At 71.3% G+C, this 56,507-nt stretch carries 52 protein-coding genes, 1 tRNA gene and 2 pseudogenes; 27 read left to right on the top strand and 28 right to left on the bottom strand.

All coding sequences use genetic code 11. The features are described 5' to 3' along the window. The first annotated feature begins 36 nt into the window (after positions 1–36). Both EAO75_RS15480 and EAO75_RS15475 read left to right on the top strand, forming a co-directional pair. Entirely contained in the window at positions 37–834 is a 798-nt protein-coding gene (locus tag EAO75_RS15480; protein ID WP_147995644.1) for an ABC transporter ATP-binding protein, read from the top strand. Beyond that, positions 821–1,744 (top strand): ABC transporter permease, encoded by a 924-nt coding sequence (locus EAO75_RS15475; protein WP_261989307.1) that lies wholly within the window; start codon positions 821–823, stop codon positions 1,742–1,744. The genes EAO75_RS15480 and EAO75_RS15475 overlap by 14 nt, the downstream gene beginning before the upstream one ends. 111 nt (positions 1,745–1,855) lie before the next feature. On the opposite strand, the gene glpK is transcribed toward EAO75_RS15475, so the two are convergent. Next, positions 1,856–3,370, bottom strand: coding sequence for a glycerol kinase GlpK (glpK, locus tag EAO75_RS15470; RefSeq protein WP_147995643.1), 1,515 nt, complete (start codon positions 3,368–3,370; stop codon positions 1,856–1,858). A 42-nt stretch (positions 3,371–3,412) separates the two neighbouring features. Next, the gene (locus EAO75_RS15465; RefSeq protein WP_147995642.1) at positions 3,413–4,180 is read right to left on the bottom strand and encodes an IclR family transcriptional regulator; all 768 of its coding nucleotides are present in this window, start codon (positions 4,178–4,180) and stop codon (positions 3,413–3,415) included. 142 nt (positions 4,181–4,322) lie between these two features. Between EAO75_RS15465 and EAO75_RS15460 the strand changes: the two genes are divergently transcribed. From EAO75_RS15460 to EAO75_RS15440, 5 genes are all read left to right on the top strand, one after another. Beyond that, a complete protein-coding gene (locus EAO75_RS15460) occupies positions 4,323–4,757 on the top strand; it encodes an ATP-binding protein (protein WP_147995641.1) in 435 nt (144 codons plus the stop codon). Positions 4,758–4,830: 73 nt separating this feature from the next. Then, positions 4,831–5,454, top strand: coding sequence for a TetR/AcrR family transcriptional regulator (locus tag EAO75_RS15455; RefSeq protein WP_261989306.1), 624 nt, complete (start codon positions 4,831–4,833; stop codon positions 5,452–5,454). A 55-nt stretch (positions 5,455–5,509) separates the two neighbouring features. Further along, positions 5,510–5,683 (top strand): hypothetical protein, encoded by a 174-nt coding sequence (locus EAO75_RS45875; RefSeq protein WP_187284455.1) that lies wholly within the window; start codon positions 5,510–5,512, stop codon positions 5,681–5,683. A gap of 57 nt (positions 5,684–5,740) precedes the next feature. After that, positions 5,741–6,316 carry an NADPH-dependent FMN reductase gene (locus tag EAO75_RS15445; protein ID WP_147995639.1) on the top strand — a complete coding sequence of 192 codons (576 nt, stop codon included), beginning with the start codon at positions 5,741–5,743 and terminating at the stop codon, positions 6,314–6,316. A gap of 69 nt (positions 6,317–6,385) precedes the next feature. Next, positions 6,386–6,760, top strand: coding sequence for a nuclear transport factor 2 family protein (locus tag EAO75_RS15440; RefSeq protein WP_147995638.1), 375 nt, complete (start codon positions 6,386–6,388; stop codon positions 6,758–6,760). Positions 6,761–6,909: 149 nt separating this feature from the next. Here EAO75_RS15440 and EAO75_RS15435 read toward each other — a convergent pair whose 3' ends face one another. Then, complete coding sequence (locus EAO75_RS15435; protein ID WP_147995637.1) at positions 6,910–7,809, bottom strand: MBL fold metallo-hydrolase; 900 nt, start codon at positions 7,807–7,809, stop codon at positions 6,910–6,912. A 223-nt stretch (positions 7,810–8,032) separates the two neighbouring features. Further along, a tRNA-Pro gene (locus EAO75_RS15425) sits at positions 8,033–8,109 on the bottom strand. Between the two features lie 176 nt (positions 8,110–8,285). On the opposite strand from EAO75_RS15425, the gene EAO75_RS15420 reads away from it, so the two are divergent. After that, complete coding sequence (locus EAO75_RS15420; RefSeq protein WP_147995636.1) at positions 8,286–9,227, top strand: alpha/beta hydrolase; 942 nt, start codon at positions 8,286–8,288, stop codon at positions 9,225–9,227. On the opposite strand, the gene EAO75_RS15415 is transcribed toward EAO75_RS15420, so the two are convergent. The 7 genes from EAO75_RS15415 to EAO75_RS15385 all read right to left on the bottom strand — a co-directional run bounded on the left by EAO75_RS15415 (position 9,220) and on the right by EAO75_RS15385 (position 15,498). Next, on the bottom strand, positions 9,220–9,516 hold the full coding sequence (locus tag EAO75_RS15415) for a hypothetical protein (RefSeq protein WP_147995635.1): 297 nt from the start codon (positions 9,514–9,516) through the stop codon (positions 9,220–9,222). The genes EAO75_RS15420 and EAO75_RS15415 overlap by 8 nt on opposite strands. A 223-nt stretch (positions 9,517–9,739) precedes the next feature. Then, the gene (locus EAO75_RS15410; RefSeq protein ID WP_147995634.1) at positions 9,740–11,068 is read right to left on the bottom strand and encodes an MFS transporter; all 1,329 of its coding nucleotides are present in this window, start codon (positions 11,066–11,068) and stop codon (positions 9,740–9,742) included. Between the two features lie 147 nt (positions 11,069–11,215). Further along, positions 11,216–12,166: a catechol 2,3-dioxygenase gene (locus EAO75_RS15405; RefSeq protein ID WP_147995633.1), complete on the bottom strand. Its 951-nt coding sequence runs from the start codon at positions 12,164–12,166 to the stop codon at positions 11,216–11,218. Then, the gene (locus EAO75_RS15400; RefSeq protein ID WP_147996015.1) at positions 12,163–13,248 is read right to left on the bottom strand and encodes a 4-oxalomesaconate tautomerase; all 1,086 of its coding nucleotides are present in this window, start codon (positions 13,246–13,248) and stop codon (positions 12,163–12,165) included. Before EAO75_RS15400 ends, EAO75_RS15405 begins: the two co-directional genes overlap by 4 nt. A gap of 5 nt (positions 13,249–13,253) precedes the next feature. After that, positions 13,254–13,958: a 4-carboxy-4-hydroxy-2-oxoadipate aldolase/oxaloacetate decarboxylase gene (locus EAO75_RS15395; RefSeq protein WP_147995632.1), complete on the bottom strand. Its 705-nt coding sequence runs from the start codon at positions 13,956–13,958 to the stop codon at positions 13,254–13,256. Then, positions 13,955–14,746, bottom strand: a complete 792-nt coding sequence (locus tag EAO75_RS15390) for a PIG-L deacetylase family protein (RefSeq protein WP_187284454.1) — start codon at positions 14,744–14,746, stop codon at positions 13,955–13,957. Before EAO75_RS15390 ends, EAO75_RS15395 begins: the two co-directional genes overlap by 4 nt. A 101-nt stretch (positions 14,747–14,847) precedes the next feature. Then, entirely contained in the window at positions 14,848–15,498 is a 651-nt protein-coding gene (locus tag EAO75_RS15385; RefSeq protein WP_147995631.1) for a GntR family transcriptional regulator, read from the bottom strand. Between the two features lie 201 nt (positions 15,499–15,699). Here EAO75_RS15385 and EAO75_RS15380 point away from each other — a divergent pair, with 201 nt between their 5' ends. Next, positions 15,700–16,044, top strand: coding sequence for a cupin domain-containing protein (locus EAO75_RS15380; protein ID WP_147995630.1), 345 nt, complete (start codon positions 15,700–15,702; stop codon positions 16,042–16,044). On the opposite strand, the gene EAO75_RS15375 is transcribed toward EAO75_RS15380, so the two are convergent. The 3 genes from EAO75_RS15375 to EAO75_RS15365 all read right to left on the bottom strand — a co-directional run bounded on the left by EAO75_RS15375 (position 16,034) and on the right by EAO75_RS15365 (position 20,988). Further along, a complete protein-coding gene (locus EAO75_RS15375) occupies positions 16,034–16,996 on the bottom strand; it encodes a M28 family metallopeptidase (RefSeq protein WP_147995629.1) in 963 nt (320 codons plus the stop codon). The two genes, EAO75_RS15380 and EAO75_RS15375, sit on opposite strands and share 11 nt — an antisense overlap. 12 nt (positions 16,997–17,008) lie before the next feature. Continuing rightward, complete coding sequence (locus EAO75_RS15370) at positions 17,009–19,780, bottom strand: hypothetical protein (RefSeq protein ID WP_147995628.1); 2,772 nt, start codon at positions 19,778–19,780, stop codon at positions 17,009–17,011. 200 nt (positions 19,781–19,980) lie between these two features. Then, positions 19,981–20,988: a LacI family DNA-binding transcriptional regulator gene (locus EAO75_RS15365; RefSeq protein WP_147996013.1), complete on the bottom strand. Its 1,008-nt coding sequence runs from the start codon at positions 20,986–20,988 to the stop codon at positions 19,981–19,983. 133 nt (positions 20,989–21,121) lie between these two features. Between EAO75_RS15365 and EAO75_RS15360 the strand changes: the two genes are divergently transcribed. From EAO75_RS15360 to EAO75_RS47340, 4 genes and pseudogenes are all read left to right on the top strand, one after another. Next, a complete protein-coding gene (locus EAO75_RS15360) occupies positions 21,122–22,282 on the top strand; it encodes a Gfo/Idh/MocA family protein (RefSeq protein ID WP_147995627.1) in 1,161 nt (386 codons plus the stop codon). Continuing rightward, on the top strand, positions 22,279–23,271 hold the full coding sequence (locus EAO75_RS15355; protein ID WP_147995626.1) for a Gfo/Idh/MocA family oxidoreductase: 993 nt from the start codon (positions 22,279–22,281) through the stop codon (positions 23,269–23,271). Before EAO75_RS15360 ends, EAO75_RS15355 begins: the two co-directional genes overlap by 4 nt. A 94-nt stretch (positions 23,272–23,365) precedes the next feature. After that, positions 23,366–23,626: pseudogene (locus tag EAO75_RS47345) on the top strand (Gfo/Idh/MocA family protein); the annotation flags it as partial. A 160-nt stretch (positions 23,627–23,786) separates the two neighbouring features. After that, a complete protein-coding gene (locus EAO75_RS47340) occupies positions 23,787–24,368 on the top strand; it encodes a hypothetical protein (RefSeq protein ID WP_261989335.1) in 582 nt (193 codons plus the stop codon). Between the two features lie 97 nt (positions 24,369–24,465). On the opposite strand, the gene EAO75_RS15345 is transcribed toward EAO75_RS47340, so the two are convergent. Then, positions 24,466–25,485, bottom strand: a complete 1,020-nt coding sequence (locus tag EAO75_RS15345) for a LacI family DNA-binding transcriptional regulator (protein WP_147995625.1) — start codon at positions 25,483–25,485, stop codon at positions 24,466–24,468. Between the two features lie 107 nt (positions 25,486–25,592). Here EAO75_RS15345 and EAO75_RS15340 point away from each other — a divergent pair, with 107 nt between their 5' ends. The 4 genes from EAO75_RS15340 (at position 25,593) to EAO75_RS15325 (ending at position 29,695) form a co-directional block, all read left to right on the top strand. After that, on the top strand, positions 25,593–26,759 hold the full coding sequence (locus EAO75_RS15340) for a phytanoyl-CoA dioxygenase family protein (protein ID WP_147995624.1): 1,167 nt from the start codon (positions 25,593–25,595) through the stop codon (positions 26,757–26,759). Positions 26,760–26,775: 16 nt separating this feature from the next. Further along, entirely contained in the window at positions 26,776–27,552 is a 777-nt protein-coding gene (locus EAO75_RS15335) for an SDR family oxidoreductase (protein ID WP_147995623.1), read from the top strand. Between the two features lie 122 nt (positions 27,553–27,674). Next, entirely contained in the window at positions 27,675–28,679 is a 1,005-nt protein-coding gene (locus tag EAO75_RS15330) for a Gfo/Idh/MocA family oxidoreductase (RefSeq protein ID WP_147995622.1), read from the top strand. After that, positions 28,676–29,695 (top strand): Gfo/Idh/MocA family protein, encoded by a 1,020-nt coding sequence (locus EAO75_RS15325; RefSeq protein WP_147995621.1) that lies wholly within the window; start codon positions 28,676–28,678, stop codon positions 29,693–29,695. Before EAO75_RS15330 ends, EAO75_RS15325 begins: the two co-directional genes overlap by 4 nt. Before the next feature lie 441 nt (positions 29,696–30,136). Here the strand turns inward: EAO75_RS15325 and EAO75_RS15320 are convergent, their stop codons facing one another. From EAO75_RS15320 to EAO75_RS15300, 5 genes are all read right to left on the bottom strand, one after another. Then, on the bottom strand, positions 30,137–30,952 hold the full coding sequence (locus EAO75_RS15320; protein ID WP_187284453.1) for an AfsR/SARP family transcriptional regulator: 816 nt from the start codon (positions 30,950–30,952) through the stop codon (positions 30,137–30,139). A gap of 313 nt (positions 30,953–31,265) precedes the next feature. Then, positions 31,266–32,480: an alpha/beta hydrolase family protein gene (locus EAO75_RS15315; protein WP_147995619.1), complete on the bottom strand. Its 1,215-nt coding sequence runs from the start codon at positions 32,478–32,480 to the stop codon at positions 31,266–31,268. Continuing rightward, complete coding sequence (locus EAO75_RS15310; protein WP_147995618.1) at positions 32,477–33,163, bottom strand: TetR/AcrR family transcriptional regulator; 687 nt, start codon at positions 33,161–33,163, stop codon at positions 32,477–32,479. The genes EAO75_RS15315 and EAO75_RS15310 overlap by 4 nt, the downstream gene beginning before the upstream one ends. A gap of 6 nt (positions 33,164–33,169) precedes the next feature. Beyond that, the gene (locus EAO75_RS15305; protein WP_147995617.1) at positions 33,170–34,774 is read right to left on the bottom strand and encodes a DHA2 family efflux MFS transporter permease subunit; all 1,605 of its coding nucleotides are present in this window, start codon (positions 34,772–34,774) and stop codon (positions 33,170–33,172) included. Between the two features lie 169 nt (positions 34,775–34,943). After that, positions 34,944–35,660, bottom strand: a complete 717-nt coding sequence (locus EAO75_RS15300) for a 4'-phosphopantetheinyl transferase family protein (RefSeq protein WP_187284452.1) — start codon at positions 35,658–35,660, stop codon at positions 34,944–34,946. A 270-nt stretch (positions 35,661–35,930) separates the two neighbouring features. On the opposite strand from EAO75_RS15300, the gene EAO75_RS15295 reads away from it, so the two are divergent. From EAO75_RS15295 to EAO75_RS15255, 9 genes are read left to right on the top strand one after another with little or no spacing between them, the layout of a single operon-like run. Continuing rightward, entirely contained in the window at positions 35,931–37,751 is a 1,821-nt protein-coding gene (locus tag EAO75_RS15295) for a fatty acyl-AMP ligase (RefSeq protein WP_147995615.1), read from the top strand. 23 nt (positions 37,752–37,774) lie between these two features. Further along, positions 37,775–38,095 carry an acyl carrier protein gene (locus EAO75_RS15290; protein WP_147995614.1) on the top strand — a complete coding sequence of 107 codons (321 nt, stop codon included), beginning with the start codon at positions 37,775–37,777 and terminating at the stop codon, positions 38,093–38,095. Beyond that, positions 38,092–41,148, top strand: a complete 3,057-nt coding sequence (locus EAO75_RS15285; protein ID WP_147995613.1) for a type I polyketide synthase — start codon at positions 38,092–38,094, stop codon at positions 41,146–41,148. Before EAO75_RS15290 ends, EAO75_RS15285 begins: the two co-directional genes overlap by 4 nt. Next, a complete protein-coding gene (locus EAO75_RS15280; RefSeq protein ID WP_147995612.1) occupies positions 41,148–42,170 on the top strand; it encodes a 3-oxoacyl-ACP synthase III family protein in 1,023 nt (340 codons plus the stop codon). Before EAO75_RS15285 ends, EAO75_RS15280 begins: the two co-directional genes overlap by 1 nt. Beyond that, positions 42,167–44,104 carry an HAD-IIIC family phosphatase gene (locus EAO75_RS15275; protein ID WP_147995611.1) on the top strand — a complete coding sequence of 646 codons (1,938 nt, stop codon included), beginning with the start codon at positions 42,167–42,169 and terminating at the stop codon, positions 44,102–44,104. Before EAO75_RS15280 ends, EAO75_RS15275 begins: the two co-directional genes overlap by 4 nt. Then, positions 44,101–44,340 carry a phosphopantetheine-binding protein gene (locus EAO75_RS15270; RefSeq protein ID WP_147995610.1) on the top strand — a complete coding sequence of 80 codons (240 nt, stop codon included), beginning with the start codon at positions 44,101–44,103 and terminating at the stop codon, positions 44,338–44,340. Before EAO75_RS15275 ends, EAO75_RS15270 begins: the two co-directional genes overlap by 4 nt. Beyond that, on the top strand, positions 44,337–44,564 hold the full coding sequence (locus EAO75_RS15265) for a hypothetical protein (protein ID WP_147995609.1): 228 nt from the start codon (positions 44,337–44,339) through the stop codon (positions 44,562–44,564). Before EAO75_RS15270 ends, EAO75_RS15265 begins: the two co-directional genes overlap by 4 nt. Further along, a complete protein-coding gene (locus EAO75_RS15260) occupies positions 44,561–45,670 on the top strand; it encodes an alpha/beta fold hydrolase (protein WP_147995608.1) in 1,110 nt (369 codons plus the stop codon). The genes EAO75_RS15265 and EAO75_RS15260 overlap by 4 nt, the downstream gene beginning before the upstream one ends. Further along, positions 45,667–46,473, top strand: a complete 807-nt coding sequence (locus tag EAO75_RS15255) for a thioesterase II family protein (RefSeq protein WP_147995607.1) — start codon at positions 45,667–45,669, stop codon at positions 46,471–46,473. Before EAO75_RS15260 ends, EAO75_RS15255 begins: the two co-directional genes overlap by 4 nt. Here the strand turns inward: EAO75_RS15255 and EAO75_RS15250 are convergent. From EAO75_RS15250 to EAO75_RS15230, 5 genes are all read right to left on the bottom strand, one after another. After that, positions 46,412–47,290, bottom strand: a complete 879-nt coding sequence (locus tag EAO75_RS15250; RefSeq protein WP_147995606.1) for an MBL fold metallo-hydrolase — start codon at positions 47,288–47,290, stop codon at positions 46,412–46,414. The two genes, EAO75_RS15255 and EAO75_RS15250, sit on opposite strands and share 62 nt — an antisense overlap. Positions 47,291–47,386: 96 nt before the next feature. Continuing rightward, positions 47,387–49,477, bottom strand: a complete 2,091-nt coding sequence (locus tag EAO75_RS15245) for an AMP-binding protein (RefSeq protein WP_147995605.1) — start codon at positions 49,475–49,477, stop codon at positions 47,387–47,389. After that, the gene (locus EAO75_RS15240) at positions 49,474–50,649 is read right to left on the bottom strand and encodes a thiolase family protein (RefSeq protein ID WP_147995604.1); all 1,176 of its coding nucleotides are present in this window, start codon (positions 50,647–50,649) and stop codon (positions 49,474–49,476) included. The genes EAO75_RS15245 and EAO75_RS15240 overlap by 4 nt, the downstream gene beginning before the upstream one ends. Positions 50,650–50,654: 5 nt before the next feature. Beyond that, entirely contained in the window at positions 50,655–52,010 is a 1,356-nt protein-coding gene (locus tag EAO75_RS15235; RefSeq protein ID WP_147995603.1) for an MFS transporter, read from the bottom strand. Beyond that, entirely contained in the window at positions 52,007–53,218 is a 1,212-nt protein-coding gene (locus EAO75_RS15230; protein WP_147995602.1) for an alpha/beta hydrolase family protein, read from the bottom strand. The genes EAO75_RS15235 and EAO75_RS15230 overlap by 4 nt, the downstream gene beginning before the upstream one ends. Positions 53,219–53,339: 121 nt before the next feature. Between EAO75_RS15230 and EAO75_RS15225 the strand changes: the two genes are divergently transcribed. Then, positions 53,340–53,957 (top strand): TetR/AcrR family transcriptional regulator, encoded by a 618-nt coding sequence (locus tag EAO75_RS15225; protein WP_261989304.1) that lies wholly within the window; start codon positions 53,340–53,342, stop codon positions 53,955–53,957. Between the two features lie 306 nt (positions 53,958–54,263). Here the strand turns inward: EAO75_RS15225 and EAO75_RS15220 are convergent, their stop codons facing one another. The 3 genes and pseudogenes from EAO75_RS15220 to EAO75_RS15210 all read right to left on the bottom strand — a co-directional run. Continuing rightward, entirely contained in the window at positions 54,264–55,286 is a 1,023-nt protein-coding gene (locus tag EAO75_RS15220) for a Gfo/Idh/MocA family protein (protein WP_147995601.1), read from the bottom strand. A 25-nt stretch (positions 55,287–55,311) separates the two neighbouring features. Further along, positions 55,312–56,214 (bottom strand): sugar phosphate isomerase/epimerase family protein, encoded by a 903-nt coding sequence (locus EAO75_RS15215; protein ID WP_147995600.1) that lies wholly within the window; start codon positions 56,212–56,214, stop codon positions 55,312–55,314. A 1-nt stretch (position 56,215) separates the two neighbouring features. Beyond that, positions 56,216–56,507: pseudogene (locus EAO75_RS15210) on the bottom strand (sugar ABC transporter ATP-binding protein); the annotation flags it as partial.

The following is a 56,507-nucleotide window of genomic DNA, read 5'->3' as shown; positions in this document are numbered from 1 at the left end:
CCACCGCACCCGTTGAGTTCCCAGGAGGTGACGACCATGGCCACCACGACGGCCACGACCACCGAGGTCGCCAAGGACGCCACGGCGGTGCCCTACGCCGCCCGTATCGAGCACGTCTCGAAGTCCTTCGCCGGCCCCGCCGGGCAGCAGCTCGTCCTCGACGACATCACGCTCGATGTCGCACCGGGCGAGTTCGTCACCCTCCTGGGGGCCTCGGGCTGCGGCAAGTCCACCCTGCTCAACCTGGTCGCGGGGCTGGACCTGCCGTCCGCCGGCTCGATCGGCACGGACGGCCGGCCCGCCCTGATGTTCCAGGAGCACGCGCTGTTCCCGTGGCTGACCGCGGGCAAGAACATCGAACTCGCGCTGAAACTGCGCGGGGTCGCGAAGGCGGAGCGCCGCCAGGAGGCGGAGCGGCTGCTCGAACTCGTGCGGCTGAAGGGCTCGTACGGCAAGCGGGTGCACGAACTGTCGGGCGGTATGCGCCAGCGGGTCGCGCTGGCGCGGGCGCTCGCCCAGGACAGCCGACTGCTGCTGATGGACGAGCCGTTCGCCGCGCTGGACGCGATCACCCGTGACGTGCTGCACGACGAACTCACGCGTATCTGGCGGGAGACGGGCGTGTCGGTGCTGTTCGTGACGCACAACGTGCGCGAGGCGGTACGGCTGGCGCAGCGCGTCGTCCTGCTGTCCTCGCGCCCGGGCCGTATCGCCCGGGAATGGACGGTCGGCATTCCGCAGCCGCGTCGCATCGAGGACGCGGCGGTCGCCGAACTGTCCGCCGAGATCACCGAAGAACTGCGTGGGGAGATCCGCCGCCATGGCCGGCACTGACAACGGCGCCGACGTCGAGAACGACGTCAAGGTCGCCATCAAGAAGAACGGCGCCGAAGACCTCGCCGGACTGGAGGCCGGCCTCGACGCGCTGGACTCCGTACAGGTCCGCCGTACGTCACTGCGCGAGACCCTGACCCGCAAGGTGCTCCCGCCCGTCACGGCAGTCGCGCTGGTGCTGGTGGTCTGGCAGCTGCTGGTGTGGGCCGAGGTCGTCCCCGAGTACAAGCTGCCCTCGCCGTCCGACGTCTGGGGCGAAGTGCGCGAGGCCTGGCTCCAGGGCACGCTGCTCGACTACATCTGGACATCCGTCTCACGCGGGCTGCTCGGCTTCCTGCTGGCGCTGGCCATCGGTACGCCGCTGGGCCTGCTGGTGGCCCGGGTGAGGTTCGTGCGCGCGGCGATCGGACCGATCCTGTCCGGTCTCCAGTCCCTGCCTTCGGTGGCCTGGGTGCCGCCCGCCGTGCTCTGGCTGGGCCTGAACAACTCGATGATGTACGCGGTGATCCTGCTCGGCGCGGTCCCGTCCATCGCCAACGGCCTCGTCGCGGGCATCGACCAGATCCCGCCGCTGTTCCTGCGCGCCGGGCGCACCCTGGGCGCGAGGGGTCTGAGCGAGGCGCGGCACGTGGTGATGCCGGCGGCGCTTCCCGGCTACCTGGCGGGTCTGAAGCAGGGCTGGGCTTTCTCCTGGCGTTCACTGATGGCGGCGGAGATCATCGCCTCCTCGCCCGATCTCGGCGTCGGTCTCGGCCAGTTGCTGGAGAACGGCCGCAACAACAGCAGCATGGCCCAGGTCTTCCTGGCCATCTTCCTGATCCTGCTCGTCGGCATCGCCATCGACCTGCTGATCTTCAGCCCGTTGGAGCGGCGGGTGCTGCGCGGGCGGGGGCTGCTGGTCACGCGCTGAGGTACGGGACCACGACCGGCCGGGGGCCGGGCACCCAGCGGGTCTGCGGTCGGCGGCAGACCCGCTGGGCACAACCGTCGGGACGACAGGATGTGAACCGGGGCCGGCGGGTCACGGCCGCTTCGGTGGCTGGATCCACCCCAGCGACCGCTCGACGGCCCGCTGCCAGCACTCGTACTCCCAGTCCCGCCGTTCGGGATCCATGTCGGGCAGCCACTGAGCGGCCCGGTGCCAGTTGCGCCGCAGGACCTGGAGGTCCGGCCAGTAGCCGGCCGCGAGGCCCGCGGCGTAGGCGGCGCCCAGGGACACGGTCTCGGCGACGAGGGGTCGTACGACGGGTACGTCGAGCACGTCGGCCAGGATCTGCATCAGCAGGTGGTCGGACGTCATGCCGCCGTCCACCTTGAGCTGCTTCAGGGCGAGCGCGGAGTCGGCGTTCATGGCGTCGACGACCTCCCGGGTCTGCCAGCCCGTGGCCTCCAGGACGGCCCGGGCGAGGTGGCCCTTGGTGATGTACGACGTGAGGCCGACGATCACACCGCGGGCGTCGCTGCGCCAGTGCGGTGCGAACAGGCCGGAGAACGCGGGGACGATGTAGCAGCCGCCGTTGTCCTCGACGGTGCGGGCCAGCGTCTCGATCTCGGGGGCGCTGTGGATCAGGCCCAGCCGGTCGCGGAACCACTGCACCAGCGACCCGGTGACGGCGATCGGGCCCTCCAGCGCGTAGATGGTGGGCTGGTCCCCGATCTTGTACGCGACCGTCGTCAGCAGCCCGTGTTCGGAGCGTACGAGGTCGGTGCCGGTGTTCATCACCAGGAAGCTGCCGGTGCCGTAGGTGCACTTCGCCTCGCCCGGCGAGAAGCACGTCTGGCCGAACAGGGCCGCCTGCTGGTCGCCGAGGGCCGCCGTGATGCGCACGCCGGGGAGCAGGGCACGTGCCTCGCCGTAGTTCTCCGCCGAGGAGCGGATCTCCGGCAGCATCGCGTGTGGCACGCCGAAGAAGTCCATGAGCTCCGCGTCCCAGGTCAGCGTGCGGATGTCCATGAGCATGGTGCGGCTGGCGTTGGTGGCGTCGGTGATGTGCAGGCCGCCGTCGGTGCCTCCGGTGAGGTTCCAGATCAGCCAGCTCTCGATGGTGCCGAACAGCACCTCGCCGCTCTGTGCGCGCTGCTCCAGCCCGTCGACGTTGTCGAACAGCCAGCGGATCCGGGGCGCGGAGAAGTACGTCGACGGGGGCAGGCGGCAGCGGTCGAGGAAGAAGTCCTCCCCGGGGTCTCTCCTGAGCTCGTCGACGAGCGGGGCGGTGCGGGTGTCCTGCCAGACGATCGCCCGGACCAGCGGGACCCCGGTCCGCGGGTCCCAGAGCACGGTCGTCTCACGCTGGTTGGCGATCCCGATGGCCGAGATCTGGCTCGCGTCGATCCCGGCGTTCGACAGCGCCTCGGGGACGACGCGCTGGAGGTTGCGCCAGATCTCGACGGCGTCGTGCTCCACCCAGCCGGGCCGCGGGAAGAACTGCTGATGTTCCCGCTGGGCGACCGACACCAGCCGCCCGCCGTGGTCGAACAGGATGCAGCGGGTGGACGTGGTGCCCTGGTCGATGGACATCACATACCGTTCAACCATGATCGGCCCTGCCTTCCGATGTGTCGCGGAGGTGCTGGGGGCCTACCAGCGAGCCGCGCCCAGGTCTCTGGAGATCGCGCGTGCCGCCTCCCGCAACACGGTGATCAGGGCCGGTTGAGGCCGGCCTTTGGTGTCGCAGATCCGCTCGACGGCGCCGGACACTCCGATCGCGCCCACCACGAGTCCGCCCTGTCCCCGGATCGGCGCGGCGATTCCGGCTTCGCCCATGCTCATCTCCTGCACCTCGGCGCCCCACCCGAGATCCCGTATCTCGCCGAGCGCCCGGTTCAGCTCGCTCGGGTGGACCAGGGTGTGCCGGGTGTACGACTCCGGTTCGTGCTCCAGCAGCGGCTCTACGGGCGTCGCTCCGTAGGCCAGCAGGACCTTGCCGAGCGAGGAGGCGTGCAGGGGCAGCAGGGCGCCGACGTCCAGGGTCTGGAGGGTGTCGTCCGGCCGGAAGACGTGGTGGATGACGAGCACCCTGCCCTCCAGGGGTGTGCCGAGCCGGACGGCCTCCCCGCTGCGGGCGGCCAGGGCGTCGGCCCAGTTGATGGAGCGCGAACGCAGTTCGTTGACGTCGAGGTAGCTGGTGCCCAGATGCAGCAGGGCGGCCCCGAGCTGGTACTTTCCGGTCGCCGGATCCTGCTCGACGAAGTCCACGTGTTGCAGGGTGCGTAGGATTCCGTGGGCGGTGCCCTTGGCGAGCCCCAGCGATGAGGCCACTTCCCCGAGTCCCAGCCGACGGGATCCACCGGCGAGCAGTCGCAGGATCGCCGCCGCCCGCTCGATGGACTGGACTGGGCCGGCCATGATGCGATGGTAGTCCCGGTTTTTCCGCTTTGGGACCCTCGTTCGGTAATGCCGACCCATGTTCGTTGACCGATGGTATTTCCGTCTTTAACGTTCCTTCGTCGGCAGCCGGTAAGCAGGGCTTCCCCAAGGAGGAGGACGGATGACAACAGCGCAGCTCGACGCGGCGCCTCGCGGGGAGGTCGAACACGTCTTTTCCCTGCCGCACGTCCCGGGGGCCGTCGCCGGCGTACGTCGACGGGTACGTACGGCCCTGTCCGACTGGAACCTGACGGCGGACTGCGCGGCGGACGTCCTGCTCGTGGTCTCGGAGCTGCTCACCAACGCCATCGTGCACGCCTTGCCCCCGGCCACGCTGACGCTCTCGCGGAGCCGGCTGGACGGATGCGGAACGGTACGCGTCGAGGTGACCGACCTCGGACCCTCGGCGCCGGCCGGGCCGGCGGATCCCACGGTCGACCCGGACGAGCACGGCCGCGGCCTCGACATCGTCGACGCGCTGGCGGCACAGTGCGGTGTCCATGTGCACTCGGGCGAGACCTGCCACTGGGCGGAACTCCCGCTCGGCCGGGACTGAGTCCGCCACCCTCCGGAAGTCCAGTTCAAGCGCGCACTTGACAATGAAGTCAAGCAGTCGCTTGAGTTCTCTCGTGAAGCCAGAGAAAACGGACCTTCGCCGCGAGGCCGGTCAGCGCACGCGGGACGATCTGCTGGCGGCCGCTCTCGAACTGCTCGCACAGCGAGGGCAGGAGGGGGTGACCCTCCGCGAGATCACCCAGAACGCCGGAGCCAACGTAGCCGCAGTGAGCTACCACTTCGGATCACTGAAGGCACTGTGCGAGGTGGCGATCGAGCACGCGCTGGAGCGCTACCTGGACGCGCAGATCCGGGAGCTCGACGCTCTGCCCGGGAGCGCGACGCTGAGCGAGCTGGCCGAGGCGTTCGCCCGGCCGATGCTGACCGCACTCACGGCCGGGGGGCGGGATCTGGCCGTGATACGAACCGTGGCGCGGGTCGGAATCGATCCGCCCGAGGGGTGGGAGAGGCTGGCCGGGAAGTTCGAGCAGGCCCGACGGCAGGCCGTGCGGGTACTTGCGGCGAACCTTCCCGAGGCCGACGAGCCGGAGCTCGTCTTCCGTGTCCGCTGTGCGGCCGGGATGCTGAACTGGCTCGCACTGGCACCCATCGGGGCCGAGCTTGCCGCCGAACCCGCAGAACAGGTGGAGCGGATGCTCATCCCCGTGGTGGCCGGCGCGCTTCAGGGAGTCCGGTAAGCGAGTCCGGAAGGCGCCTGACATCGGCGAATGAGCCGCGCCTGCCGACATCACAATGAATTCAATCATTAGCTTGACATGGCGCCCACCCCTTGCCCATAATTTCAATCAAAAGATTGAATGGATTCTCTGCAACTGCTACGTCGGCGTCAGCGTCATGCTCGCCCAGCTCGGCGTGCAGCCGGACTTCGCCGCCGCCGTCGCCTCATCGGCCGCCGTGCCGAGTTGACCGAACCGCTGCGGGCAACCCCCGCACGACGCTGCACCACGAAGAGGCAGGCCAACCATGCCCACCATCGGCATCATCCTCGGCAGCACCCGGCCCAACCGCGTCGGAGACCAGGTGGCGCGCTGGGTCCTCGACCACGCCTCACGCAGGACCGACGCCGGCTTCGAGCTACTCGACCTGCGCGACCACCCCCTCCCCCACCTCGACGAGCCCATGCCGCCCTCCCTCGGCCAGTACCAGAACGAGCACACCCGACGCTGGGCCGAGACCATCGCCGCGTACGACGGATTCGTCATCGTGACCCCCGAGTACAACCACGGCGTCCCCGGTGTTCTGAAGAACGCCCTGGACTACCTCTACGCCGAGTGGAACAACAAGGCCCTCGGCCTGGTCTCCTACGGCGTCGCGGGCGGCGCACGCTCCACCGAACAGCTGCGCCTGGTCGCCGCCGAGCTCCAAATGGCCGACGTACGCCAGCAAGTCACGCTCTCCCTGTTCCACGACTTCCAGGACTTCAGCGTCTTCGAACCCGGCGACCACAGCCTGCACGCGCTGCACACCATGCTCGACCAGGTCATCGCCTGGACCTCGGCTCTCGCTCCGCTGCGCACAGCCCCGGCCGTCGTGACCTGACCCACTCGGCCGCGCGGACCGGTGCACCCCCGCCACCGCGACCGACCATCCCAGCCGAACGGACTCACCATGACCGAATCCCCCGCCGCCCTGATGCGAGTCAACCTGCTCATGGTGTTCAACGAACCCGACCCGGACCGCCGAGCCGCGGTCATCGCCGAGAACTACGCCGAAGACGTGGTGTGGCACGAACCGGACCGCGTCATCCACGGGCGCACGGAACTCGCGCGCCGCGCCACGGAGTTGCGCGCCGAGAACCCGGACTGGGTCTTCCGCCCCGCAGGCGCCGCGTCCGAGCTCGACGACATCGGCCACCTCGGTTTCGAGTACGGCCCGGCCGACGGTCAACCCCCGACGGTCAGGGGCATGGACATCGCCCGCACCAAGGGCGGCGTCATCATCGAGCTCTACACGATCGTCACGGAGATCCACCAGCCGTCCTAGGCGGAGCACGTCAGTGGCCGGGGCCGGCGGCGATCATCCCCTCGGAGAGCGTCCATAGGCGCCGGGCCCCGGCCGGGTCGACGGCGTAGCGGGCCACGCCGATCCTCTGCTCGGGCAGATGGATGAACAGGGTTCCCGGCTGGTGCCTGCTAGAACCAGCCGCCCACCGAGGCGGCGACGGGGTCGGCCCCCGGCTCGCGCAGGGCGTAGATCGTCTTCGCGCCGATCCACAGGAGGGTCCTGCCGTAGGGGAGATCGGGGTGGCGGTCGACCATCGTGTGGAAGAACTCGGTCGCGGAGGAGCACTCCTCCAGTGCCGCCTCGGCGTCGTCGAGGTACTGGCGGGACTCGGCGATGACGCGGGGGGCGTCGTCGTCGAGGTCCTTGTTCTTGTGGCCGGCGACGATGTAGCGGGGCGCCAGGGCCTCGACGGTGCTGATGGCGCCGCGCCAGGCGTCCAGGCCGCCTCCGGCCGACTCGCCGATGTACATGTGGGCGCCGTTGTAGAGCGCGTCGCCGGCGACCACGAGGCCGAGGTCGGGGACGTGCAGGACGCTCGTCTGCTCGGTGTCGGTGTGGCCGACCTCGACGAGGTGCAGGTCATGCCCTTCGAGGGTGAGGGTGTTGTCGGGGACGGTGACGGCGGTGACCGGGGCGTCGGGGATCAGCCCGGGCCAGAGTTTGTCCCAGGCGAACGGCCGGGCTTCCACGTTGCCGTGCATGACGGCGATGGTGCCGGCGGTGGCCACGACAGGCGCATCGAACCGCTCGGCGAACTCGTTGTCGCCGAACCAGTGATCGCCGTGCCCGTGGGTGGCGATGATGGCGATGATGTTCTTCCCGCCGGCGGCCACCCATGCGGCGACCTCCTCGATCTGGCCCGCGGTGAACGGCGGGTCGATGAGGACGGCGTCCCGCTCGCCGTGGACGAGGGTGGTCGAGATCGGCTGGAAGGTGCGCTCTTCGCCGTTGGGCAGGGGTTCGGTGACGCTGATCGGCATGGGGTCGGAGACGTGTACGGCGTAGCCGAGGGACTGCGTAACAGGCACCCCGGTGAACGCCGCCTTCCTTCGGGGCGGGGCCGCCTCGGCCGGCGAGAGCGAGTCGGACTGTCTGCGCGAACGTCGAGCGGAAGCAGCCTCCTTCGCACGGTGAACCGTGACGAGACGGCAGCGACGCGCAGGTAACCTCTCCAGCTCCACCATGGCTCCGGACGCACGCAAGGCCGTCCTCTCACTCAGGAGAGAACGGCCTCCGACCTGCATTTCCGCATGGTCGGGACGACAGGATTTGAACCTGCGACCCCTTGACCCCCAGTCAAGTGCGCTACCAAGCTGCGCCACGTCCCGGTGCCTCTCACGCGGTGAACCGCGTGATCACGCAGGTCAACACTACCCCATTGATGCACCCACCCCGACGCGTCCTGCCTCTTGACCCATAATTGTCGCTACCTATAATTGCCTAAGTCAATAGAGTCTCGCGTGGGCAGGCCCACGGCGACCAGGCCGCGACCGATCGGAGCCGTATGTCTCTCCTGGCCCGGCCCCCGGTGGCCGCCCGTGTCGCCAAGGTGATGCAGCGCGTGACCGTGATGGCGGAACGCCGCGCCGCCGGGCGCGGGTCCGCCTCTTCCTGGCACTCCCGGTTTCCCGAATACCCGCGCAAGGTACGCGAGTTGACGATCCCCACGTCGATCGCGCCCGCCCGGGCCACGGTGTATCTGCCGCCGAACGACGAGGCCGCTGCGCCGGTGCACGTCAACTTCCACGGCGGCGGCTACGTCATGACGCTGACCGAGACCGACGACCCGCTGTGCCGGCTCATCGCCGTCGAGGCCGGGGCAGTCGTGATCAACGTGGACTACGCCGTCGCCCCACAGCATCCGTTCCCGGCGCCGCCCCGGCAGGCGTACGAGGTCGTGCGGTGGGTCGCGGAGCACGGCGCCGAGGAGGGCTGGGACGGCGAGCGGCTCACCGTGGGCGGGCAGAGCGCCGGCGGTGGGCTCGCGGCGGCCGTGGCCCGGCAGGCGCTCGAAGAAGGCGGGCCCTCGATCGCGCTCCAGGCGCTGCACTATCCCCCGCTCGACCTGGCGACGGACGCCCGGGACAAGCGCGCCGCCATCGCCAAGCCGATGCTGCGGCCCTGGATGGCCGACGTCTTCGACACCTCGTACGTCCCGGACGTGCGCCAGCGTGCGGACCGTCTCGTCTCCCCGGCGCACCCCTCGGACACCGCCGATCTGAAGGGCATCGCACCGGCGCTGCTGATCACCGCCGAGTACGACCTGCTGCGGGCCGAGGGCGAGCGGTACGCCGAGCGGCTGCGCGGAGCGGGAGCCCTGGTCGAGCACCATGATGTGGCCGGCGTCGATCACGGGTACGACGGCACCGACGACGCGAAGGCACGCGAGGTCTACACGCTCATCGCCCGGCACGTACGGGAGGCCACGGGCGGGCGCCTCACCTGAGGGCCCGGTCCGCGCCCGCGGTCGGCGCGGGGGCGTCCCACTCGTCCGGGCCCGCGCCGCCCACGTTCGCCGAGACCGGCGGGACGGGCACGCCCCTGTCGTCCGGAGGCACGGTCGGCTGCACCGCCGGGCCGGACATCGTGGTGCTTCTGGCCCCTCGGCTAGGGCTCCCCGACACCCCCGCGGCGAATCCCGCCGTCAGCAGGGCCACGGTCGCGACCACCCACCACGGCAGGCCGGCCTTGGCCATGTATCCGACGACGGCCACCACTGCGAGAAGTGCCACCACGTCCCCCGTCCCCCTTCAAGTTTCAACTCACTTGCCCCCGACGTCCCGAGAGCCGCCACGCGTCACAGCGGGCATATGACGCAACAATACGCGAGAGCGTCGTATAACCCAGTTCGGACCATCAGTACATATGACGGGCCAGTTGATATGACGGACGGCGCTCGCCGCGTATGCCGCGGCGAGCGGCGCCTCCGGCTCTCCCCCTGAGGTCGGCGCCCGTCGGTCAGTGCGCGCCGATCAGTTGCTGTTCGCTGCCGCTGGAGGCCGTCCGTTTCGAGCCCCGCAGCGCGGCGATCCCGATGAAGACCATGGACGACAGGCCCGCCAGGGCGAAGGCCGTGAAGCCCCAGTCGCCCTTGTTCGCGGCGAGCAACTGGCCGCCGAGCCACGGCCCGAAGACGGCACCGAAGCGGCCCATGCCCGAGGTCCAGCCGACGGCGGTGGCCCGGTTCTCGGGGCGGGAGCGGATCGAGACCGTCGCGTAGATCATGGTCTGCGCGCTGTTGAGGAACACCCCGGTCAGGAACACCACCGTAAAGGTGACCGCCAGTGGCATGTGGACGCTGAGCAGGAAGACTCCGACGGCGGTCAGCGCGAACCAGATCGCCGAGATCCGCGGCGCCCCGAACCGGTCGGAGGCACGTCCGGCGACCAGCATGCCGACGATGCCGCCGAGGTTGAACAGGACCACGAAGGTCAGCGCCGAGCCGAGGTCGTAGCCCTCGCTGCGCATCAGGGTGGGCAGCCAGGTGGCGACGCCGTAGACGAGCAGCAGTCCGCCGAAGGAGGCCAGCCAGTACAGGACGGTCTGGGTCCACTCGCCGCCCCGGAAGAGGCCTGCCAGGGCGTTCCACCGGTCGCCGGCGGCCTGCTTGTCGGCCGGGGCGGCGGGCAGTTCGACCTCGTAGCGGCCGGCGAGCTCACGCGCCTGGTCGGCGCGGCCCTTGGCGACCAGGAAGCTCAGCGACTCGGGCAGGAACCGGACGAGCACCGGCACGAAGAGCAGCGGGAGCACACAGAACCAGAACGCGGCCCGCCAGCCGAGGGGTTCGACGACCCACAGGGCGACGTAGGCGGAGAGTATGCCGCCCGCGTGATGGGCGGTCATCAGCATGCCGATGGTGAGGGCGCCACGGCCGCGCGGGGCGTAGTCGCAGACCATGCTGATCGCGGTCGGCAGCAGGCCGCCGAGCCCGATGCCGGCGAGGGTGCGGCCGAGGCCGAACACCGCAACGCTTCCCGCCATCGCGCACAGCCCGGAGGCCAGCGAGAAGAGTGCGACGCAGGCCACCATCAGCTTCCTGCGGCCGATCCGGTCGGCGACCGTGCCCGCGGTCAGGGCGCCGACCAGCATCCCGAAGGTGGCGTAACTGCCCAGGTCACCGGCCTGGTCGGGAGTGAGGCCGAGGGCCTTCTCGGCCAGCATGTGGGGCAGTACCGAGCCGTAGATGAACATGTCCAGGCCGTCGAAGAGGACGGCCAGCCAGCACAGGCCGACGGCGACCACGGCCAGTCTGCCGACGCGAGCGGTCGGGGAGGGGGAGGAGGACATCCTTGTTTTCCTCTCGTGCGTTGTGCGCCAGACGCTAAGCAGCCACCCCAAGACAGTCAACTATTTTGTCAACAATCTCAGCGACAATTCAGTGCCGCCAGTGAGTTCAGTGCCGCCGGTGAGTGACGTCTGACAGGGGGCCCAGCCTCAGGCGACCGGCGGTGTCCCGTGGGTGTGGAAGGACTCGATCGTCTTCAGGCCCCACGCCTGCCCCTTGGCCCGCTCGGCCTCGGTCCAGGTGACCAGCGGCCAGTCCGGGGCCAGCACCAGCCGGGTGAGCGGGTTGCACAGCTCGATGCGGTTGCCGCCGGGCTCGTAGACGTACAGGAAGAACGTCTGCTGGATGGCGTGCTTGTGCGGGCCCGTCTCGATGAACACGCCGGTGTCGATCGCGAGGTCGGCGGCGCGCAGGACGTCCTCGCGAGTGTCGGTCGCGAAGGCGATGTGGTGAAGCCGGCCGGTGGAGCCGGTCCAGTCCGAGGTGTAGACGACGTCGTACGACTTGTTCGTGTACGTCAGCCAACGCGCTGCGATGCGGCCGGAGTCGAGCCGGATCTGCTCCGTGGGCCGGGCGCCCAGCACCCGTTCCTGGAACTCGGCGTTGGCGAGCACGTCGGCGGCCAGGAAGTTGACGTGGTCCAGGCGCCGTACGCCGACGCCCCGGTTGGGCTTGGCCTGGGGCTGGTTCTTCAGGGCCGGCCGCAGTTCCTCTGGCGCCCGGTAGTACTCGCTCTCCCAGTACAGGGCGTGTTCGTGCCCGTCGGGGTCGGTGGTGAGGTACAGCCTGCCGAGGCCGGGCTCGTCCTCGACCCACTTGCCGCTGCCGCCCGCCGCCTCGACGGCCTCGATACGGCGGTGCAGTGCCTCCTCGCCGGAGGTGCGCAGGGCGAGGCGGCCGAGACCGGGCTGTTCGCGGGCGGTGAGGACCAGGCTGTGGTGCTCGTAGTCGTCGTAGGTCCGCAGGTAGACGGTGTCGCCCTGCTGTCCGTTGACGGTGAGTCCCAGATAGTCGGTGAAGAAGGCGACGCTGGCGTCCAGGTCCGGGGTGAAGAGCTGGGCGTGGCCGATGTGGGCGATGTCGCCGAGCGGCGGGGTCATCGGGGGCCTCCTTGGGGTGGTGCGGCAGGCCTGGGGAAGACGGTGCCGTCGAAGATCTTGCGTGCCGTGCGCACCACGGCGGTGCGGCGGGCGGTGGGCAGACCTTGGGGCGTGGTGCCGAGGGTGCTTTCGATGTCCAGGAATCCGGTGGGGTGTTCGATGCGGACACGGTCGCTGTCGGGGGGCAGTTCGGCGAGCTCCGCGCCCACGCCGCCGTCGATCCGCAGCCCGGCGGCCACGCTCGCGGCGCCGAACACACCGATCGAGGTGTGACAGCGCACCGGTATGAAGGTGCGGGTGCTGACCGCGCCGCCCTCGCGGGGCGGGGCGAGCAGAGTGAGCTTGGGGACGGTCGTGTCGGACACGTCGCCGAGCCCCATCAGGCGCCCCGCCGCCAGGCGGATCCCCTGCAGGCGGTCGGCGAGCGCGACGTCCTCCTCCAGGTCCTTGGGTGTCTCGTACCCGGTGACCAACAGGTCGGTGGCGGCGATCAGCACGGTCGGCATGCCGTTGTCCACGCAGGTCACCCGGACCCCGTCGACGACGTCACGGACCTTGCCGGTGGGCAGCAACTCCCCGGCACCCGGCGGGAATTCGATCACGACGGGAGCGGCCGTGCCCGGCACGCCGGAGATCTCGGCGTCACCGGTGTAGTCGACCCGCCGGCCCGGCGTGCGGAAGGTGGCGGTGGCGAGGTCGCCCGAGTTGACCATGCGGATGCGAACGCGGGTGCGCTCCTCCCCCGCCGGGACCAGTCCGCGCTCGACGGCGAAGGGGCCGACGCCCGCGAGGATGTTCCCGCAGTTCTGACAGTCGGTCACTTCAGGTCTGTCGACGACGACTTGGAGGAACAGGTAGTCGACGTCGGCGTCCGGGTGGGACGAGGGCGACACCACGGCCACCTTGCTGGTGAGCGGATGGGCGCCGCCCAGGCCGTCGATCTGGCGTTCGTCGGGGCTGCCCATGATGCGCAGGAGCAGCTCGTCGCGGGTGCCCGGGTCGGCGGGGAGGTCGTCGGCCAGGAAGTAGGCGCCCTTGGAGGTGCCGCCGCGCATGAGCAGACAGCGGACCTGAGTGGGCACGGTGGTCACGACGACTCCCCCGCGTACTCCTCGTGGGTCTTGTATTGGACGCCGAGGTTCTTGAGGGTCTCCCGCAACCCGTAGCGGTCCAGGCCGAGTTGGCCGTCGAGGAAGGCGGCCCGGGTGGCGGCCTCCTTGGCCTCACGGGCCTCGGACTTCTCGGCCGTCTCCCGGGCGCGTTCGCGCGGGACGACCACGACTCCGTCGTCGTCGGCGAGGATCACGTCGCCGGGGCGGATCACCTGGCCGTCGATGGCGATCGGCACGTTGACCGACCCGCCGGTGGCCTTGACGGTGCCCTGCGAGGAGACCGCGCGGGACCAGGCGGCGAAGCCCATCTCCCGCAGCTCCTGGGTGTCACGGATGCCGGTGCTGAGGACGACGCCGCGCACGCCGCGCTGCTTCAGGGCGGTCGCGAACAGCTCGCCGAACAGGCCGTCGGTGCAGGGCGAGGTGGTGGTGACGACGAGGATGTCGCCCTCGCCGCACTGCTCGACGGCGGCATGGATCATGAGGTTGTCGCCGGGCCAGCTCAGCACGGTGACGGCCGTTCCGGCGACCCGTACGCCCTGCTGGACCGGGCGAATGTCCGTACCCAGCAGGCCCGTTCGCCCCATGGCCTCGCTCACCGTCGCCACTCCGAAGCCGGCCAGCGCGTCGACGTCCCTGAGCTCCGCCTTCGGCGGGTCGATGACGATCACGCCGCTCACGCCAGCTCCTTCGTGATCTGCGGGTAGGGGCGCATGTACGCCTCGGCCATCGTCTGGTGGGCCAGGCCCAGGTTGGGGCCCGCGTTGCGCTTGAGCTGGACGCCGCGGCGGACGGCGAGGTCGGTGTAGTAGTCCCACAGGTGCTGCTGGGCGCCGAGGCACTCCATGGCGGCCCGCTTCGTCTCCCACACCTCGGTGATGTCGAGCAGGACCTCGGGCCTGAAGCCGCTCATCTCGGGCTGGTGCGGCTCGAAGTAGAAGACGGGCGGTGCGCCGATGATGTCGCCGTCGCCGGGGTAGCCGACGGCCTGGGCGAGAATGCGGGCCTCGACGGCCATGCGGTTGGCTGCCGGGTGGTCGCCGTTGTACGGGTCCTCGGCCGGGTGGGTGAGGATGACGTCGGGCTGGGTCTCGCGGTGGACGGCGACGAGTCGGTCGGTCAGCTCGGGGGTCGGGATCAGCGGATAGTCGCCGGCGTCGAAGAAGCGGACCTCGGCTCCGAGGGTGGCGGCGGCACGCTCGGCCTCGTCGCGGCGTATCGCCTTGATCTCCTCCAGCTTCCTCCCCTCGCGCCAGGCCCTGGCGGACTCGCCGCGCTCACCGAAGGTCAGGCAGGCGACGGTGACCCGCTCGTGCCGGGAGGCGGCCAGGGCGATGGCTCCGCCGGCCCGCCACACGAAGTCGCCGGCGTGCGCGGTGATGACGAGGGTCGAGCGTGGCGGCGATGAGGCTCCCCCCTGCTCGGGCGAGGTCGGGGGCTGGGGGGAGGGCGCATCGGCGTGCGTCATGGCTGCTTCTCCTTGAGTGACAGGTGTGCGCCCGCCTCCGACGCAGCGTCACGCGGCCGACCGAGACATACGGCTACTTGCCTGGCCGTATGTCATGCGGCTCACTCGCGCAGCGCCTCGATCACGCTGGTGAGGTGGGCGCGGACGGCCGCCTCGGCCGCCTGCGGGTCCCTGGCCCGGATCGCCTCGATCATGGCCAGGTGCTCGTTCAGGGAGTGCTGCGGACGACCGGGCCTGAGCGCCAACTGGAAGCGGTGGCGCACCAGTTGTGCGTTGAGCCGCTCCAGCAGCTCCACGGCCGTCTGCTGGCCGGAGAACTCCCGGATCCTGGCGTGCAGTTCCTGGTTCAGCTCCGAGTAGGTCATCGGCTCGCCGTCGGTCACGGCCTTGGTCATGGCCGTACCCAGATCCGTCAGCTGCGTCAGCTGCTCGTCACTGGCGGCGACGGCCGCCTTGGCCGCGCAGAGCCCTTCCAGCACCATGCGGCACTCGGTGATGGCGACCGCTTCCTCCACGGTCACCACCCGCACCCGTGAGCCACGGTTGCGGATCCGCTCGACCAGTCCCTGAGCCTCCAGGTCGATGAGCGCCGCGCGGATGCTGGCCCGTGTCACACCGAACTGCTCGGCGAGTTCGTTCTCCACCAGCCGCTGGGCCGGTGCCATCTCGCCGTGCAGGATCGCCTGCCGCAGCTGCGCGAGCGCAAGCTGTTTGGCCTGCTCCCCGGTGCCCGGCCGGGCTTCGTTCGGCATGTGCCCTCCCTGAGTGAGTGCCTGTCGAACGTAAATCTAGCCAAACAGAATTGTCAACAATTTTGTCCGCCGTATTGGGCTCAGGTGATCGGGCGGCATGGATGGGGCGCCCATGGTCACGACGGAGTGTCCGCCCGCCCCCGCCGACACCCCACACTCTGTCGAGGCCGCTCCCCCGCTCACCCCGGCTAGGGTCGCCGCATGACGCACAGCTTCGTACTGCACATCCCCGACGCCGAACTCGAACCCGAGCCCCTCGCCCGGGAGCAGATCGTCTCCGGGACACCCGAGGTGACCGGCAAAGTCGTCTGGGAGTCGGAGGACGGGCGTCAGGTGCGGGGCATCTGGCAGATCACACCCGGCGTGGTCACCGACACCGAGGCGGACGAACTGTTCGTCGTGATCAGTGGGTCGGCCACGATCGAGGTCGAGGGCGGAGCGACACTGCGGGTCGGGCCCGGCGACATGGCCGTTCTGCGCGAGGGCGACCGCACGACGTGGACGGTGCACGAGACGCTGCGCAAGGCGTACGCGATCAATCTGTGAGCGCTGCGACGGCCACGGTCGCGAGGGTGATCCGTGTGATGTCGGCGAGGTAGTCGTAGTCGAGCGTCGCCGGAGTGTCGGACGTCCGGTGGTAGTGCGGGTTCCCCTCGCCCTCGTAGGCGCCGATGGTCACATCGCTGTGCGCCTCGAACGGCATGTAGTCGCTGGCGTAGATCGGACCGAGCATGACCGGCAGTGCGGTGTGGTCGGCGGCCGCCTGTGCCATGACCGCGCCGAGGGCCTGCGAGGCGGCGTCGTTACCCGGTACGGCGTTTCCCAGATCGCGCTCCACCGTCACGGAGCCGTCCGCCGGCGGTCTCCCCACCATGTCCAGGTTCAGCACTCGGTAGGCCTCGGTTCCCGTCGCGTGGAGCGCCGCGGCATACGCAGCGGATCCCCACAGTCCCTGTTCCTCGCCGGAGAACGCCACGAACTGCACCGTGGACGACAGCGCGACCGGGGCCAGTACCCGGGCGGCCTCCAGTATCGCGGCCACCCCGCTGGCGTTGTCGTCGGCGCCCGGGGCACGCGCCGTGGCGTTGTTCGCGTCCTCCATGCGGCTGTCGTAGTGGGCACACAGGATGATGACGGGCTTGTCGGCGGACGTACCGGGTTTGGTGCAGATCACGTTGTCGGCGCTGTGACCGCCGTTGGCCCAGCCGCGTCTGACCACGTCCGGGTACCCCGCCGCGGCCAGCCGGGTGACGATCTCCTCGGCGGCCGGACCGATCAGGGGCGAGAAAGTGTGCCGGGTGTGAAAGGCCGACAGCGCCTCGACCGTGCTCCGCAGGGAGTCGGCCGACACCGACTCGACGAGTGCGGCGGCGAGTTCGTCCGGCGGTGTACGCCTCTCCTCACGCTTCTTCGTCGCGACCCGGGTTGCCGGGCTGGGCGGGTGCCGCTTGTCGGGGTGAGTGAGGGGCTGGTCCTCGAGCGGGGTGTCGTAGGGCATCACGGGCCGCCTTCAGCCTGTGTTCAGGGCAGGTTGGCAGTATGCGCAGCCGTTGTATCCGCGGGCCAGCGCATCCTCCGCCCGCAGGAACGGCACCTTGCTGTCGGCGCCGAGCCTCGACCAGTACGGGCATGTGGAGACGTGCAGTTCACCGCTGTGCGGGTTGCCGAAGAAGAAGTCCTCCAGTTCCCTCACCGCGGTGATCTGGATCGTCAGACGCCCGGCGATGACACCGTCCTGATACTGCGTCGCCACGAAGGGATACAGGCGCAGGTGCTCGGCGTTGTGGGAGAAGTCGATGGTGATGTCGGCCGCCACCTGTTCGTTCGGGTCCAGTTGGAACCCCTCCACGACCGCCTTGTCGCCACCGTGCATTTCCAGGGTGCTGCGCACCGGACCGGACTCGGTCACCGCGATGTCGGTCAGCGCGGTATCCCGGGCGAGGCGGCTCAGCGTACGGATCGAGATCCGCGTGTCCTCGGGCAGCGCGGTCGCGTCCAGGTGCCAGGCACCCTGCGTGGTGGTCAGCGCGCCCCGCAGGTTGATCGTCATGTGCGTCTTGCCGCCCGGCGTGGCCATCTGCGGAGCGACGTTGCGCTGCCCCACGTTGTTGTCGAACCGGACGATCCGGTCGTGCTGCACCGGTCCGTTGAGCGTGGCGGTGATGGCGGGGTCGGGTGCCCCGTGCACGACGGCGACCAGACATTCGTGATCCACGATCTGCGGGGTCCAGACGAACGGTCCGACCCGCACCGCGCCGCCCGCAGGAACCGCCTCGTTGATCACGAGCGTGCCCAGGGACTGGAAGTGCGTCGGCCAGATCATGCCCGTGCCCGGGTCGCAGCGGAACGCCTCGACCTGGAACGCCCCGCTCGTGGCCGCTTGGGTCCCCCGGTTGTGCACACGGACGTAGAGATAGTTGGGCGTGTTGTTGATGGGCGGCTCGTGACCGAGTTCGGGGTTGTCGCCGGTGCTGATGTCGTTGTTGCGCACCCAGAGGTCGGGGGATGTCCAGTAGGGCAGGCCGCTCGGCTGCGCGCCGAGGTCGGTGGGGTTGTCCGCGATGTACAGGTCCACCGCCCGCGGCGCCCACAGCCCCTGGTTCACGAAGGCCTCGTCCATCACCTTGCTGTAGAGACCGCCGGTGAGCGCCGAGTCCGCCGTGATGCAGCCCTGGGCCATGCTCACCGCATGCGCGGCGCCGATGGAGGTGTCGTCCGGGGTGACGATCAGCATCTCGAGGAGCGTCCTGATCATCGCGTCGGCCGCCGCGATCCGCACACCGGGATCGGTCGAGTCGCCGCCCATGCCGAGGTAACACCGCCACAGCGCCGTGCCGAGCATCGAGTTGCGCAGGTCGCTGCCGTAGCCGCCGAAGCCCGCGTCGTCGAACCGCTGGAGAAGGTCCAGCCGGCGCACGGTGCTCCACTGGTCGGTGGTGTTGTTGTCGAAGGGGAACGTCTCGGTACGCCGGTGCCCGCCGGGGTTGAACCGGTCACGGAAGATCGCGGGGACGGCGTCGCAGACGCTGTGCTCGTACGACAACGATCCGCCGTGGCTGGCCTCGAGCCAGTCGAACACGCCATGGACGTACTCGTGGATGATGACTCCGAGATCGCCGGCGTCGGGCGCGCCGCCCTCCCCGAACCGGATCCGCGGAGGCGTCAGCGTTCCGTGCCATTCGCTCTGGTCGGCGTTGTCGTACGCCTGCGCGTCGACCTCGACCTTGACCATGTTGGCGTTGAGCGTCGTGTTTCCGAGGGTGCGCAGGTATCGCGCGAAGGTGTCGAGCCAGTAGTAGACGTTCGCGCTCAGGAAGGCGCGGTTCGCCGGGTAGCTGGCGTAGGAGAAGACCGGTGACGGCTCCACGGGCTGTGCGAACGCGGGCGGGTCCCAGTCGAGGCATCGGAACCAGTCCCCGTCGAGCCGGAACGTGCCCCCGCCGTCGGCGGGAGCGACCTCGGCCGTGACGTCGTGGCGGAAGGCGTTGAGAGTGGCCACGCTGGAACCACCGTGGATGGTGGGGTCGTTCGACTCGGTCACCGGATCGGGCATGAAGGCCTTGAGCGTGGCCGTCACATATTTTCCGGCGAGTGCGATCCAGAGCAGTTTTCCGGAGACGGCGTCCACGACGACACGGAAATGCTCGAATGGCCCGCCGGTCTCGACGAGCAGATCGCGTACGAGGTGCAGCGCGCCGTCAGGCACGCTCCCCTTGTTCAGCAACTRGATCGTGGCGGTGGGGTAGTTGCTGCCCGGCAAGGTGGGCCGGTCCGTGAACCGCACATAGGCGAGTTCGTCCTTGATGATTTCGGTGGTTTGGAAATCATCCCGGAACGGCGTCAGGGCAGCCTTGTCGAGTTCCTCCCGGGCGCGGGCGGCATCGGGGGCGGGAGCGTCCGAGACGTCGACCTCCGCGGAGTGATCGACCTGGATGACGGCGGCCTGTTTGACGTCGGCGACCGCCTGAATGGTGGCGCCCCTGATCGGGAGGTCGTTGTGGAACTGCTGGTAGCGCACCCTCAGCGTGGCCGCACCCTCGACCGAATCCACCTCGCGCAGGTCGACCTGGCCCGCTTTGAGCTCATCGGCGCGCGCCCTCATGAAGCCGTCGATGGCCTTGCGTGCGGTCGGCGCACGAGAAAGCGTCGCACCGGGATCCACGTACTTGCGCAACACCCCGTCGGAATCCTTGCGTTCACCGACCTGCGGGACCATCCGCAACGGTTTGTCGACCTCCGGGCCCGGCATGTTCCTCTGCTGGTCGCCATAACCCTGAACCATGATGGCCTCCTCCAACAGGAGTGGAGGGTAAGAAAGAACGCTCGATCGGAGCGGATGGATCCCCGGGCCCACACAGGAATGCTCAGAAAAAGTCTAACGCCGTGCGCAGAACCCTGCTACACGAAAAGTCCTTGAGAGCTGACAGGTTGAGGATTCGACGGTATTCATCAACCCCGCGACGGAAGCTTCCTGAGGTTGTTTCACTCACCATCACCGGGCGGGCCGGTCGTCCCCCGGATCTCCAGCGTCGGGGCCGCCAGATGGATCTCGCCCGCTCCCCGGATGCCCTCGAACCGGTCGAGCAGGCAGCGGGCCGCGCGGCGGCCCACCTCGTGGCTGGCGTTGTCGACGGTGGTGAGCCAGACGTGGCGCAGGCGGGCGATGCTCGTGTTGTCGTAGCCGACGACGGAGAGGTCGCGCGGGACCCGCAGCCCCGACTCCTCGGCCGCCGACAGCGCACCGATCGCGGCGATGTCGTTGACCGCGAAGACGGCCGTCGGCCGGTCCGTGCGGCTCAGCAGCCGGACCGTCGTGCGGTAGCCGCCCTCCTCGGTCATGTCGCTGGCCTCGACGACCGCCTCGTCCGCGAGGCCGTGCGCCCGCATCGTCGCCTCGAAGCTGCGCCGGCGCAGCTCGCCGACGGCCCCGTAGCCGGCGATGTGCGCGATGCGCCGGTGACCGAGGCCGATGAGGTGCTCGGTGACCAGGCGGGCGCCCCGCTCGTCGTCGTTGGCGACGATGTGGACGCCGGGCAGCGCCGGCTCACGCGCGCCCGCGACCACCACCGGGAGCCGCTCGGCCACCGTCCCGAGGGCGGCCGGGTCCGGCAGTGTGCCGACCACGATCAGGCCGTCGACCCGCAGGTCGAGGAAGGGGCCGGCGGGATCCTGGCCGGTGCGGCGGTTGAGGCGGGCGTCGGCCAGGAGCATGTGCAGGCCGTTGTCGTGGAGGAGGGAGTTGAGGCCCTCCAGCATGTCCACGAACCACGGGTTGCGCAGGTCGTTCAGGAGGACGCCGACGGTGCGGGTGCGCTGTTCGCTGAGGCTGCGCGCGGCGGCGTTGGGGCGGTAGCCGAGTTCACGGACGGCCCGCAGGACGGCTTCCCGCTTCTCCGGGCGCACCTGCTCCGAGCCGCGCAGCACGAGCGAGACCAGCGACTTGGAGACGCCGGCCCGGTCGGCCACGTCACGGATCGTCGGCGGTCTCATGGACATGGACCGTTCCATGAGCTGCGTCGTCTTGTCAAAGGGAGAGGAAGGCCGGGGAAAGGGTTGACACCGGTCACGGCGGAGTCCCAAGGTGGCCTGGACAGAAAATGGACCGGTCCAAAGAGGGGCTGCAATGGTGGACACGCTCGGCGTCGCCGTCGTCGGATTCGGCTGGATGGGGCGGGTGCACACCCAGTCGTACGCCCGTATCCCGCACCACTTCCCGCAACTGTCCCTGCGCCCGCAGCTCGTGACCGTCGCCGAGGAGGTGCCCGGCCGGGCCGAGGAGGCCGCCGCGCAGTTCGGGTTCGCCTCGACGACCCGGGACTGGCGTGACGTCGCCGCCGACCCGCGCGTCCAGGCCGTCAGCATCACCGCCCCGAACTTCCTGCACCGCGAGATCGGTGTGGCGATGGCCGAGGCCGGCAAGCACATCTGGATCGAGAAGCCGGTCGGCCTGACCGCCGAGGACGCCCGCGCGGTGGCCGACGCGGCGGCCAAGGCGGGCGTGCAGAGCGCCGTCGGCTTCAACTACCGCAACGCGCCCGCCGTCGAGGCCGCCCGCGAGCTGATCGCCTCCGGTGAGATCGGCACCGTCACACATGTCCGCGTCCGCCTCTTCAGCGACTACGCCGCCCACCCCCAGGGCGCCCTGACCTGGCGCTACGAGCGTGAGCGCGGCGGCAGCGGGGTACTCGGCGACCTCGCCTCGCACGGCGCCGACCTGGCCCGCTTCCTGCTCGGTGACATCGCCTCGCTGACCGCCGACACCGCGATCTTCGTACCCGAGCGGGCCCGCCCCACCGGCGCCACCGCCGGGCACACCCTCGCCACCGGCGAGCTCGGCCCGGTCGAGAACGAGGACTACGTCAGCTGCCTGCTGCGCTTCGCCTCCGGCGCCCGCGGGGTGCTGGAGGCCTGCCGGGTCTCGGTCGGCGAGCAGAACAACTACGGCTTCGAGGTGCACGGCACCAAGGGCGCGGTCTTCTGGGACTTCCGCCGCATGGGCGAGCTCGGCATCAGCCGGGGCACCACGTATCAGGACCAGCCGGTCAGCACGCTGTACGTGGGCCCCGCGCAGGGTGAGTACGGTGCGTTCCAGCCGGGCGCCGCGACGAGCATGGGCTACGACGACCTGAAGGTGATCGAGGCCTACCGCTTCCTGCGCTCGGTCGCCGAGGGCACCCCGCACGGCGCCACCCTCGCGGACGCCGTGCACAGCGCCACCGTGCTGGACGCCATGTCCCGCTCCGCCGAGAGCGGTTCCTGGGTGGACGTGGAGGTGCCGGCATGACGGTGCGGGTGGGTGTGATCGGCGCCGGGGTGATGGGCGCGGACCATGTGCGGCTGCTGCACGGTCACGTCTCGGACGCCGAGGTCGTGGCGGTGGCGGACGTCGACGGGGCACGGGCGAAGGCCGTGGCGGACGCCGTGCCGGGGGCGCGGGTCGGCACGGACGCGCTCGCGCTGATCGCGGATCCCGCGGTGGACGCCGTGGTCGTCGCCTCGCACGACTCGACACACGCCGAGCTGACCGTGGCCGCCGTGCGCGCCGGGAAGCCGGTGCTGTGCGAGAAGCCGCTCGCGCCGACCGTCGCCGAGTGCGTCGAGGTCGTGCGCGAGGACGACATGGCGGGCGGCGGGCTCGTCTCCGTCGGTTTCATGCGCCGCTTCGACCCGGCGCACGTCGCGCTGAAGGCGGCCCTCGGTGAGGGCGCCGAGGGCCGGGTGCGGGTGGTGCACTGCGTCAGCCGGGGCGTGACCTCGGCGCCGGGCGCGGTGAGCGAGTTCAGCGTCACCGGTTCGGCGATCCACGAGCTCGACACCGTGCCGTGGCTGCTGGAGTCGCCGGTCACGGCGGTCTCCTGGCACGCGCCCGAGGGCGAGTCCTCGCCCGGCCTGCGCGACCCCCAGGTGATGCTGCTGCACACCGCGGACGGCACGCTCACCACCGTCGAGACCTTCCTCAACGCCCGCTACGGCTACGAGGTCCGCTGCGAGGTCGTCCTTGAGCGCGGCGCGCTGCAACTGGCCGACCCGGCGCCCGTCGTGCGCCACGCCGATCGGACGCGGTCCACCGGTTACCCGGCGGACTGGCGGCCCCGGTTCGCCGACGCCTACCGGCTGGAGCTGAAGGCGTGGATCGATGCGGTCGTCGCCGGGCGGCCCTCCCCGCTGGCCTCCGCCCGGGAGGGCCTGACCGCCTCCGCGGTCGCCGAGGCGGTGATCGCCTCGATGCGGGACGGCGGCCGGACCGTCCCCGTCACCGCCTCGGCCCCATGACTCCCGGGAGCGCCGCCGTGTCCGCACTCCGCTGCCCGCGCACCCCGGACCCGAGGTCCGCTCCCGCGCTCAACTGGGGCGTCCTCGGCACCGGTTGGATCGCCGAACGTTCACCGACGCGGTCCGGCGGCACACCCGCCGGCGCTTCGTCGCCGTCGCCTCGCGCGACGCCGCCCGCTCCGCGAAGTTCGCCGCCCGCCATGGCGTCACGCGCGCGTACGGCTCCTACGAGGAGCTGGTGGCCGACGACGAGGTCGACGTCGTCCATGTCGCCACCGGGCACACCGCCCATCTCGCCTGTGCCCGGCCGGCGTTGGAGGCCGGCAAGCACGTCCTCGTCGAGAAGCCGCTCGGGCTGAAGGCGGCGCAGGCCACCGAGATCGCCGAACTCGCCGCCGAGCGCGGCCTGTTCTGCGCGGAGGCACTGTGGACGTTTCTTCCTGCCGCGCTTCGACGTCGTACGCCAGGTACTCGACTCCGGGCTGCTGGGCGAGGTCCGTTCCGTCCTGGCCGGCATGGGCGAGTCCGTCGACCCGGCCGGCGGTCACCGCATCCTGCGGGCCGATCTCGCGGGCGGCCCGCTGCTCGATCTCGGTACGTATCCGGTGTCGCCGGCGACGTGGGTGCTGGGCCCTGCGGAGAGCGTCCAGGCTTCGGGCCGGGCTCATCCGGCGGGCGTCAACGGACAGATCGGCGCCGTGCTGAGCACCGGACGCGGTGAGCAGGCCGTCGTCCACACCACACTGTTCAGCGACACGCCGACCACGGCGGTCATCGCGGGCACCGAGGTGACGCTCCGGTTGCCCGGGCCCTTCTACCACCCCGGTGACGTGGTCTTCACTCCGGCGGGAGGCCGTACGCCACTGACGTACACCGAACCGCGCATCGCCCACGAGGGGCTGCACTTCGAGGCCGCCGAGGTGGCCCGGTGCATCAAGAACGGGCACTTGGAGACCCCCTGCGCCCCCTGGCCGACTCGATCGCCACCCTGCGGGTGCTGGACGAGATCCGGCATCGGTGCGGCATCGACTTCCCCGGCGAGTAGCGCCCCCCAAAGGGCGCGGGGCTGTGCTCGCGATGCGGCTCCGCCGCGATGAGGTCCCCCCTGCTCGAGCGAAGCCGAGAGCTCGGGGGGAGCGACCAGCCACAACGGACCCGCAGCCGCCGGACTGCCTAAGAGGGCATCCGGACTGCCTAAGAGGGCATGTTGTACGGCGTCACCACCTGGATCGCCGAAGGCCCCGTCGCTCCCGCCGGCGGCAGGGCCCCGTGGGCCCGCATCACGACGTGGCACGCCTCCCGCATGTCGTGGCGCAGGTCGTGATGCAGGACGGCGGACAGGCGGTGCTCGCGCAGCAGGCGGGTGTTGTCGTGGTCGAGGTCGTGCGCGACGAACACGGCGCATGCGCGGCCCGCGTCCTCGAAGGCCCGCAGCGTGGCGATGTTGCCGCCGCCGATCGAGTAGACGGCACGGATGTCCGGATCGCGTTCCAGCGCGGCCCGGACAAGGTCGTACTGCGTGGCGTCCAGGCCCTGCCCCTCGGCGATCTCGACGAGCGTGCGGTCGGGGTGGAGGGTTCGCATGGCGCTGCGGAAGCCCATCTCGCGCTCCTCCTCGTTGCGGAAGAAGCCGCTGCTGAGGCTGGTCAGCACATTGCCGGGACGCTCGCCCAGCCACTGGCCCATGAGGTAGGCGGCGGTGGCGCCCGCGGCCCGGTTGTCGATGCCGACGTAGGCGAGGCGCGCGGTGGAGGGCAGGTCGGTCACCAGGGTCACCACCGGGATGCCGGCCTCCGCGAGCCGGGCGACGGCCGCGGTGACCTCGGGGACGTCCGGTGCCTTGAGGATCACGCCCTGCGAGCCGCGCCGCGCGATGCGGTCCAGCGTCCGGGTCAGCTCGTCCACCGGCCCGGTCTCCCGGAAGTGGAAGCGGGAGCGCACGACCGCCGGGTGCAGGGACGGCAGCTCCGCCTCCAGGGCGGCGCGTACGGCGGTGGTGAACCGCTCGGGTGCCTGCACCACCACGTCGATCATGAAGGTACGGCCCAGCAGCCGCACCTGGGTGCGCTGCCGGTCCAGGTCGGCTATCGCCTGCTGGACCTCCCGCGCGGTGCTCTCGCGGACCCCTCCCCTGCCGTTGAGGACCCGGTCGACCGTCGCCTCGCTCAGGCCCGCCTGACGTGCGATCTCCCGGATCGGGAAGGGGTGGCCCACGCGACGGCTCCTTGAGGGGTTTTTGATGGTCGCCTGCTGGTTGTTCGAGGGGATTGTCATGACAAGAATGGCACCGCTGAGTCGCCCCTGTCACCGAGAGGACGCCGATGTCCTTCACGTCCGTACACCGCCGGTCCTGGCTGTCCGAGGCCGACTGCGATCTCGTGGAGTTCCGTGAGCTCGTGGAGCGGACCACCGACCTGGCGGACTATCCGTACGCCTCCGCCGTGGAGCGCAATGTCCTGGTCTACGACAGCGACCGCCTCCGCAGGGCCGAGGACGACCGTGCGGTGCGGGCCGAACTGGTCCGTGCCCTCGCCGACGGGCCGGGCATCGTGGTCCTCCAAGGCGCCTTCACGGACCCGGGGGTCGTCGACCGGCTCAGTGCCGTGTTCGACGCCCTGATCGCCGAGCAGCGCGCCTCGGGCGCGAACGCCGGGGACCACTTCGCCAGGCCCGGCGCCAACGACCGCGTCTGGAACGCGCTGGAAAAGGCGGCCCTCTACGACCCCGAGGCCTTCGCCGACTACTACGCCAACGACATCCTGGCCCTGATCTCGTCCGCGTGGCTCGGGCCCGGCTACCAGGTGACCTCGCAGGTCAACGTGGTCAACCCGGGCGGCGCGGCGCAGAGCGTGCACCGCGACTACCACCTGGGCTTCCTCTCCAACGAGGTCGCGGCGGCCTACCCCGCCCACGTCCACCGCCTCTCCCCCGTGCTCACCCTCCAGGGCGCCGTCGCGCACTGCGACATGCCGGTGGAGTCCGGGCCGACGATGTACCTGCCGTACTCGCAGACGTTCGAGCCGGGCTACCTCGCGTGGCGGCTGCCCGAGTTCCAGGAGTACTTCGAGGCCCACCACGTCCAACTGCCCCTCGCCAAGGGCGACGCGGCCTTCTTCAACCCGGCGCTGTTCCACGCGGCGGGCACCAACCGGTCGGCGGACATCCGGCGCATGGCGAACCTCCTCCAGGTGTCCTCCGCGTTCGGGCGGGCGATGGAGACGGTGGACCGCGAGGCCGTCGCGAACGCCGTGTTCCCCGTGCTGCTGAACCGCGCGAGCGAGGGCGCGGACGAGGCGTGGACGGCGAACGTGATCGCCGCGAGCGCCGAGGGCTACCCCTTCCCCACCAACCTCGACAGCGACCCGCCGGTCGACGGCCTCGCCCCGCCCTCGCAGGCGGACGTCGTACGCCGCGCACTGCGCGAGGCATGGACTCCCGAGGCTCTGCGGGACGAGCTACGGGCCGGCGCCGAGCGGCGCCAGAGCTGAAAGGACCCGGAAAGACATGGGACTTCTCGACGACAAGGTCGTCCTCGTCAACGGCGGCAGCCAGGGCGTCGGTGCCGCCATCGCGCGGGCTGCCGTGCGCGAGGGGGCGGTCGTGGCCGTCACCGGGCGCCGCCCGGAACCCGGTGAGGCCCTGGTGGCCGAGCTGGCCGCCGACGGGGGCAAGGCCATGTTCGTGCAGGCCGACCTGTCGGACGCCGAGCAAGCGAAGGCGTCCGTCGCCGAGGTCGTCGACGCGTACGGGCGGATCGACTGCCTGGTCAACTCGGCGGGGCTCACGTCCCGGGGCACGCTCCTTGACACCACCCCCGAGCTGTTCGACCAGCACATCGCGATCAACCTCAAGGCGCCGTTCTTCGCGATGCAGGCCGCCGTCACGGACATGGTCGCGCGCAAGGCACCCGGCACGATCGTCAACATCATCACGTCCTCGGCGCACGGCGGGCAGCCCTTCCTCGCGCCGTACGTCTCCGCCAAGGCCGGCCTCATCGGGCTGACCCGCAACGCCGCGCACGCCCACCGCTGGGACCGGGTCCGGATCAACGGCCTGAACATCGGCTGGACGGCGACGGAGGGCGAGGACGCGACCCAGAAGGCCTTCCACGGTGCCGACGACGGCTGGCGCGAGTCGGCTGCCGCCGGGCTGCCGATGGGGAAGCTCGGGCAACCGGACGAGATCGCCGACTTCGTGGTCTTCCTGCTGTCGGAGCGGTCCGGGGTCGTGACGGGATCGGTGATCGACTGGGACCAGAACGTTCTGGGCGGCCTGGACTGATTCCGCCCGTCTGGGGGTCCCCCCTCTGGGGGAGATTGAGGACGAGCCCGAAGGGCGACCGGGGTCCGGGGCGGAGCCCCGGCAACGAACAGCAACCACACACCAGGAAAGCAGCGGAGCTCATGCGTATCGGAATCCTCGGCCTCGGCCGCATCGGCGCCTTCCACGCCGAGACCCTCTCCGGACTCGACGCGGTCGACTCCCTCGTCGTCACCGACCCGTTCGCGGGCGCCGCCAAGGCCGCCGCCGAGCGCTTCGGCGCCGAGGTCGTCGACTCGCCGGAGGCCCTGCTGGCGGCCGGCGTGGACGGCATCGTCGTCGCGGCGGCGACCGACGCCCACCCCGCGCTGATCCTGGCGGGAGTCGAGGCCGGCGTCCCCGTCTTCTGCGAGAAGCCCGTCGCCAAGACCATGGCCGAGGGCGTCGAGGTACTGAAGGCCGTCCAGGGCTCGGACGTGCCGATCCAGATCGGCTACAACCGTCGCTTCGACACCGGTTTCGCGGGCGCCCGCGCCGCTGTGCAGAGCGGCGAGCTCGGCAAGCTGCACACGGTGCGCTCGACCACGCTGGACCCGGCGCCGCCGCCCGCCGCGTACATCGCCGCCTCCGGCGGCATCTTCCGGGACTGCTCGGTGCACGACTTCGACATCATCCGCTGGGTGACCGGCCGCGAGGTGACCGAGGTGTACGCCGTCGGCGGCAACAGGGGCGCCGACTACATCAAGGAGGCGGGCGACGCCGACACCACCGGCGCCATCCTCACCCTGGACGACGGCACGATCGCGGTGGTCTCCAACTCCCGCCACAACGCCCGGGGTTACGACGTCCGCATGGAGATCCACGGCTTCACGGACTCCATCGCGGTCGGCCTGGAGGACAAGCTGCCGCTGCGTTCGGTCGAGCCCGGCGTGACCTTCCCTGCGGGCACCCCGCACGACTTCTTCATGGACCGGTTCACCGAGGCCTACCGCGCCGAACTCACCGCGTTCACCGAGGTCGTGGCGGGCACCCGGCCCTCGCCCTGCACGATCGAGGACGCCCTGGAGGCGGGCTGGATCGCCGACGCCTGCACACGGTCGCTGCACGAGCACCGTCCGGTGACGATCGAGGAGGTACGGCAGGGATGAACGACTCGGGCGGGGAACCGCTGCGCATCGGAGTACTGGGCGCGGCACGCATCACCGAGCTCTCCCTCGTCGGTCCGGCCCGCACGACCGGCCACCGCCTCGTGGCGGTGGCTGCGCGCGACCGGTCCCGTGCCGAGGCGTTCGCCGACGAGCACGATGTGGAGCGGGTGGTGGACTCCTACGCCGACCTGCTCGCCGACCCCGAGGTCGAGGTCGTCTACAACCCGCTCGCCAACGGGCTGCACGGGCCGTGGAACCTCGCCGCGCTCGCGGCCGGCAAGCACGTCCTGTCGGAGAAGCCGTCGGCGAGCAACGCCCAGGAGGCGGCCGAGGTGCGGGAGGCGGTCGCCAAGTCCGGCAGCGTCTTCATGGAGGCCTTCCACTACCTCTTCCACCCGGTCACCCGGCGCCTGCACGAGATCCTGGCGAGCGGTGAACTCGGCGAGCTGCAACGGGTGGAGACGCTGGTCGCGATACCGGCACCCGGCGACAGCGACCCGCGCTGGTCGCTGCCGCTCGCGGGCGGCGCGGTGATGGACCTCGGCTGTTACAGCCTGCACGCGGTGCGGATGCTCGCCCCCTGGGCGGGCGGTGCGCCACGGCTGGTCTCGGCGCGCGGCGGGGAGCGGGCGGGCGCGCCGGGAGTCGACGAGTGGCTCGACGCCGACCTGGAGTTCCCGGGCGGCGCGACCGCCTCCGCACGCTGCCACATGGCGTACGGCGAGGTGGAGATGAGCTGCCGGGTCGTCGGCTCGCGGGGCGAGGCGCTGGCGCCGAACTTCGTGCTGCCGCACCTGGACGACCGGATCGTGGTGCGTGGGGCCGAGGGTGAGCGCACCGAGCGGCTCGGCACGCGCTCGTCGTACACCTACCAACTGGAGGCGTTCGCCGCGCACATACGCCGGGACGCGCCGCTCGCGCTCGACGCGGAGGACGCGCTGGCGACGATGGCGCTGATCGACGAGACCTATCGGGCGGCGGGGTTCGAGCCGCGGCCGCGCACGACAGTGGGTTGACGCCCGAACCGCGGAATCCCACGTGCCCGGACGGGCCGGCTTCCGAAGCATGCGCTCGGCAGCCGTCCCGTCCGCCGCCGTTTCCGGCAAGCCTGGCAGAGTGCGAGGAGGACGGCTGTCGGACCGTCCTGGCTCCTCCTCCCGAGCGCGGGAACGGTGCGGGGCTGGGAAGGTTGAGCGGGCGACGGCCCTCGGAACGCGGCGTCGGCCGGGACCACGGTCACGGCACCGTGGCCGGTGCCCGCTCACGCACGAACGAGCACGACAGCTCAGCTCTCCCGCTCATGCGGGATCGAACGCACGATATGGGCGAGCGGTTAAGGTGCCGCAAACGCCGGATAAAGCAGACGCGGTGCGGGGCCGGACATGGCGAGCACGTCATGGCCGGTCGGCGGTTCGGCCCGGCACCGCGGGACGTCGCCGACCGGACAGCCCTGACGGTCAGTGGACGGACGGGGTCATCCCGGAGGCCTGGAGCCGCTCGGGGTCGGCCCGCAGGATGGCCTCCTGGGCGAGCCGCAGTGCCGGCCCCGGTTCGACCCCGAGTTCCTCCTTGAGCACCCGGCGCGCGCGGCGGTACATCTGCAGCGCGTCTCCCTGGCGGCCCGCCCGGTACAGGGCGACCATCAGCTGACGGTAGAAGGGCTCCCGCAGGGGATGCTGCACGAGCAGGCCCTTCAGCTGCTCGCACACCTCATGATGCCGGTCGAGTGCCAGCGAGGAGTCGATGCTCAGCTCGGTGCAGTTCAGCCGCTTCTCCTCCTGCACGGCCGCGAACGATTCGATGTCCAGCGACCCCGGAATGCCCTCCAGAACAGGCCCTCGCCACAGGGACAGTGCCCTGTGCAGGAGGTCGGATGCGTGCTGGAAATCGGCCGCGAAGTACTGTTCCCGGCCTCGACTGTAGAGCGTTTCGAATTCATGAGAATCGGTCACCGCCCCGCTTACATTGAGAATGTACCCGGGCGGGGTCGTGACGATCGGGGAGGCTTGCTGATCGCCATTCAGCAATTTTCGCAGCTGTGAGACGTACACGCGCAGGCTCGTAGACGCGCAGCGCGGCGGCTCCCGCTCCCACAGTTCCGCCATCAGCTTTTCCCCCGGCACCGTCTCACCCGCCCTGACCAGCAGAAGGGCGAGGAGTTTGGCGAGCTTGGGCGGCTCGGGTGTGAGATCGGCGCCGCCGCGGGACACCCGCAGCCGCCCCAGTAGCGCATAGTGCAGAGTTTGGTCAGCCACTAAAGGGGACAGGGACACGACAACCCCCCGAATGCATGGAACGCATTCAACTAAATTTCGGATCCCCCGTCCGCCCCTGGTCTGGGGGCGACAAATGATAAGCGATTTCCTCGCTATGACGTGCAGCATATGCGAGCTTGTTCTTCGATACCAGTCTCGCTCGTTACACGGCCATTAAGGAGAATGAAATTCGGCGGTTCGTGGGAGGCAGCCGGAAAGAAATCGGCCGCCTCCCGCGAACCGCCGGGTGGCTCTGAGCCGAGCAGCCCGGCCCGCGGGGAGCGGGCCGGGCTGCTTCGGCCTGGATGTGCCGCGTACCGGCCGCCGCCGGTCAGGCCGCCGCGGGCCGGTCCGCCCCGAGAGTCTCCAGCAGCCATGAGAAGAGCCGGTCGTGGAACAGGCGCATGGCACCGGAGTGGCAGTGCGCCCCGCCGCCCTCGTCGGCCGTGAAGACGTGCAGCGTCTTGGGCGAGTTCAGGCCCGTGTACACCTTCTTCGCGTGCTCCAGCCCGGTGAAGAACAGGTCTTCCTCCGCGTCGAGGACGAGCACGGGACAGCGCACCTGGCCGATCACGTCGGACAGGGTGAACGCCGGTAACCGGCGCAGCAGTTGGGCCGGGGTGTCGGCGTCGAAGGTCCACAGCGCCTGCCGCAGCAGCCAGCGGGTGAAGGTCTGCTGCGCGGCGATTCCCCACATCACCGGGTTGGCGAAGTCGTCGTGGCCCTGCTCGACCCACTCCAGCACGAACGGCGGCAGCGCCACGACATCGCCCAGCTGCCAGACCGCGTCGTGGGCGACAACGCCGGCCAGCCGGTGCTCGAACGCGGCGGCCCGCACGGCGAGCAGGCCGCCCAGGCTGGTCCCGACCAGCACCAGGCGGTCGGGGTCCACACCCGGCAGGGACAGCGCGTGGTCCACGACCGGCGTGACCACGTTCTCCCAGTCGGGCCTGAAGGCCAGCCCTTGATCGCGAAGGACCGAGCCCTGACCCGGCCCTTCGAAGCACAGACAGTCGTAGCCGTGGGCGATGGCCGCGGCCGCCACGAAGAAGTACCCCTCCTCGAGGGTGGAGTCGAGGCCTCCGTGGTGGATGACCATCGGCCGCGGCTCGTCGGAGTCATCCGCCCGGTACAGGTAGCCGGGCAGTGAGGTGTCCTCATAGGGGATGCGCACGAACTCCGGGGGCCGGTACATGAGTTCGGCGGCGTCGGCGAAGGTCTCCCGGGACAGCCGCATCAGCCGCTGGGCCTCCGTGCCCCGTGGGTCGTCGCGCTGGAAGAACTCGGCGGTCCGGTAGTAGTTGTGTGCCCGCAGCAGTGCGGCGCGCGCGTCGTCGCGGCGGCCCTCGCCCCGGGCGGCCGTGCCCAGCCGGTGGGCCCGTTCGGCGAGGGAGGCCCATTGGTTCCGCCAGGCTTCGGTGTCGCCGTTCGGGATGCGCGAGGCCAGCGCGACGACCTCGCCCAGCTGCGCACCGCCGTAATCGGCGTAGCCGGCGGTGCGCAGCGCCTGGTAGTCGAAGGCGGGGTCGTCGAAGAGGAATTTCATGGCTGCGGCTCCTGTGATGGTGGGGAGTGCTCCGGTGCTGTGCCGGGTCCCGCTCCGGCACAGGTCGTGCGGGTTCCGTTCAGGAACGTGTCGACGATCGACTCGGCGAACGCACTGGATTCCACAGCGCGTTGACGCAGGATCAGACGGGCGGCCATCGGTCCGGTCAGGATCTCGACCGCATCCTCCAGATCGAGGTCGGCGCGCAGCTCACCGCTGTCGACGCCGTCGCGCAGCGTCGCCAGCAGGGCCTCGTGCCGGGCGGCGGTGACGGTCTGCTCGAATCGCTCGACCAGGTGCGGGCGGCGCACCGCCTCACCGAGCAGGCTTCCGATCAGCCGGTGCAGCGGGGTGTCCTGGCCACGGTGGCGCAGCTGGTCCACGAGGGTCACCAGTTTGTCCCGCAGGCTGAGCCCGGTCAGCGGCGGCACGGGAAGGTCAAGGGTGCTCAGCGCGGCGAGCACCAGTTCCTCCTTGTTGCGCCAGCGGCGGTAGATGGTGGCGCGGGCCACCCCGGCTCGCTGCGCGACCAGGTCCATGGACAGGTCGCCGAAGCTGCACCCTTCGCTGAGCAGGGCGAGGGTGCCGTTCAGGATCGCCCGGTCGGCGGCGGGATCGCGCTGGCGGCCGCCCCGGGCCGTGCGTCCCGGGGCGGCTGCCGATCGGTCGAGGTGTGGCGGCATACGGGTTCAGACCTCCGCGGTGTGGGGTTCTTCGGCGGTCGCCTCCTCGGCGCCGGGCGTGCCGACGGCCGTACGGGAGGGCAGGAGCAGCAGGGCGGCGAGGGCACCGAGGAAGGTGACGCCCATGGCGACGAGGGACGTGAGGTGCATCGCCGAGACGAACGCGTCGACCGCGCGGTCCTCGATCGCGGCGCCGCCCGGGCCCAGTTCCCGCGCGGCGGTGAGGGTGGCGGCGACGGACTCCTGCGCCCGGTCGCTCATCGCGGCGGGCAGCGGCGCCAGGTGGTCCTCGATCCGGGAGCGGTAAGCCACGGAGAGCACCGAGCCCAGGACTGCGACGCCGAGGGCGCCGCCCACCTGTCGAAAGGTGGTGCTGACCGCCGCTCCGGTGCCGGACCGGCCCGGGCCGACGGCGGACATGGCGGCGGAGGTCGCCGGGGGCATCACACAGGCGATGCCGACGCCCATCACGAACAGGACGGACTCCAGGACCCAGACCTCGGTCCGCTCGTCGACGGTGGCCACCGCGAGGAAGCCGAGCGAGGTGAGCAGCATCCCGCCGGCGCACACCGGCCGGACCCCGATCCGCTTGGCGGCGAGCGTCGCGGCCGGTGCGAACGTCAGCTGGGCCACCGCCAAGGGCAGCAGCAGGAGGCCGGCCTCCAGCGGGGTCCAGCCGCGCACGCTCTGGAGGTAGAAGACCAGGAAGAAGGTGGCGCCGAGCAGGCTGAAGAAGACCAGCCCGATGACGGCCACGGCGGCGCTGAAGCGACGGTCGGTGAACAGGGCGAGGTCCAGCGCGGGACACCGGCTGTGGTGTTCCCAGACGGCGAACAGGCCCAGGACGGCGAGGCCGCCGAGCATCGGCCCCCAGACGGCGGTGTCCGCCCAGTCGTCGGACTCGCCCCCCTTGATCACGCCGTACACCAGGGCGGTCAGGCCGGCGACGGACAGGGCGACGCCGAGCGGGTCGAGGCCGCCGCGCCCGGGGTCGCGGGACTCGGGTACGACGAACAGCGCGGCTACGGCGCCGATCAGCACGATGGGCAGGTTGATCAGGAACACCGAGCCCCACCAGAAGTGCTCCAGCAGCACGCCACCGGTGACGGGGCCCAGCGCCACGGCGAGTCCGGCGGCGCCTGCCCAGACACCGATGGCCTTGGCCCGTTCGGCGGGTGGGAAGACGGCCATGATGATCGCCAGAGTGGCGGGCAGCACGAGCGCGCCGCCGACGCCCAGCCCCGCCCGGGCGACGACGAGTTCTCCGGCACTGTGCGCGTGGGCGGACCACAGGGAACAGCCACCGAAGACGACGAGCCCGGCCAGCAGCGTCCGCTTGCGTCCCCAGCGGTCGGCGAGCACACCGGTGGTGAAGAGCAGGGCGGCGAAGACGAGCGTGTAGGAGTCGATCGACCACTGCAACTCGCTCTGCGTGGCCCCCAGGCCGACGGGTGCCGGCTCGGCGAGGGTCTTCAGGGCCACGTTCAGGATCGAGGTGTCCAGGACGACTAGCAGGAGGCCGACCAGCAGGACCGCGAGCACGCGCCACCTGTGCGGGTGCGCGGCCGACGGGGTTTGCTCGGCAAGCCTGAGGTGAGGCTGAGAAGTCACGGATTCCGCTCCTCGGAAAGAGGGGGGTCGTGAGCTGAGTGCCGTTCTCGTGCCGTGTACGGCCGACGCTAGACCTGTCGACCAATCGAGTCAACGGTGTATCGAAACAACCTTGACTCGGTTCCCGGTTGCTCCACACCCACCCGAACTCGGCTTGACGAAAGGGCGGTTACAGACCGTCAGGACCCAGCGCCCCGGCGACGAGGAACCGCCCCGCCACACGGTCGCAGCGCAGTCGCCAGCCCGGCGCCGCCTCAAGAGACCACCAGCCGTCGCCGTGCGGTCCGGGGCGGGGGCGCAGTCGCGCGAAGTCCCGCGCCAGCCCGGCGCCTTGCGCCTTCGTATGAGCCTCCTTGAGCGTCCACAGACGCACCAGCCTCTGATTCCGCTCGGCCGCCGGCAGCCCGGACAGCTCCACCAGCTCCCGCGGATGACAGAACCTCTCGGCCAGTCCGGGCGTCAGCAGCGGGCGGTCCGACGCCTCCACGTCCACTCCGATCAGGCGGCCGCGGGCGGCCCCGACCACCAGCATTCCGGCCGTGTGGCTGATGGCCACGTCCAGCCCGGGCGGCTCGTGGAGGACCGGCCGCCCACGGCCGTCGCGGCCCAGCACGACCCGGTCCGGCTCCGCCCCGGCCACAGCGGCCACGGTGTGGCGCAGCAGCAGTCGCGAGCCCAGCAGCCGCGCCCGCACGAGGGGGTCGCGTGCCGCGCAGTACCGCGACCAGTCAGGCCCGAGCAGTTCGCGCGCGCCGGGGCCGGGCTGTCGCCCCCAGTCCACCGGCCGGCCGTGGCAGACCGCGTAGCCGTGCCGCCGCGCGGCCTCCTGGACCGCACGCCACCCCACCGCGGGCAGCGGACCGACAGGGAGGGGTTCGTCTCCCACGAGAAGAGCATCCGGTTCGACCATGACAACCCCTTCTGCGACCGTTGACCGGCACCCCGTGCCAGCACCGACTGTGCCGATCCGCGCACACACCGTTGTACCGGCTCCCGCGAGCGCCGTCCGCTGAACCGCAAACCCATGACGTGCACCCCAATTTCGGCTTTACGCCGCCTTTTCACGGCACATCGAGGCTGAGAGGCACCGGATGGCACTCGGTGCCTCCCGGACGTTCCACACCGCACCGGTCACCGACCGCGGAAAGGACAGCCCGTGGCGCACCAGCTTCAGCACCGAACCTTGACGGACGCCGTACGCACCGGCGTGGACCGCCATCCCGAACGTGCCGCGTTCGTGTATCTGCACGAAGACAGCCCGGCCATGCGACCCGAGGAGATCGGCTACGCGGAACTGGACCGGCGGGCGCGCCGCGTCGCCATCCGGCTGCTCCACGAGTCCAAGGGCGATCCCTCGCGCCCGGTCCTGTTGCTCTATCCGCCGACCCTGGACTTCGTGACGGCCTTCCTCGGCTGCTTCTACGCCGGGCGTACGGCGATTCCCGCGCCCCTGCCCGACGAGCCGGGCGAGCGGCTGGCCCGGGTCAGCGGCATCCTGCGGGACGCCGGGGTCGGGGCGGTGCTGACGCTCCCCGAGTACCGGCAGGCCATCGGGGCCTGGCTGGCCGCCGCCGGAGAGCGGGACGTGGTGTGCCTGTCGACCGGCCCGGACGACCAGGACGGAGCCGATCCCGACCTGTGGGTACCGCCCGTCGTGCGCGACACCGACGTGGCCTTCCTCCAGTACAGCTCGGGCTCCACCAGCGAACCCAAGGGCGTCATGGTCACGCACGCCAACCTGGCCGCCAACGAGGAGGCCATCCGCACCGCGATGCGGACCCGGGAGGGTGTCGTGGCGGGCAGCTGGCTGCCGCTCTATCACGACATGGGGCTCATCGGGATGACCCTCCAGCCACTGTGGGTGGGCGGCACCAGCGTGCAGATGTCACCGGTCTCCTTCATCAAGCAACCGCACCGTTGGCTTCGCATGATCCACGACTACCGAGTCGAGGGCACCGCCTCGCCCAACTTCGGCTACGACCTGTGCGTCCGGCGCGTCACCGAGGAGCAGTCGGCGGGGCTGGACCTGTCCAGCCTGCGGGTGGCGCTGAACGGGGCCGAGCCGGTGCGCGCCGACACCCTGCGCGCCTTCGTTCGGCGCTTCGCCGGCAACGGACTGCGCGCCGAGTCCCTGCTGCCCTGCTACGGCCTGGCCGAGAACACCCTGCTGGTCTCCGGCAGCGACACCGAGGCGCCGCACCTCGAACTCACCGTCGACGCCGTCGCGTTGGAGCAGGACGAGCTGCGGCCCGTGCGCAGCGACCGCCCGGCCCGGACCCTCGTGGGCTGCGGCCGGCCGAAGGACACCGAGGTCCTGATCGTGGACCCGATGACCCGTCAGGAGCTGCCCGGCGGCCGGATCGGCGAGATCTGGCTGCGCGGCCCCTCGGTGGCCGCCGGCTACTGGAACCGGCGCGAGCTCACCACCGAGACGTTCCAGGCGGTCACGGCCGACGAGCGGGCCGGTTACTTCCGCACCGGCGACCTCGGCGCTCTGCTCGACGAGGAACTCTACGTCACCGGCCGGATCAAGGAGATGCTCATCCAGCACGGCCGCAATCTCTACCCGCAGGACATCGAGCAGGCTGTCCAGGAGTCCGGGGAGGCGTTCCGGCGCGGCGGCGGTGCGGTGTTCACCGTCGCCGACGAGGCGTCCGACCGCTCGCACGTGGTCGTGGTGCAGGAGCTCAAGGCCCCCGCGGGCTGCGGCGAGGAGCACCTGGCCCGCCTCACAGCCGACGTCCAGGCGCTGCTCAGCCGGCAGTTCCAGCTGCCCGGCGTAAGCGTGGTGCTCGTTCGCCCCGGGGTGATCCGCAAGACGACCAGCGGGAAGACGCAGCGCACGCTCATGCGGCAGTTGTTCCTCGACGGCGGCCTGCCCGTGCTGCACCAGCGCCTCCAGGAACCGGTCACCGCCCTGCTCCCCGCCCCGGACCCGGCGTCCGAGCCCACCGCAGCCGTGTCCTCCCGCAGCTGAGATCCGGAAGAGAGAAGCACGCCATGAGCATCACCGACCAGTCCGCCGCCCCCGTCGGCACCGCCCCCGTCGACCAGCCGTCGCCGCACCCCGGCGGGTCGGACATCGAAGGGTGGCTGACCGAGCGGGTGGCCTTCCATCTGCGCCGGACCCCCGGGGAGATCGACCCGGACACCCCGCTCGCCGACTACGGCATCGACTCGGTCGCGGCGATCAGCATCTGCGGCGAGATCGAGGCGCACGTCCGGCTCGCGGTCTCCCCCACCATCGCCTACGACTTCCCGACCGTCCACGCGATCAGTGAGCACCTCGCCGAACGCCTGGCCTGCGGGGACCCGTCATGACCGAGCGCGAACCGATCGCCGTCGTCGGCCTGGACTGCCGCTTCCCCGGCGCCCGCGACGCCCGGGAGTACTGGTCGCTCCTCATGGACGGACGCGACGGCACCGAACGGGTTCCCAGCCAGCGCTGGGACGCCGACCGCTACCACGCCGCCTCGTCGACCGCGCCGCAGAGCGCCTCCGAAGCCCGGCCGCCGGGCCGCAGCAACACCGTGCGCGGCGGGTTCATCCAGGACCCCGACGCGTTCGACCCGGGCTTCTTCGGGATCTCTCCGCGGGAGGCCGCCGCCATGGACCCGCAGCAGCGGCTGCTGCTGCAGTGCTCGTGGCGGGCCATCGAGGACGCAGCCGTCGCCCCGCAGGACCTGGCCGGCACCGACACCGGCGTGTTCGTCGGGGTGATGGCCAACGAGTGGGCGTATCTCCAGCTCGCCGACTACGACAGGATCACCGCCCGGTACGGCTCCGGCAACGGCTACTTCATGGGCGCGAACCGGGTCTCGTACCACCTCGACCTCAAGGGCCCCAGTCTGGCCGTCGACACCGCCTGCTCCTCCTCGCTCTTCGCCGTTCACCTCGCGATGGGCTCACTGCGCTCCGGTGAGTGCGACTACGCGCTGGCGGCCGGGACCAACCTGATCATGACGCCGGTCATCAACATCTTCTACACCCAGGCCGGCCTCTCGGCACCCGACGGTCGCTGCAAGCCGTTCAGCGCCTCGGCCGACGGCATCGGACGGGCCGAGGGCGTGGCGGTGCTGATGCTGCGCAGGCTCAGCGACGCCCTGGCGGACCGTCAGCCGGTGTACGCCGTGCTGAAGGAAACCGGGATCAACCAGGACGGGCGCAGCAACGGCATCACCGCGCCCAACCGCTGGGCGCAGCAGCGGCTGATCGAGTCCGTCTGGCAGCGGGCCGGCGTCACCGCCGACGACATCCGGTTCGTCGAGGCGCACGGCACCGGCACCCTGCTGGGCGACTTCATCGAGGCGCAGGCGCTCGGCGAGCTGACCAGCGGCCGCAGCGGCGGCAGCGTCGGACTGGGCTCGGTCAAGAGCAACTTCGGGCACGCCGAGGGCGCGGCCGGGATCGCCGGGCTGATCAAGACCGTGCTGGCGCTCCACCACCGCACGGTGCCGCCCAGCCGGTTCGCGGCCGACGCGAACCCCAGGCTGGACCTGCCCGGGCGCCGGCTCTCCCTGCTCAAGGCGCCGCTCAGGCTGCCGTCCGGCACCGTGCACGCCGCGGTCAGCAGCTTCGGTATGGGCGGCAGCAACGCCCACGCGGTGCTCGCCTCCGCCCCCCGAGCGGTGCACCGCGGCCGCGACCGGGCGCCCGGAGTGTTCACGGTCTCCGCCCGCTCCCCCGATCGGCTGCGCGCCAATCTGCTGGCGCAGGCCGACGCCCTGTCCCGCCGCCCGGAGAACCAGTTGGCGCAGCTGTGCTGGACCAGCAATCGCGTCAAGTCCCGCCTTCCGTACCGGGCGGCCGTCACCGCCGCCGATCTGCCCACGCTGGCAGCCGAGTTGCGCAGGGCAGCGGAGCACGCCGAGGAGGCCGCCCGGGTGGACGGCGGGCGGCGCGCGGCGGCGTCGGTGGCGTTCGCCTTCACCGGGCAGGGCGCCCAGCACCCCCGCATGGCCGCGTCCTGGTACCGGTCGTGCCCCGCCTACGCACGGCATTTCGACGAGATCGACGAAGTGCTCGCCCCGCACACCGGACGGTCGGTGCGCGACCTGGTCCTCGACGGCGATCCGGAGGTCCACCGGGCACGCTCGGCCCAGCCGGCGCTGTTCGCCGTGGGGTACGCGATGGCCGCCGCCCTCGTCGAGTGCGGGATCGCGCCGTCGTACGTCCTCGGGCACAGCATCGGCGAGTTCGCCGCCGCCTGCCTGGCCGGTGCGCTGGACGTGGCGGACGCCGCCCGGCTGGTCGCCCGGCGCGGGGCGCTGATGGAGGCGCTGCCCGGGAACGGCGGGATGCTCGCGGTGAGCACGGGTGCCGCGGAGGTCGAGCCGCTGCTGGTGGGGCGGGAGCGGCTCGGCCTGGCCGCCGTCAACGGACCGCGCAGCACGGTGGTCGCCGGCGACATCGGTGAACTGGCCGCACTGGAAGAGCAGTTGGCCGAGCGTGGAGTGGCCGCCCGGCGGCTCACCGTCTCCCACGCCTTCCACTCGCCGCTGATGGAACCCGTGGTCGAGGAGTTCCGCCGGGAGTGCGCGGACGTGCCCGCCCGCGGACCACGAATTCCGGTGTTCTCCACGGTGCACGGCCAGGAACTCACCGGCGGGGCAACCATGGACGCCGGCTACTGGGCACGGCAGATCACCGCGCCGGTGCGGTTCGCCGATGCCGCGAGCGCGCTGCTGGCCGCGGGCGTGACCCACGTGGTGGAGATCGGCCCGCGGGCGGTCCTGACCCCGCTGTTGTCCCGGCTCAAGCCGGACGCCGGTCACCCGGTGAGCCTGCACGCCGCCCACCCGGGCGAGCACGCCCCGGACCACCGGCCCCAGCAGCTGTTCGGCGAGCTGTGGTGCGCCGGGCTCGCACCGGAGTGGGACGTGCTGTACGACGAGGCCGACCGGGTGCCCCGCCGACTGCCACCGTACGTGTTCGACGACTCGTTCCGCGCCTGGCGCACCGGCACCGCCCCGGGCCTCCCGGAACTGTCCGCGCCGCCCATCCCCCCTGGCGCGGACACCACGGTCCGTAGGGGTGCGGACCGCGGGGAATCGTGCCCGCCGGCCCCGGCGGGTGACCTGCCGGACACTCTCGCCGTCCTGACACGCCAACTGGTGTGCCGGGTCGGCGGGCACGACCCCGAGCACGTGCACGACCACGACCGGCTGCAGGAGGACCTGGGTTTCGACTCGATCCGGGTGATGGAGCTCAAGGCCCGGATCGAGGACGCGCTCCCGCGACTCGGCACGCTCCCGATCGAGGAACTGCTGGCCGGCCTGCGCACCGTGGGTGACCTGGTCGGATTCCTGCGCGAGAGGCACGTCGCAGACGGCGCCGCGGCTCCTGTACCCACAACCCCGGAAGGAACCCGCTGATGACCGCACCCACCGTCCATCTGGCCTCGGTCGGCACCTGTCTGCCCGGTGACCCCGTGGACAACGCGACCCTGGCCAAACTCGTCGGCGTCGACGAGACCTGGGCCGAGATGTTCATCGGCAACGCCACCCGGCACTTCACCGTCGACCTGCCGACCGGTGAGGTACGGCACACGCTGGCCGACATCGCCGCGACCGCCGCCGACCGGGCGCTGGCTCAGGCCGGTCTGGAGCCGTACGACATCGACTGCGTCGTCATGGGCACGGCCACGCCGGACCAGCTGATGCCCGCCACGGTGAACCTGGTGGCGGACCGGCTCGGCATCGACAACGTCCCCACCTATCAGCTGCAGTCCGGCTGCGCCGGCGCCGTGCAGGCTCTCGACGTGGCCCGCACGATGCTGCTCGCCGAGCGCTGCGGCACGGCACTGGTGATCGGCGGCGACGTGTGCGCCAAGCACCTGGAAACGGACTTCGACCCGGGGTCGCGCACATCGGCCGAGCTGGTCAACTACGTGCTCTTCGGCGACGGCGCCGGCGCGGCCGTGCTCAGCAGTGAGGCGCTCGGGCACCGCGTCGTGATCCGCCAGGTGCTCAACCGGCTGGTGGGACTGGGCCGGGAGCCTGGCCAGGTCATCGACTGGTTCGGGCTCGGCGACCGGCACACCGACCGCACCGCCCTCTTCGAGGACTACAAGGCGATCGAGGAGGCGGTGCCCGCGCTGGCCCAGCAGACGTTCTGGGAACTCATGGAGGACCTGGGCTGGGGCACGGACGAGCTGGACTTCCTGCTGCCCCCGCAGTTGTCCGGCCGGATGAGCGACCGTATCTCCGACGGCATGCCCGCCCCGGACGCCCGCCGCGTCAACGTGGTGCGCCACGTCGGCAACAACGGCAACGCGCTGCCGTTCCTCCAGCTGGAGGAACTGCTGCGCCAGTGGGACGGCCCCGGGCGCGCCCTCGCCGTCGCCATCGAGTCCAGCAAGTGGATCAAGTCCGGTGTCGCGCTGGAGCGTTCATGACGGCGACCAGGAACCGAAGCGCACCGGACCCGGCGGCCACCTGGCACGACCCCGAGGCGTTGAGCGCCCTGCGCGCCCTTCACCGCGCGGGCAGGCTCCCGGTGGAGTACGGCTCGGTACGGTCCCTGCTGTCGCGCATGCCGGCGGCCGACCTTCCGGCCGCAGGCCAGCTGCTGGCCCGGCTCGATCCCCAGGAGGTGTGCCGCCACGCGGAGGTGCCGGTGGTCACCGTCACCGTCACCGGCCACTCGACGGTGGCCGGGTTGGTGGCTCCCCTCACCGCCGAACTGGCCCGGCACGGGCTGCTGCTGGAGGCGAAGGTCTCGCCGTACGGCGCCTACCTCCAGGATCTGATGCGTCCGGCCACGGCCGGCGAGGAACAGACACAGCTCACGCTCTGCCTGCTCGACGCGCACACCGTCTTCGACGACGTCACGGTGCCGTGGCGAGCCGAAGACGTGGAGGCCGCCGCACGGGCCAGGCTCTCGCTCCTGACCGGCGCCGTGCGCACCCACCAGCAGGCCGGCCGGGGCCTGCTCGTTCTGAACACCGTGCCGCTGCACCGCCGTTACACCCACCAGCTGGTCGACCTGCGCTCGCGGGCCCGGCTCGGCGCGGTGTGGCGGGAGTTCAACAGCGGGCTGCTGTCCCTGGCCGAGCAGTACCCGGGCGTGGTCACCGTGGACCTCGATCCGCTGGTCGCCGAGGGTGTACCGGCGTGCGAGCCGCGCACCGCGCAGTACGCCCGGGCCCGGATCTCCGACGCGCTGCTGGCCGCCTACGCCCGGGAGACCGCCCACGTCGTACGCGCCCGCCTCGGCCGCACCCGCAAGTGCCTGGTGCTGGACCTGGACGGCACGCTGTGGGGCGGGGTGCTCGGCGAGGCCGGGCCCGGTGGCATCGAGCTCGGCGCGGGGCTGCGCGGTGAGGCCTTCCAGGAGTTCCAGCGGACGGTGCGACAGCTCGGCGCGCAGGGCGTGCTCCTCGCGGTCAGCAGCAAGAACGACACCGAGCTGGTCCGCTCGACGCTGCGCACCCACCCGGGCATGCTGCTGCGCGAGGACGACTTCGTCCGCGTCAACGCCAACTGGAAGGCCAAGCACGACAATCTCCGCGACATCGCGGACAGGCTCGGGCTCGGCCTGGACAGCTTCGTCTTCGTCGATGACAGCACCTTCGAGTGCGGGCTGGTCGGCGAGCAGCTGCCCGAGGTCGCCGTGGTCCGGGTCGACGAGGAGCCCGCGCTGCATCCCGCGGCGCTGCTGGCCGACGGCTGGTTCGACCTGTTCGAGCTGACCGAGGCCGACCTGGAGCGGGCCGGCCGCTACCGCACCGAGACGCTGCGGCAGGAGTTCCGTGAGGACGTCGGCTCCTACGAGGACTATCTCGACGGGCTCGGCCTGGAGGTCGAGCTGCGGCCGCCGGACGAGTCCGAGATCGCCCGGGTCTCCCAGCTCACGCTGCGCACCAACCAGTTCCACCTGGCCACCGAACGACTGCAGGCGGCCCAGGTGTCGGCGCAGGTGGACCGCCCGGGGCACCACGTGCTCGCCGTACGCGCACGCGACCGGTTCGGCGACCACGGCCTGGTCGGCGCGCTGTTCCTGCGGCGTGAGGGAGAGGTACTGCGCATCGACAACTTCGTCCTGAGCTGCCGGGTGTTCTCCCGGGGCATCGAGAGCGCCTGTGTGGCGGCGGTGCTGCGGTTCGCCCGGGACACCGGAGCGAGCACCGTGACGGGCCGCCATCTTCCCTCGCCCCGCAACGCGGCCTTCGCCTCCTTCTACGCCGGCCACGGCTTCGCCCCGGTCGGCACCGACCCGGACGATCCCGAGGCCGTCTTCTTCCGGCACGACCTGACCGACATCGCCCCCGCCCCCGCCCATCTGCGGCTGCACGCCGCGTTCGGGCCGTTCGACGGAGACCCGACATGACCACCGCCCTCTCCGACATCGCGGAGTTCCGCCTGCTCCTGGAGGAGGAACTCGGCCTGCACGTCCGGGCCGACGACCTCGATCGCCCGCTGGACGACTTCCCCGACTGGGACTCGGTGCTGCTGCTCAGGCTCGTGACCGTCGTGGAGGACGTCGTCGGTCGGCCCGTCCCGGTGGCCGACGTGCTCCAGGCACGCACGTTCCGCCAGATGTACGAGGTGGTGGCGGGCCCGTGACCATCCCTCGGCCCGACGCCGCGCCCGACGTCCCCGACGCCTGCCTGCACTTCCACGCCTTGTTCCTCGACACCCAGCTCGACGTGTTCCTCTCCCCCGGCCTCGGCAGGCGGGTGCGGGCCGCTCTCGCCCGCCTCGTCACCGGCCGCGGGAACGGCCGGGCGGCCGACGGCACGCCCGATGCCCCGGAACGGATCCCGGAAGAGAAAGGAGCGGCCCGATGATCCCCCTCGCGGAGCTGCGGAGGTTCGCCCTCCCCCACGCGCACGCCCAGGGCATCCCCGCGGATGTCATCCACCGGGTGATGCGGACCCTCGGCACGGACGTCAAGGACGAGGACCCCGGTGCCTGGGTGCACGAGTGGTCGTCGCTCGGCACGGCGGCCGAGGCACGCGGCCGCGACCTGGACGCCGTCCGCTGCTACGCGATGGCCCGATTCCCCTACGTCGACGGGCCGTTCCGGCAGGCGGCGCAGAGCGCCTGCGTCGAGGCCTTCGACCGCTGGCGCAAACGCGTCCGCGGCATCTCCCGGCTCGATCTGCCGTACGGGGAGAACGGCTTCGCCTGCTGGGCCGCCGGCCTGTCCACCCGGAACAGGCTCCCGCTCGTCATCGTCCTGGGCGGCATCACAGGCACCAAGGAGCAGTGGGCCCCGGTGCTCGCGGGAGCCGACCGGCTCGGCGCGGCCGTCGTGGTCACGGAACTGCCCGGCGTCGGCGAGAACACCCTCACCTACGGAACGGACAGCACAGGCATGCTCACCTACCTCCTCGACCTGCTGGGCCGCGCCGCCGACGCCTCCCGCACCTGTGTCGTGGGCCTGAGCTTCGGCGGGCATCTCGCGCTGCGCCAAGCCTTGGAGGACGACCGCATCCGGGGGCTGGCCACCGTCGGGGCGCCGGTACGCGAGTTCTTCGTCCGCGCCGCGGACCACAAGCCGCTGCCGCGCCTGGTGGACCTGACCCTCTCCCACGTCATGCGCACACCGGTGGACCGGCTTCCGGCCGCCCTGGCGGACTGGGTGCTGGACGAGGAGCGGCTCACCCGGCTGCGCACGCCGGTCGCCTACGCGGCGAGCCGCGACGACGAGATCGCGCCCCCCTCGGACGTCGAGCTGCTGGAGCGGACCGTGCCGCACCTGCGGCTGGTGGAGAACGATGTCCTCGGCGGCCGGCCCGACCGGGCGGCCGAGACCCGGCTGTGGCTGCTGTCGCAGGTGCTGCGTATGACCGGCACGGCGGGTACCGTACGCCGGGCCGCCTCGGCCCGCGCCCGCGTCCTGCGCGCCCGCCACCGCCTCGCCCGTGCGTCGGCCGGGGACCCCGCATGACGACGAGTGCCCCGGCCTCCTGCCTGAGCCGGGCGCCCCGTCCGGACGCCCGGCTGCGGCTGTTCTGCTTTCACCACGCCGGCGGCGGGGCCTCGTTCTTCAGTTCGTGGGCCCGGCGCGTGCCGTCGGACGTCGACGTCCTGCCGGTGCAGCTGCCGGGCCGCGAGGCGCGCTACCGCGAGCCGCGGTTCCAGGACGCCGGGGAGGTGGTCGCGGCCCTCGGGCGCGACCTCGCTCCCTGGCTCGATGAGGGACCGTGGGCCGCGTACGGGCACAGCATGGGCGCCCTGCTGTCCTTCGCGCTGGCGGCGGCCCGGCTGCGCGCCGGCGGCCGCGGTCCCGAGGCGCTGTTCCTGGGGGCTTACGCGGCCCCGCACCGTACGCCCACGCTGCCGCCGCCCGACCGGTACCCGGACGGTGAACTTGCCCGCCTGCTCGTGGACTTCGGCGGGCTGGACCCGCGGTTCCTGGGGCGGGAGGACTGGCTGCGGGTGCTGCTGCCGATCCTCCGCGACGACCTGCGGATCTGCGCGAGCCACCAGCGGGCGGGGCTGCCGGACCCGGACGACGAGCGGGCCCGGCTGCCGCTGACCGTCGAGGCGTTCGCCGGCACCGACGACCCGCTCGTCGACCTGGCAGGGGTGCGGGCCTGGGGGCAGTATGTGCGCCGCTTCCGCCTGACTCCGGTCCCCGGCGGCCACTTCTTCCCGCGTGAGGCGCCCGACGCGTTCTTCGATCTGCTCAACCGTTCGCTGGCCCGGCTTCTCGCGGAGCAGGGGGCACCACCCGCGGCACCCGGCTGATCCGCCGCCGGATGTCCTCGGCGTTCTTCTCGTACAGCGTGCGCTGCTCCTGGATGCCGGGCATGACCCACAGCGGCCGCGCCGAGGCGTCGGCGAAGGTCAGGCCGTGGTCGTCGGGCCGCAGTCCGGTCAGGGTGAGCTCGAACGGCTCCAGGTAGTCGATGTCGCCGGCCGCGGTGAGCCGGAACGGCCGGTCGTGGCCCGGATAGATCAGATCGGACACCGTCAGGACCCGCTCGATGCTGTGGGCGGCCTGGTCGGCGTCCCAGAACACCAGGGGGTTGCGCCTGGTGCGGGCGACGTACGCGAAGTGCAGGGCGTCACCGGTGATGGCGGCGCGGCCGTGCTCGGTCTGCACGATCACGCCGATGCTGCCGGGCGAGTGGCCGGGCAGGCCGATGACGCCGACCCCCGGGATGATCTCCTCCCCGTCCGTGACCTCGCGGACGGGGAGCTGTTCCAGCAGCAGCCCCGTCCAGGCGGGCGTGGCCCAGTCGTTGGCGTGCGGGAGGTGCGCGTACCGGCGTTCGTCGGGGTGCAGGACGAGGGTGGCCCGTGGGAAGAGGTCGATGTTCTGGACGTGGTCCCAGTGGGCGTGGGTGAGGACGACGGTGTCGATGTCCACGGCGGTGAGGCCGTGCCGGGCGAGCGCGTCCCGGAGGAAGGGGCGGCGGCCGACGTGGGCGGCGTCGACGATGATGTTCCTCTCCCGTCCGGCCGCGTCCGGACCGCGGACCAGGAACACCCCGCAGAAGGCGGGATAGCCCTGGTCCGTGTCGATGGCGAAGCCGGGCAGGAGGATGTCGATCGTCGGCATGGAACTCCCTTGTGTGGTGGGCGTGTTGGGGCTGTGGATGTCTCGTCCGCATGCATGGGTGCCGGGGCGGGTCGCCCGCCTGCACGGGTCCTGTCCTCACTGCTCGTGCAGGGCGGCACGGATCGCGTCGAGGCAGGCCGGGTTGACGAGCGTGGACAGGTCACCGGGTGCCTCGCCGGTGACGAGATCGCGGACGAGCCGCCGCATCACCTTGCCGTTGCGGGTCCGGGGCAGCTCCGGCACGGCGACCACCCGGGCGGGGCGGAACGCGGCGCCGAGCGATCCGGCCACCCGCCCACGGATCCGCTCGGCCTCCGTCTCGCCCAGCGACCGGCCGTCGGCCGGGACCGCGAAGCACCACAGGGCCTCCCCCTTGACGGGGTGCGGGATGCCGACCGCGGCCGCCTCGGCGACAGCCGGATCGCCGACGACGGCGTCCTCGACCTCGGTGGGCCCGAGCCGTTTGCCTGCCAGCTTGATGACATCGTCGAGCCGCCCGTGGACGAACCACTCGTCGCCGGTGCGTGAGACGAGGTCGCCGTGGGACCAACGGCCCGGCCTGCGGACGAAGTAGGTCTGGGCGAAGCGTTCGCGCGCCCGCCACAGCCCCCGGGTCATGCCCGGCCAGGAGCGCTTGACGACCAGCTCGCCGAGCTGCCCCTCGGGCGGCTGCGCGCCGGAGTCGTCCTCGACGACCGCGGCGATGCCCAGGCAGGGGCCGGCGAAGCCGCACGGCGACTGGGGCAGGGTGGGCGCGGAGGCGAGCAGGGACCCGCCGACCTCGGTGCCGCCGCAGATGTTGATCACCGGGCAGCGTTTGCCGCCGAACTCGGCGAAGTACCAACGCCAGGCGTCCTCGGTCCACGGCTCCCCGGTCGAGCCGAGCACCCGTAGCCGGGAGGGCACGACCGGGTCGCGCGGCTCACAGCCCATCAGCATGCGGGACAGACTGGGTGAACTGCCGAAGACGGTGACCTCGTGGTCGTCGAGCAGGCGCCACAGGCGGGTGACGTCCGGGTGGTCGATCGCGCCCTCGTACGCCAGGACACAGGCGCCTGCGAGAGTGCCGCCCACGGCGATGAGCGGGAACATGATCCAGCCGGGGTCGGTCACCCAGAAGACCACGTCGTCCGGCCGCAGGTCGAGGTTGTACCGGGTCTCGCTGCCCACCTGTGCCGGGAAGCCGCCGTGGGTGTGGACCGCCCCTTTCGGGCGGCCGGTGGTGCCGGAGGTGTGCAGCAGGAGGAAGGGGGCGGTGACGGGCACCGAGACGACCGGGACGGGTTCGGAGGCGGCCAGTCGGTGCCAGTCCGTGGCCGCGAGCCCGACGCGTTCGTGGCCGCCGGTCCCTGAAGGCACCGTTCGTCCCTTCGGCCCGCCGCCTGCCGAAGGAGGCTCAGCGGCGCGGGCCCGTCCGTCGGGCCCACCGTTCCCGGACGGCACGCCAGGCCCAGCCGGGAAGGCGGGCGGACAAGGTGAGTCGGAGGAGTGCCGTGGCGCGCTCGGCTCCCGGACGACGACGAGATGGCGTACGCACGTGGCGCTCTCCAGTGACGTGCGGGCCACCGCCTCCATGTCCTGTCGACGCCCCCGCCGGACGGCGCACGCGGCGGTCACCAGGACCCGGACGCCGGCATCGACGAGCCGGACGGCGATGGCCTCGGCGCCGAACCCCGAGAACAGCGGCACCAGTACGGCACCGATGCGCGCGCAGGCGAAGAGCAGGACGAACGCCTCGGGACCGGGGGGCAGGTAGCCGGCCACGCGGTCCCCGGACACGACACCGAGCTCGCGCAGCCCGCCCGCCACCCGGGCGCTGTACGCGGCCGCTTCGCCGTAGGTCAGCACCCCGCGCGTGCCGTCCTCCCGCTCCCAGCGCAGTGCCGGAGCCTGCCCGCTCCCCTGGCGCACCCGGCGCTCCAGGCAGGAGTCCACGAGGTTGGTGTACGCGCCCGGGAACCAGCGCGTGAACGCGATGCCTCCGGAGTCGTCGCAGACGCGCAGCGGCGGCTGGTGCCAGACGATGCCGATGTCCTGCACGGCCCGCTCCCAGAACCATTCGGGGTCGGCCGCGGACCTGGCCTGGAGCGTGCGGTAGCCGCCGTCGACGCCGTGCCTGCGGCAGAACGCCGTGATGTTGCTCCGCTCGGTGAACTCCCGCGTCGGATACCAGGCGTACGCGCTCATCGGGCCGCGCTCGGATTCTCGATCAGTGCGGCGATGCCCTGGCCGCCGCCGATGCACAGCGCGACCACGGCCAGCCGGCCGCCGGTGCGGCGCAGTTCGTGCGCCGCCTTGAGCAGTAGGACGCATCCGGTGGCGCCGATGGGATGGCCCAGGGCGATCGCCCCACCGTTCGGGTTGACCCGGTCCGGTTCGAGCTTGAGGTGGTCCATGACGGCCAGGACCTGGGCTGCGAACGCCTCGTTGAGTTCGATCACGTCGATCTCGTCCAGGGTGAGGTCGTTGCGGCGCAGCAGGGTGCGGATCGCCTCCGCGGGGGCGACGCCCATGATCTCCGGCTCCAGCGCCGTGACGGCGGCGTCACGCAGTCGGCACAGCGGTGTGGTGCCGGAGTCGAGGTCGGCCGCGCGCATCAGGAGCACGGCGGCGGCACCGTCGTTGATACCGGCGGAGTTCCCGGCGGTGATCGTGCCGTTCTCCGCGAAGACGGGGCGCAGGCCCCCGAGTTTCTCCTCCGTCGTACCGGGCCGGGGGTGTTCGTCCCGCTCGACGATGCCGTGCGCGGTGGCCACGGACACGATCTGGTCCTGGAACCGTCCCTCCTCCACAGCGATGGCGGCGCGCCGCTGGCTCTCGGCGGCCCATCGGTCCTGGCGCCGCCGAGAGATGCCGTACCGGTCGGCCACCGCCTCGCCCGTCATGCCCATGGGGTAGTCCCCGAAGGGGTCGGTGACCAGGGAGACGGTGCCGTCGATGGTCGTTCCTTCGGCCAGTTCGTCGGGGGCCCGTTCGCCGTAGTCGAGCAGCGGCTGACGGGTCATCGACTCGTTGCCGCCCGCCACGACGACATCGGTCGCACCGAGGGTGAGGCTCTGCGCGGCCGACCAGACCGCCTGGAGGCCTGATCCGCACAGCCGGTTGACGTTGTACGCGGTGGTCCGCACGGGCAGCCCGGCACGCAATGCCGCGCGCCGGGCGTTGAACGCGTCGGGGCCGACCAGGCCGACACAGCCCAGGACGACTTCGTCCACGGCGTCGAGTTCCAGTCCGCCGCGGAGGACCGCCTCCCGGATCACGACGGCACCCAGCCGGTGTGCGGGCACCGCGCTCAGTGCGCCTTTGTACCGGCCGATCGGGGTGCGGGCCCCGTGGACGACGGCGATGTCTAGGGGCATCGGGCTCACTCCTTCGCTGAGGGCTCCGCATCCGGGCCGGACACGGGGGACGTCAGGGGGCGTTCGGGCAGCAGGGCGAGGGCGTCCCGGTCCGGACGGATCAGGAACGCCGAGAGGACGGCACCGGTGATCAGCAGGCCGGCGGTCAGGTCGAAGGCCCGGCCGTAGCCGACGGACTCGGTGGGCGCGGCGTCGATGATCCGCCCGGTGACGTAGGGGGCGAGCAGGCTGGAGAGGGCGGCGAGGGCGTAGGACACTCCCAGGGCCGCACTGCGTCGTCCGGGCGGGCAGATGTCCGCGATCGCCGCGTTGGTCAGCGGGGTCTGTCCGTTGCCGGCGGAGAACGCGAGTACGAGCAGCGGCAGCAGGACGGCGGGGCCGGCCCGGGTCGTCAGGAGCAGGCAGACGCCGGCGAGGAGCGGAAGTGATGCGCCCACCAGCCCCTGCGCGACCCGGGCGGTCACCCCTCGCCGCAGCAACCGGTGCGCGACGGCTCCCGCGGTGAGGACGAGGACGGCCATCGACAGGGCGGGCAGGCCGACGATCCCGCTCACCTCCGCGTCGCTGAACCCGGCCTGTTCCTCCAGGAACAGCGGGAGCCAGGCGAAGCCCAGGGCGAGCGTCCACATGACCGCGAACGCCGAGAACGTCGCCCCCAGCCAGGTGCCGGTGGTGACGACGCGCCAGAACGGCACGGACGGCTGCTCCCCTGCCGCCCTGGACGGTTCGTCCTGTGCGGGGCCGAGGCGTGCGGTGTACCGGCCGCTGCCGCCGAGCCTGAGCCAGACGACGGCCCACACCGCCCCGGCGGCTCCGAGCAGGCCGAACGCGGCTCGCCAGCCGAGGCTGTTACTGACCAGGACGACCAGCGGGGCGGCCAGGACGGTGCCGCCGGCGGCACCCGCGACCACGACGGCCGAGGGCAGGGCACGCCGCTTCTCCGGGAACCATGTGAAGGCCGTGTAGTTGGCCAGGGGGTACCCCGGCCCCTCACCCGCGCCGAGCACCACCCGGGTGGCGACGAGCGCTGCGAATCCTGTGGCGGGGAGGAGGATCGGCAGCTGGGCCGCTGCCCAGACCAGGGCGAGCACGGCGAGCAGGGGCCGGGGGCGGATGCGGTCGCCGAGGAAGCCGACGGAGACCGCCGAGAGGCTGAACAACAGGTAGAAGCTGCTGGCGATGGTGCCGAACTCGGTGGCTGTGAGATCGAGTTCGTCCTTGATGGGGCCCGCGGTCAGACCGAGCACGGCCTTGTCGGCAGCGTTGATCACGATGAACAGCGCGAGCAGGGTCAGCACGGTGCGACTGCGGCGCCGCGTGTCGTCCGCGGCGTCCGGCCGCGTGTCCGCGTCGACGGTCATGCCGGGGACAGCCGTTCGTCGAGCCAGTCGAACGCACGCTGGTGGAAGCGGAGCGCCGCACCTTCCTGGCAGTGTTCGCCGGCCCCTTCGGCGTCGGTGAACACCATCAGCTCCTTCGGGCAGCGCAGGGCGTCGTGCACGCGCCGGGCCTCACCGTGGCAGATCACGTCGTTCTCCGCGTCGAGGACCAGGGTCGGGCAGGTCAGGCGCTCGACCATGCCGTCGAGGTTGTACGGGGCGCAGGCGCGCAGCGCCTCGGGGGGCGTCTTGGCCCCGAAGACCCACATGCCGTGCCGCAGGAACCAGCGCACCCGCGTGCTCTGCACCATGCTGACGTCCAGCGCGGGCCCGGCCACGTCGTCGCGGCCCTCCGCCACCCACGCGGCGAGGTAGGGCGGGATGCCGCGGAGCGGGAGTTCGTAGAAGTCGTGGATCCCGTTGTGCAGGACGCACGCGGCGAGGCGGTCCTCGAACGCGGCCGCGCGGGCGGCCAGCAGTCCGCCGAAGCTGGTGCCCCACAACACGAGCTTCTCAGGGTCCACTTCCGGACGGGTCAGGGCGTGGTCGACCACAGGGCCGACCACGTGTTCCCAGTCCGGCCGGAAGACGAGTCCCTGCTCCCGGCGGACGGACTGCTGGCCGGGTCCTTCGAAGGCGAGCACGTGGTAGCCGCGGCGCAACGCGCCGCCCGCCACCATGAAGTACAGCTCCTCCAGGGTCGAGTCGTAGCCGCCGTGGTGGATCACGGTGGGCAGTCGGCGGGCCGCGTCGCCGGCTCCGTCGGCGCGGAACAGGTATCCCGGCAGGGTGGTGTTCTCGTAAGGGATCTCCAGGCGCAGCGCGGGTACGCCGAAGAGTTCGGCCGCCCGTGCGAAGGTCTGCCGCGAGCACCGGGCGAGCCGGTCCGACTCGGCGTCGGCGTCGCGGTTGTCGACGCGGAAGAAGTCCGCGGTCCGGTAGTAGTTCGAGGCCCGCAGCAGTGCCTCGCGGGCGCTGACCCGGTGGCCTGCGGCGAGCACCTCGTCGCCGATGCGGTGGAGTCGTTCGGCGAGAGCGGTCCACTCGCGGTACCAGGCCTGCTCGTCGCCGTCCGGGATGTTCCGGCAGGTGACGAGGACCTCGCCGAGGTCCGCGCCGGCGTATGCGGCGTGCCCGGCGGTGCGCAGAGCCTGGAAGGAGAACGCCACATCGTCGAAGAGGAACTTCATCGTGACCTCCTTTCCCGGACTTCTCCGGGGCGGAACGGAACGGACCCGTTCCGTCTCGTCGCGGAACGTACACCCGGCCTCGGCGGAACGCAACCGTTCCGTTCGGTGTTAATCTCGCGCGGTGGACTCCACCAGCAGGAACACGTTCGACCGCAGGCCCAGCGGCTCGGCGGTGCTACGGGAATCCGTGACCGAGACGATCAGGCGGGCGGTCTTCGAGGAACTGGCCGAGACCGGATACGCCCGGATGTCCATGGAGGCCGTGACCCGCCGGGCCCGTGTCGGCAAGGCGGCCCTCTACCGCCGCTGGCCCGCCAAGGAGGTCATGGTGGTGGAGCTGGTCTCGGAGGCCGCCGCCGCACATCTGCCCGCGACGGCCGACTCCGGGTCGCTGCACGACGACGTCGAGCGCTTCATCCGGCACACCATGGCCGACCTGCGGCATCCCCTGGCCGGCCGGATCATCCCCGACCTGGTGGCCGAGTCGGCCCGCAACCCTTCCCTGCGCGACGCGCTGTACCAGGCGGTCCTCGGTCCCCGGCGCGCGGCTGTGGCGACGCTCCTGCGCCAGGCGGTGGACCGCGGCGAGTTGCCCGGCGACATCGACATGGGCCTGGCCGTCGACATTTTCGGAGCCCCGCTGTACTTCAGGATGCTCGCGGTCGGCGGCCCCACCGACGACGCCTACGTCACCCGCCTCACCCACGCCGTCCTCGCGGCGCTCGCCGCCACCCGCTGAACGCTCGTGCGACGGCGGCTCGACGACAACCGGGCTGCACGGCCGGAGGACCGCCGAAGGAACGCCGCCCCGTCGACCGAAGTCGGCGAGCAGACCTGGAAGACCTTCGGACACAAGCACCGAGCGTCGGCCCGTCCGCTTACGGGGAGCGGACGGGCCGACGCTCGTGCAACGGTCACCCTGTCCTCAGCGCACGGGACGCTCGCCATACCTGCGGACGTGCCCGCGTCGGACGCTGCGCCCACACGGCGGCACGCAGGACGCCGTGGTCCGTCGCGGGCGGTGTTCGTGTGACACGTTCACCTCTCACCGGTACAGCGCGGGCCGCTCCACCAGCTCCACCGGAATCCGGCCGCCGTCCTCCAACGCCTGTACGCCCGCCTCGCACACCGCGGCCACGGCGTAGCCGTCCCACGCGCTCGGGCCGATGACCTCGCCGCGCCGGGTGGCGTCCACCCAGGCCTGGACCTCACGGTCGTAGGCGTCGGCGAACCGCTCGATGTAGTCCTGGGCGATGATGCCGCCCCAGCGGCCGGCGGCGTTGGTGACCATGGCGTGGCCGTCGCCGACGCGGGCGGTGCCGCGTTCGCAGACGACCTCGGCCTGGACCTGGTAGCCGAAGCCGCAGTTGACGTAGATCTCGACGTCGACGATGGCCCCGCCGTCCGTCTCGAACACGACGAACTGGGGGTCGCGGATGCCGTCCGGCGCATTGCCCGACGGCGTCGGGGCGAGCACGGTGACGGCCGTGATCTCGTGGCCGAGCAGCCAGCGGGTCACGTCCATCTCGTGCGTCACCGAGTCGTTGATGAGCATCTCGGACGTCCAGCCGGGCGGGCTGGCGACATTGCGGTGCCGGTTGTGCAGCATCAGCGGACGGCCCAGCTGGCCCGTCTCCAGGACGGCCTTGAGCTTCATGTACTCGGCGTCGTAGCGCCGCATGAAGCCCACCTGGACCCTGCGGTGCCCGAGCTTCTGCTCGGCCTCCAGCACGCGCAGCGCGGAGGCCGCGTCGGGAGTGAGCGGCTTCTCGCACAGCACCGGCAGATCATGCTCGAAGGCCGCGAGAAGCGCCGCCTCGTGGGCGGGGCCCGGCGAGGCGATGATCACCGCGTCGACGTCGGCCGACGCCATCGCGGCGGCCGGGTCGGTATGGACGGTGCAGCCGTCGACACGGGCGGCCACCGATTTGGCGCGTTCCGCGTCGACGTCCACGACGGCGGTCACCCGTGCCCCGCTGGTGACCTCCTGAATGCGGCGCACATGGTCTGCGCCCATTTTTCCGGTACCGATGACTGCGACTGCGAGCGTGTGCGGACGCTGAGTCATGGCGATCGGCCGTCCTTTCGGGTCGTCAGGCGCCGCAGGACCTCAGGAACTTGCGGGTACGGACCGCGATGGGCAGGGGCTTGTCCGGCTCGCAGGGGTACATGTCCTGCTCGACGATCGCGAACAGGTCCACGTTCAGCTTCTGCGCGGCCGTGAGGACGGGCCCCAACTCCGGTACGCCGGCCGGGGGTTCGCACATCACGCCGCGCTGGACGGCGGGCCCGAACGGGATCTCGTTCTTCACCACGTCCGCGAGGATCGCGGGGTCCACCTGCTTGAGGTGCAGATAGCCGATGCGCTCGCCGTAGGTCTCGATCAGCTTGACGCTGTCGCCGCCGCAGTAGGCGTAGTGACCGGTGTCCAGGCAGAGGTTGACCAGGTCGGAGTCGGTCGAGTCGAGGAAGCGCTCGACGTGGGCCTCGGTGTCGATGTGGGTGTCGGCGTGCGGGTGCACGACGATGTCGAGGCCGAACTGCTCCCGCACCTCGTGCCCGAGCCGCTCCATGCCCTTGGTCAGGTGGGCCCACTGCTCGCCGGTGAGCTCCGGCGGCTCCAGGATCTCGGCGGTCTTGTCGTCCCGCCAGAAGGACGGGATGACGACGAGGTGCTTCGCCCCCATGGCCTGGGTGAGCGCGGCGACCTCGCTGACGTGCTCCCAGGTGGACTCCCAGACGGACGGGCCACGGTGCAGTCCGGTGAAGATCGTGCCCGCCGAGACCTTGAGGTTGCGCTTGTTGATCTCGTCGGTCAGGCGCGCCGGGTCGGTCGGCAGATAGCCGTACGGGCCCAGCTCGATCCAGTCGTAGCCGGCCTCGGCGACCTCGTCGAGGAAGCGTTCCCAGGGCACCTGGACGGGGTCGTCGGGGAACCAGACGCCCCAGGAGTCGGGGGCCGAGCCGACCCGGATGCGGTCGAGCACAGGGGCCATGTCAGGACTTCCCTTCCGAGGATGCCACGGGTGCGGTGAGGTCTGCGGCTTCGGGGAGTTCTTCGACGTCGACGCCGCGGACCTGGGACAACTCGTGTTTGAGTGCGGCGAGTTCGGTGCCGCCGGCCATGTGGTTGGTGAGCTCTTCGAGGCTCACTTCGTCGCGGGAGGCGTTGAGTTCCATGGTGCCCAGGCGCAGGACGCTGAAGTGGTCGCCGACCATGTAGGCGTGGTGGGGGTTGTGGGTGATGAAGATGACGCCGAGGCCGCGGTCGCGGGCGGCGGCGATGTAC

The organism is Streptomyces sp. UW30 (assembly GCF_008042075.1).
Taxonomy (GTDB): Bacteria; Actinomycetota; Actinomycetes; order Streptomycetales; family Streptomycetaceae; genus Streptomyces.
This window is presented reverse-complemented; position numbering and strand designations above follow the sequence as displayed.

Coding starts and splice junctions, on each gene's coding strand:
- EAO75_RS15480 (WP_147995644.1), top strand. CDS start 37: ATGGCCACCACGACGGCCACGACCACCGAGGTCGCCAAGGACGCCACG.
- EAO75_RS15475 (WP_261989307.1), top strand. CDS start 821: ATGGCCGGCACTGACAACGGCGCCGACGTCGAGAACGACGTCAAGGTC.
- glpK (WP_147995643.1), bottom strand. CDS start 3,370: ATGGTTGAACGGTATGTGATGTCCATCGACCAGGGCACCACGTCCACC.
- EAO75_RS15465 (WP_147995642.1), bottom strand. CDS start 4,180: ATGGCCGGCCCAGTCCAGTCCATCGAGCGGGCGGCGGCGATCCTGCGA.
- EAO75_RS15460 (WP_147995641.1), top strand. CDS start 4,323: ATGACAACAGCGCAGCTCGACGCGGCGCCTCGCGGGGAGGTCGAACAC.
- EAO75_RS45875 (WP_187284455.1), top strand. CDS start 5,510: ATGAATTCAATCATTAGCTTGACATGGCGCCCACCCCTTGCCCATAAT.
- EAO75_RS15445 (WP_147995639.1), top strand. CDS start 5,741: ATGCCCACCATCGGCATCATCCTCGGCAGCACCCGGCCCAACCGCGTC.
- EAO75_RS15440 (WP_147995638.1), top strand. CDS start 6,386: ATGACCGAATCCCCCGCCGCCCTGATGCGAGTCAACCTGCTCATGGTG.
- EAO75_RS15420 (WP_147995636.1), top strand. CDS start 8,286: ATGTCTCTCCTGGCCCGGCCCCCGGTGGCCGCCCGTGTCGCCAAGGTG.
- EAO75_RS15410 (WP_147995634.1), bottom strand. CDS start 11,068: ATGTCCTCCTCCCCCTCCCCGACCGCTCGCGTCGGCAGACTGGCCGTG.
- EAO75_RS15405 (WP_147995633.1), bottom strand. CDS start 12,166: ATGACCCCGCCGCTCGGCGACATCGCCCACATCGGCCACGCCCAGCTC.
- EAO75_RS15390 (WP_187284454.1), bottom strand. CDS start 14,746: ATGACGCACGCCGATGCGCCCTCCCCCCAGCCCCCGACCTCGCCCGAG.
- EAO75_RS15385 (WP_147995631.1), bottom strand. CDS start 15,498: ATGCCGAACGAAGCCCGGCCGGGCACCGGGGAGCAGGCCAAACAGCTT.
- EAO75_RS15380 (WP_147995630.1), top strand. CDS start 15,700: ATGACGCACAGCTTCGTACTGCACATCCCCGACGCCGAACTCGAACCC.
- EAO75_RS15375 (WP_147995629.1), bottom strand. CDS start 16,996: ATGCCCTACGACACCCCGCTCGAGGACCAGCCCCTCACTCACCCCGAC.
- EAO75_RS15365 (WP_147996013.1), bottom strand. CDS start 20,988: ATGAGACCGCCGACGATCCGTGACGTGGCCGACCGGGCCGGCGTCTCC.
- EAO75_RS15360 (WP_147995627.1), top strand. CDS start 21,122: ATGGTGGACACGCTCGGCGTCGCCGTCGTCGGATTCGGCTGGATGGGG.
- EAO75_RS15355 (WP_147995626.1), top strand. CDS start 22,279: ATGACGGTGCGGGTGGGTGTGATCGGCGCCGGGGTGATGGGCGCGGAC.
- EAO75_RS47340 (WP_261989335.1), top strand. CDS start 23,787: ATGGGCGAGTCCGTCGACCCGGCCGGCGGTCACCGCATCCTGCGGGCC.
- EAO75_RS15340 (WP_147995624.1), top strand. CDS start 25,593: ATGTCCTTCACGTCCGTACACCGCCGGTCCTGGCTGTCCGAGGCCGAC.
- EAO75_RS15335 (WP_147995623.1), top strand. CDS start 26,776: ATGGGACTTCTCGACGACAAGGTCGTCCTCGTCAACGGCGGCAGCCAG.
- EAO75_RS15330 (WP_147995622.1), top strand. CDS start 27,675: ATGCGTATCGGAATCCTCGGCCTCGGCCGCATCGGCGCCTTCCACGCC.
- EAO75_RS15325 (WP_147995621.1), top strand. CDS start 28,676: ATGAACGACTCGGGCGGGGAACCGCTGCGCATCGGAGTACTGGGCGCG.
- EAO75_RS15315 (WP_147995619.1), bottom strand. CDS start 32,480: ATGAAATTCCTCTTCGACGACCCCGCCTTCGACTACCAGGCGCTGCGC.
- EAO75_RS15310 (WP_147995618.1), bottom strand. CDS start 33,163: ATGCCGCCACACCTCGACCGATCGGCAGCCGCCCCGGGACGCACGGCC.
- EAO75_RS15290 (WP_147995614.1), top strand. CDS start 37,775: ATGAGCATCACCGACCAGTCCGCCGCCCCCGTCGGCACCGCCCCCGTC.
- EAO75_RS15285 (WP_147995613.1), top strand. CDS start 38,092: ATGACCGAGCGCGAACCGATCGCCGTCGTCGGCCTGGACTGCCGCTTC.
- EAO75_RS15280 (WP_147995612.1), top strand. CDS start 41,148: ATGACCGCACCCACCGTCCATCTGGCCTCGGTCGGCACCTGTCTGCCC.
- EAO75_RS15275 (WP_147995611.1), top strand. CDS start 42,167: ATGACGGCGACCAGGAACCGAAGCGCACCGGACCCGGCGGCCACCTGG.
- EAO75_RS15270 (WP_147995610.1), top strand. CDS start 44,101: ATGACCACCGCCCTCTCCGACATCGCGGAGTTCCGCCTGCTCCTGGAG.
- EAO75_RS15260 (WP_147995608.1), top strand. CDS start 44,561: ATGATCCCCCTCGCGGAGCTGCGGAGGTTCGCCCTCCCCCACGCGCAC.
- EAO75_RS15255 (WP_147995607.1), top strand. CDS start 45,667: ATGACGACGAGTGCCCCGGCCTCCTGCCTGAGCCGGGCGCCCCGTCCG.
- EAO75_RS15250 (WP_147995606.1), bottom strand. CDS start 47,290: ATGCCGACGATCGACATCCTCCTGCCCGGCTTCGCCATCGACACGGAC.
- EAO75_RS15245 (WP_147995605.1), bottom strand. CDS start 49,477: ATGAGCGCGTACGCCTGGTATCCGACGCGGGAGTTCACCGAGCGGAGC.
- EAO75_RS15240 (WP_147995604.1), bottom strand. CDS start 50,649: ATGCCCCTAGACATCGCCGTCGTCCACGGGGCCCGCACCCCGATCGGC.
- EAO75_RS15235 (WP_147995603.1), bottom strand. CDS start 52,010: ATGACCGTCGACGCGGACACGCGGCCGGACGCCGCGGACGACACGCGG.
- EAO75_RS15230 (WP_147995602.1), bottom strand. CDS start 53,218: ATGAAGTTCCTCTTCGACGATGTGGCGTTCTCCTTCCAGGCTCTGCGC.
- EAO75_RS15220 (WP_147995601.1), bottom strand. CDS start 55,286: ATGACTCAGCGTCCGCACACGCTCGCAGTCGCAGTCATCGGTACCGGA.
- EAO75_RS15215 (WP_147995600.1), bottom strand. CDS start 56,214: ATGGCCCCTGTGCTCGACCGCATCCGGGTCGGCTCGGCCCCCGACTCC.